This is a genomic window from Halomonas caseinilytica (assembly GCF_001662285.1).
GTDB lineage: Bacteria > Pseudomonadota > Gammaproteobacteria > Pseudomonadales > Halomonadaceae > Halomonas > Halomonas caseinilytica.
Window position 1 is genome coordinate 1 of sequence record NZ_BDEO01000010.1, and the last position, 54,529, is coordinate 54,529.

Genomic DNA, 54,529 nt, shown 5'->3' on the forward strand with positions numbered 1-54,529 from the left:
ATGACAGACGACGCCGGGTACGCACGAGACGTATCGTCAGCAGGATTGCATTGATTTTTTCGCCTGACGACCATAGCGAGTGGGCACCACCTGATCCCATGCCGAACTCAGCAGTGAAACCGCTCAGCGCCGATGGTAGTGTGGGAGTTCCCATGCGAGAGTAGGTCATCGTCAGGCACTTACATGAAAAATCCCCCGGTACTCCCGGGGGATTTTTTTATGTCTGGACGATGGACAAGGCATCGCCTTGTCAGGCGCGAACGGACGAGGTGAAAAGCCGCGATGCGGCGTCCCGAGTCCAGGCTCGAGGCCACGGCGTGGCCGTGGAGGCGTCAGGCACTTATACCGAGCCCCCGGCCTCACTGAGGTCGGGGTTTTTTGTGTCGGGTGGCTGGACGAAGCGCCCGGTGCTACGTCGATGACTTGATCGCTGAACGAATATGCAGGGGCCATCATGGAGGTAGCGATAAGGCGAATTTCCGGCGCTTGGCCTGTTCCGATAGAATATGGGTTTTCCTTGGTTGGGGCCTGTGCATGACCATCGGAGACCTGATCCGCTTGCTGAGCGATGGTGAGTTCCATTCTGGCGAACAGCTTGGGGAGCGGCTGGGTGTTTCTCGTGCGGCGGTATGGAAGCAGTTGCGTAAACTCGAGTCGCTGGGCATTCCCATGGAGGCGGTGAAAGGGCAGGGCTACCGGCTTGCCGAGCCGCTGGAACTGCTCGATGGCAGCGCCATCGTGGCCGGCCTGCCGCGAGAAGCTAGGCGTTGCGTGACTCGGCTGTTCGTCGAAGAGGTGCTGCCTTCGAGCAATCAGTTCGTGCGGGATCGCTTTGAACAGGGGGCCGGACACGGCGAGGTTTGCCTTGTCGAGCAGCAGAGTGCTGGCAAGGGGCGTCGAGGTCGAGCCTGGGTGACTCCATGGGGGCGTACCTTGATGTTGTCGGTGGGGTGGCGCTTCGAGTCGGGGGTCGCAGCCCTGGAGGGCTTGAGCCTGGCTGTCGGTGTCGTGTTGTCCCGCGTGCTGGAATCACATGGTGTGGCGCCATTGCTCAAGTGGCCCAATGATGTGCTGCTGGAGACCTCGAGTGGCGCGTTCGGCAAGCTGGCCGGCATCCTGGTGGAAATGAGTGGTGATGCCGCGGGGCCTTGTGAGGTCGTGGTGGGAATCGGCATCAATGTCGATCTGTCCGCCGAGTTCCGGGCAGGTATCGAACAGCCGGTGTCGGCGGTTCGTGACCAGGCCCCGGCGCTTGCGCGCAACCAGTTGGCCATCGAGCTGCTGGCTCAATTGATGCCGCTGCTGGCGGACTTCGAGCAGCACGGGTTTGCTGCCTGGCAGGATGCCTGGAATGCGCGTCATGCGTTTGCCGGGCAGGAGGTCGAGGTAATCCAGGGGGATCGTCGCGATGTTGCCATTGCGGAGCAGGTGGATGCGTCGGGCAACCTGTGGGTCAGGCGGTCCACCGAGCGCTGGAAGCTTGCTGGAGGTGAGATCAGCGTGCGGGGCCGCGTATGATCCTCGACCTGGACATCGGGAATACGTTGTCGAAGTGGCGACTCAAGGATGCCGACAGTAGCGAGATACGTTCCCGAGGGGCCGTCTGGACCCGAGAGGAGTGGCGCCCGGGTGCGGATATTCCGGACCTGGACGTGGTCGAGTCGGTCCGCATCTCCAGCGTGGCCCGTCAGGCGGTGCTTGCCCGGACGGTGACGCTGTTGCGGCATCGGGTGGGGGGAGTCCATGTGGCCCGCTCCACGCCGGAAGCCCTGGGCGTGACCAATGGCTATGAAGAGCCCGCCCGACTGGGCGTCGACCGCTGGATGGGGGTGTTGGCAGGCTATCAGCTGGCGGGCGGCTGTTGCTCGGTGGATTGTGGCAGTGCCATCACCATGGACTTCGTACTGCCCGGTGGGCGACATCTCGGTGGTTACATACTGCCGGGGCTGCGCCTGATGAAGGAGAGCCTGAAGCTGGGTACCCGAAACGTGGCCATCGATCCGGACAGTGAGGCCGACGAGCTCCTGGAGCCGGGGGTTCGCACCGTCGAGGCGGTCAATCATGGCATCTACATGGCGGCGGTCAGTGCAGTGAACCGTATCTACAGCGAGGTATGCGATCAGCAAGGCGTCGCCTTGCCGCTGCTGGTGACGGGGGGCGACGCACGGGTGGTGTCACGGGGTATCCAGGCGCCGCATGCCGTGTGGCCCGATATGGTCTATGGTGGCCTCGAGGCCTGTTTTCCGTTGACCGCGGCCGAGCGAGCCGGCCGAATGTCGGGGGCGCCGGAGGTGCCACGGCCGGTGGCATTGGAAAAGATTCGCGCTGGCCTTGCATTCTCCATGCTGCTTTGACAGAATGCGTCGCGTTCCGGAGCGGCAGCCCTGTTTCGACGAGGATGTCCTGTCAGGATGATTGAGAAAACAATCACTTGACACCGTAACCTGGAGCTGTAAAATGCTCCGCCAGTTGGAGGGGTTCCCGAGTGGCCAAAGGGAGCAGACTGTAAATCTGCCGCGAAAGCTTCGAAGGTTCGAATCCTTCCCCCTCCACCAGATTCTGCCGTGCTCGCTGAGCGAGAATGGCGCAAGAGTGGGCAGGCGGGCATAGTTCAATGGTAGAACCTCAGCCTTCCAAGCTGATGATGCGGGTTCGATCCCCGCTGCCCGCTCCAGTGTTTTGACATCGTTTCGATGTCGGTTGTAAGCGCTCATGTAGCTCAGGGGTAGAGCACACCCTTGGTAAGGGTGAGGTCGACGGTTCAAATCCGTCCATGAGCTCCATTGCGAAAAGGCGAGCGAGAGCTCGCCTTTTCTTTTTCTTCCGGAAGTGAGCGTGCCGGAAGGGGTTGCCAGGCGAAAAGGGTTTCGCTATCATGGCGCCCGCTGTCGCTCGGGGTCGCTGCAAAGGCGGGCCTTGAAGGCATACAGGCCAGTAGCTCAATTGGCAGAGCAGCGGTCTCCAAAACCGCAGGTTGGGGGTTCGAGTCCCTCCTGGCCTGCCAGTCTTCCCCAGGCTGGCAATATCCCGTATACTGTCTTGTTTTCGATTGCTGCCCCTGAGGAGTCTCGTGGTCATGAAACATAACGCCGAGGTGCAGGAGTCGCGCCACGACGGGCTCAAGTGGGCGGTTGTCGTCATTCTGTTGGTTCTGGCCGTGGTCGGCAATACGTACTTTGCCGACATGGCATTACTTTATCGTGTGCTCGGTGTCGTCGCGCTCAGCGTGGTGGCGGCGCTGTTGGCATTGACCACCACGAAGGGTCGCGAGCTGCTGGAGCTGGCCCGCAACGCGAAGAAAGAGATTCAGCGCGTTGTCTGGCCGACACGTCCCGAAACCATCCAGACGACCGCCATCGTGCTGGTTGCCGTGCTGGTGGTGGGGCTGATGCTGTGGCTCATCGACACGCTTCTTGGCTGGGCGATGTCCGGCGTCATTGGTTAGGAGTCCGCATGTCCAAGCGTTGGTACGTCGTACACGCCTATTCCGGCTTCGAGAAGCATGTCATGCGCTCGCTCATTGAGCGCGTGAAGCTGTATGGCATGGAGGACCGCTTCGGCGAGATCCTGGTGCCGACCGAAGAAGTCGTTGAGGTGCGTGACGGCAAGCGCCGCAAGAGCGAACGCAAGTTCTATCCCGGCTATGTGCTGGTCGAGATGGAAATGGCCGATGAGACCTGGCACCTGGTCAATGAGACCCCGCGAGTCATGGGGTTCATCGGTGGCACGAAGGAGAAGCCGGCGCCTATCACGCAGCGTGAGGCAGACGCCATTCTCAGTCGTGTCAAGGACGGCGTCGAGCAGCCGCGGCCGAAGACCATGTTCGAGCCGGGGCAGTCGGTGCGTGTCATTGACGGGCCTTTCGCCGATTTCAATGGCGTGGTCGAGGAAGTCAACTACGACAAGAGCCGCCTGCAGGTCAGCGTGCTGATCTTCGGTCGCTCCACGCCCGTCGAGCTGGAATTCGCTCAGGTCGAGAAAGAGTGACCCGAGCATGAACGTGGCGGTCGCCTAGGTGGCCGCTTAACCCGGGGAGCCGCAAGGCGCTATTACCCATCTGGAGTCCATCATGGCCAAGAAAGTACAGGCTTACATCAAGCTGCAGGTCGCAGCTGGTAAAGCCAATCCGAGTCCTCCCGTGGGGCCCGCGCTGGGTCAGCACGGCGTCAACATCATGGAGTTCTGCAAGGCCTTCAACGCCGAGACGCAGAACCTCGAGCCGGGTCTGCCGACCCCGGTCGTCATCACCGTGTATGCCGACCGCAGCTTCACCTTCGTCACCAAGACCCCGCCCGCGTCGGTCCTGCTGAAGAAGGCGGCTGGCATCAAGTCCGGCTCTGGCGAGCCGAACAAGAACAAGGTCGGCACCGTGACCCGCGAGCAACTCGAAGAGATCGCTCAGGCCAAGGAGCCGGATCTGACGGCCGCCGATCTCGACGCCGCGGTGCGCACCATTGCCGGTAGCGCCCGTAGCATGGGCCTGAACGTGGAGGGTCTCTGATCATGGCTAAGCTGACCAAGCGTGCAAAGCTGTTCCGTGAAAAGGTCGACCCGAACAAGGCATACAGCCTGGATGAGGCCGTCGAGCTGCTTTCCGAACTCTCCAATGTGAAGTTCAAGGAATCTGTCGACGTCGCCATCAACCTGGGTGTCGATCCGCGTAAATCCGATCAGGTCGTGCGTGGCGCCACCGTCATGCCGAATGGTACTGGCAAGGACGTGCGCGTCGCCGTCTTCACTCAGGGCGCCAATGCTGACGCGGCCAAGGAAGCCGGGGCTGATGTCATCGGCATGGACGACCTGGCCGAGCAGGTCAAGAAGGGCCAGCTCGATTTCGACGTGGTCATCGCCTCGCCGGATGCCATGCGCGTCGTCGGCCAGCTGGGCCAGATTCTCGGTCCGCGCGGCCTGATGCCGAACCCCAAGGTCGGTACCGTGACCCCCGACGTCGCCACTGCGGTCAAGAACGCCAAGGCGGGTCAGGTGCGGTTCCGTACCGACAAGAATGGCATCATCCACACCACACTGGGCAAGGTCGACTTCGACGCTGCTGCCATCCGGGGCAACCTGGAGGCGCTGATCGCCGACCTGAAGAAGCTCAAACCGAGCACGTCCAAGGGTGTGTATTTCAAGAAGGTCTCCCTGTCCACCACCATGGGCCCGGGCGTGACCGTCGACCATTCCGCGCTGGTCTGAATCGCGGAGCGATAAAGAGCAAGAAACTTTGCGGTCCCCGTGCGCTGTTTCGACAAGAGCCGGCGGGGCACCGTCAAAGACCGCAGGTGCCGCCTTCATTCAGGAAGGCGGCTTAATCGTCCTCAGTGGAGGCCTGCGCAGATGGTGTGGCCGCCAGACGTCTGGTGAGCACCATCACCCAGGACCCCCACCGCTTGCGGAGGGGGAGATGGTAACCACCGGAACGCTCTTGAGAGGTTCCGGCACGAAGGAGTGATCACTGTGCCACTAGCACTCGAAGGCAAGAAAGCAATTGTTGCCGAGGTCAGTGAAGCGGCCAAGGATGCTCTCTCCGTCGTTGTTGCCGATTCTCGTGGTGTCTCGGTCAGCAAGATGACCGACCTGCGCAAGCAGGCCCGCGAGAATGGCGTGCAGATCCGTGTTGTGCGCAACACTCTGGCACGTCGCGCCCTGGAGGGCACTCAGTGGGAGTGCCTGAATGACAGCTTCGTGGGTCCGACCCTTCTGGCCTTCTCCACTGATCATCCGGGTGCTGCCGCCCGTTTGTTCAAGGAGTTCGGCAAGACGGAGAAGGACTTCGAAGTCAAGGCGCTGGCCTACGAAGGCGAGTTCATCCCGGCAAGCGATCTCGATCGCCTGGCAACCCTGCCGACCCGTGACGAGGCCATTGCCAAGCTGATGTCCGTCATGAAGGAAGCCTCCGCCGGCAAGCTGGTTCGCACCCTCGCCGCGCTGCGCGACCAGAAGCAGGAAGAGGCGGCCTGAGCCAGGAGCTCGGGCGCGTCACGCGAGTCGAACATTGAATCACCGAGTCGTCGAATCATCGAGACTCCCGCAAAGTTAGGAACGTGAAAATGGCACTGACCAAAGAAGACATCATCAACGCCGTCGCCGACATGTCCGTGATGGAAGTCGCTGAGCTGATCGAAGCGATGGAAGAGAAGTTCGGCGTGTCCGCTGCTGCTGCCGTCGTGGCTGGCCCGGGCGCTGGTGGCGAAGCTGAAGCCGCCGAAGAACAGACCGAATTCGACCTGGTGCTGACCGGTGCCGGCGACAAGAAGGTCAACGTCATCAAGGCTGTCCGCGAGATCACCGGCCTGGGCCTGAAGGAAGCCAAGGGCGCCGTCGACGGCGTGCCGGCAACCCTGAAGGAAGGCATGTCCAAGGAAGATGCCGAAGAAGCCAAGACCAAGCTGGAAGAAGCCGGCGCTTCCGTGGAGCTCAAGTAACTCTTGTGCCTACGGCTTCACGCGCGGCGTAAGCTTGTACGGCTGGTGGCGGTACATCCGCTGCCGGCCTTTTTCTGTTGTCGCTAGCCGGTAGCCCTGCGGGGCGCCGGTTGGCCGAATTCCGATGGCGAGCCTCTTCCGGGGGCTCGCCGTCAGCGCCTGACGGAGCCGACCCCCGTCGGGTGGCGCCGACACGCATCGGTCACCCATGGTGAACAAGCTGGGGAATACAGATGGCTTACTCATACACTGAGAAAAAACGCATCCGCAAGGATTTCGGCAAACTGCCCCAAGTGATGGATGTGCCTTACCTGCTGGCCATCCAGCTTGATTCCTATTACGACTTTCTCCAGCAGGACCGCTCACCCGAAGAACGTCTAGACGTCGGCCTGCATGCCGCCTTCCGCTCCGTCTTCCCGATCGAGAGCTTTTCCGGCAACGCTGCTCTGGAATACGTCAGCTACCGTTTCGGCACGCCGGCGTTCGACGTCAAGGAATGTCAGCTGCGTGGCGTCACCTACTCGGCCCCCCTGCGCGTCAAGGTCCGCCTGATCATCTACGACAAGGATTCGTCGAACAAGGCGATCAAGGACATCAAGGAGCAGGAAGTCTACATGGGGGAAATCCCCCTGATGACCGAGAACGGTACCTTCGTCGTCAACGGTACCGAGCGCGTCATCGTCTCCCAGCTGCACCGCAGTCCGGGTGTGTTCTTCGACCATGACAAGGGCAAGAGCCACTCGTCTGGCAAGCTGCTGTATTCCGCACGGGTCATTCCCTACCGCGGTTCCTGGCTGGACTTCGAGTTCGATCCCAAGGACAACGTCTTCGTGCGTATCGACCGTCGCCGCAAGCTGCCGGCGACCGTGCTGATGCGTGCGCTGGGCATGAGCGCCGAGGAGATCCTCGACGAGTTCTTCGAGACCAGCACCTTCCACATCGAGAAGTCCGGCTTCTCCGTGGATCTGGTGCCGTCGCGCCTGCGCGGCGAAACCGCGACCTTCGACATCAAGGATGGTGACGGCAACGTCATCGTCGAAGAAGGCCGTCGTGTGACCCAGAAGCACATTCGTCAGCTCGAGAAGAGCGGGCTCGAGCGCCTCGAAGTGCCGATGGATTATCTGTTCGGCAAGACCCTGGCCAAGGATCAGGTCAACCCGAACACCGGTGAGCTGATCTGCCCGTGCAACACCGCGCTCACGCCTGAGCTGCTGGAAAGCCTGGGCCAGGCCGGCATTACCACCATCGAGACGCTCTACACCAACGATCTCGATTGCGGTCCTTTCATCTCCGATACCCTCAAGCTGGACACCACCGGCTCCCAACTCGAGGCGCTGGTCGAGATCTACCGCATGATGCGTCCCGGCGAGCCGCCCACCAAGGAAGCGGCCGAGACGCTGTTCAACAACCTGTTCTTCACCGAAGACCGCTACGACCTGTCCGGTGTCGGTCGCATGAAGTTCAACCGTCGCCTGCGTCGTGAGTCCGACACGGGCTCCGGCGTGCTCGATCAGCGCGACATCCTCGATGTGCTGGGCGAGCTGATCAACATCCGTAACGGCTTCGGCGATGTCGACGACATCGACCACCTGGGCAACCGTCGCATCCGCTGTGTCGGCGAGATGGCCGAGAATCAGTTCCGGGTCGGCCTGGTGCGCGTCGAGCGCGCGGTCAAGGAACGTCTCTCCATGGCCGAGAGCGAAGGCCTGATGCCGCAGGACCTGATCAATGCCAAGCCAGTCGCGGCGGCGGTCAAGGAGTTCTTCGGTTCCAGCCAGCTCTCGCAGTTCATGGACCAGAACAACCCGCTGTCCGAGGTGACTCACAAGCGTCGTGTCTCCGCCCTCGGTCCGGGTGGCCTGACCCGTGAGCGGGCCGGCTTCGAGGTGCGTGACGTGCACGCGACCCACTATGGTCGTCTGTGCCCGATCGAGACGCCGGAGGGGCCGAACATCGGTCTGATCAACTCCCTGGCCACCTACAGCCATACCAACAGCTATGGCTTCCTCGAGACGCCGTACCGCAAGGTCGTGGACAGCCAGGTGACCGACGAGGTGGTGCACCTCTCGGCGATCGAGGAGGGCGACTTCGTCATCGCCCAGGCGTCGGCCACCGTGGACGAGAGCGGAAAGCTGGTCGATGACCTGGTGCAGGTTCGCCACAAGGGCGAGACGACCTTCATGCGCCCCGAGCAGGTCACTCTGATGGACGTCTCACCGCGTCAGGTGGTGTCCGTGGCAGCGGCCTTGATTCCGTTCCTCGAGCACGATGACGCCAACCGCGCCCTGATGGGGGCGAACATGCAGCGTCAGGCCGTGCCGACCCTGCGCGCCGAGAAGCCGCTGGTGGGCACCGGTATGGAGCGTTTCGTCGCTCGCGACTCCGGCGTCTGTGCTGTGGCGCGTCGTGGCGGGGTGATCGACTCGGTCGATGCCAAGCGGATCGTGGTGAGGGTCAACGAGGACGAGATCATCGGCGGCGAAGCCGGCGTCGACATCTACAACCTGACCAAGTACCTGCGTTCCAACCAGAACACCTGCCAGAACCAGCGTCCGATCGTGCATACGGGAGACACCGTGGCACGGGGCGATATTCTGGCCGACGGTCCGTCCGTCGACATGGGGGATCTGGCGCTTGGTCAGAACATGCGCATCGCCTTCATGCCGTGGAACGGTTACAACTTCGAGGACTCGATCCTGCTTTCCGAGCGGGCCGTCCAGGAGGACCGTTTCACGTCCATCCACATCCAGGAGCTGACCTGCGTATCCCGCGACACCAAACTGGGCGCCGAGGAAATTTCCTCGGACATCCCCAACGTTGGCGAGTCCGCACTGTCCAAGCTGGATGAGGCCGGTGTCGTCTACATCGGGGCCGAGGTCGGCCCGGGCGATATCCTGGTCGGCAAGGTCACGCCCAAGGGCGAGACACAGCTGACGCCCGAAGAGAAGCTGCTGCGTGCGATCTTCGGCGAGAAGGCGTCCGACGTGAAGGACACCTCGCTGCGTGCGCCGACCGGCATGAAGGGCACGGTCATCGACGTCCAGGTGTTCACGCGCGATGGGGTGGAGAAGGATTCCCGCGCGCTGTCCATCGAGCAGATGCAGCTCGACGAGGTTCGCAAGGATCTTCAGGAAACCTACCGGATCGCCGAGGACGCCACCTTCGAGCGCTTGCAACGCACCCTGTCCGGCCAGGCCGTCAACGGTGGGCCCAAGCTCAAGAAGGGCGACGTGCTCAGCGACGAGTACCTCGAGGAACTGCCGCGTCAGCAGTGGTTCAAGCTGCGCATGCAGGACGAGTCGCTCAATGAGCTGCTGGCTCAGGCCGACGAACAGCTCGAGAATCGTCGCAAGGAAATGGACGAGCGCTTCGAGGACAAGAAGCGCAAGCTCACTCAGGGCGACGATCTGGCGCCTGGCGTCTTGAAGATCGTCAAGGTCTATCTGGCCGTGAAGCGTCGCATGCAGCCGGGCGACAAGATGGCGGGCCGCCACGGTAACAAGGGTGTCATCTCCGCGATCATGCCGATCGAGGACATGCCCTTTGACGACAACGGCGAACCCATCGACCTGATTCTCAACCCCTTGGGGGTGCCGTCGCGGATGAACGTCGGCCAGATTCTCGAGACGCACCTGGGCATGGCGGCACGTGGGCTCGGTGTCCGGATCGAGCAGATGCTGCGTGAGGCACGCGACCAGCAGGTCGGTGAAATCCGCGAGTTCCTGGGACAGGTCTACAATACAGCCAGTAGCACCCGGGTCGAGGAACTGGACTCGCTGTCCGATGAAGAGGTCATCGCTCTGGCGAAGAACCTCAAGGCAGGTGTGCCCATGGCCACGCCGGTCTTCGATGGTGCCCGTGAGCATGAAATCAAGCACCTGCTCAAGCTGGCCGGTCTGCCGGAATCCGGTCAGATGACGCTCTACGATGGCCGGACCGGCGAAGCCTTCGACCGACCGGTGACCGTGGGCTACATGTACATGCTCAAGCTCAACCACCTGGTGGATGACAAGATGCATGCGCGCTCCACCGGCTCCTACTCGCTGGTTACCCAGCAGCCGCTGGGCGGCAAGGCCCAGTTCGGCGGCCAGCGTTTCGGGGAGATGGAGGTCTGGGCCCTGGAGGCCTACGGCGCAGCCTACACGCTCCAGGAGATGCTCACCGTCAAGTCTGACGACGTGGAGGGTCGTACCAAGATGTACAAGAGCATCGTGGATGGCGACCACGCCATGCAGGCGGGCATGCCGGAATCCTTCAACGTGCTGGTGAAGGAGATCCGCTCGCTGGGTATCGACATCGAACTGGAGAGCTGAGGCTGCCGTAACGGCGCTTCGCAGTATGACGGTCCGCGGGGGCGTGCGCGCCCCCGCCCATGACAACTCCGCAACGGAGCCGACCCATGAAAGATTTGGTGAAAGTCCTCAAATCGCAGTCTCAGTCCGACGAGTTCGACGCGATCAAGATTACCCTGGCGTCGCCGGACATGATTCGCAGCTGGTCCTTCGGCGAGGTCAAGAAACCCGAGACCATCAACTACCGTACCTTCAAGCCGGAACGTGACGGCCTGTTCTGTGCCAAGATCTTCGGTCCGGTGAAGGATTACGAGTGCCTGTGCGGCAAGTACAAGCGCATGAAGCATCGTGGCATCATCTGCGAGAAGTGCGGCGTCGAGGTCACCAAGGCCGCCGTGCGTCGTGAGCGGATGGGCCATATCGAGCTGGCCAGCCCGGTCGCTCACATCTGGTTCCTGAAGTCACTGCCGTCGCGCATCGGCATGTTCCTGGACATGACCCTGCGTGACATCGAGCGCGTGCTCTATTTCGAGAGCTTCATGGTCGTGGATCCTGGCATGACGACCCTCGAGCGCGGCCAGCTGCTCAACGACGAGCAGTACTTCGAGGCCCTCGAGGAGTTCGGCGACGACTTCGACGCTCGCATGGGCGCCGAGGCGGTGCAGGCCATGCTCAAGGACATCGATCTTGAGGAAGAGATCGAGCGTCTGCGCGAGGAGATCCCGCAGACCAACTCCGAAACCAAGATCAAGAAGCTCTCCAAGCGCCTCAAGCTGCTTGAAGCCTTCCAGGGGTCCGGCAACGATCCGGCCTGGATGATCATGGAAGTGCTGCCGGTGCTGCCGCCGGACCTGCGTCCGCTGGTGCCGCTGGATGGCGGTCGTTTCGCGACCTCGGATCTCAACGATCTCTACCGTCGCGTGATCAACCGCAACAACCGCCTCAAGCGCCTGCTCGACCTCAATGCGCCGGATATCATCGTGCGCAACGAGAAGCGCATGCTGCAGGAAGCGGTCGATGCGCTGCTCGACAACGGCCGCCGCGGTCGCGCGATCACGGGCTCCAACAAGCGCCCGCTGAAGTCGCTGGCCGACATGATCAAGGGCAAGCAGGGGCGTTTCCGTCAGAACCTGCTCGGCAAGCGCGTCGATTATTCCGGCCGCTCGGTGATCACCGTGGGCCCGACCCTGCGCCTGCACCAGTGCGGTCTGCCCAAGAAGATGGCGCTGGAACTGTTCAAGCCGTTCATCTACTCCAAGCTGCAGCACAATGGCCAGGCCTCCACCATCAAGGCTGCCAAGAAGATGGTCGAGCGCGAGCTGCCCGAAGTCTGGGACATTCTCGCCGAGGTCATCCGCGAGCATCCGGTGCTGCTCAACCGGGCACCGACCCTGCACCGTCTCGGTATCCAGGCCTTCGAGCCGCTGCTCATCGAGGGCAAGGCGATCCAGCTGCATCCGCTGGTCTGTGCTGCCTACAACGCCGACTTCGACGGCGACCAGATGGCGGTTCACGTACCGCTGACCCTGGAAGCCCAGCTCGAGTCGCGTGCCCTGATGATGGCCACCAACAACGTGCTGTCACCGGCCAACGGCGAGCCGATCATCGTGCCGTCCCAGGACGTGGTGCTCGGTCTCTATTACATGACCCGCGAGCGCATCAACGCCAAGGGCGAAGGGATGGTGTTCTCCGGCCTGGACGAGGTCGAGCGCGCGTTCGGCACCCAGAGCGTTTCCCTGCATGCCCGCATCAAGGTGCGCCTCGACGAGACCATCATCGAGGAAGAGGGTGGCGAGAAGACGTACAGTCGCAAGATCTACGACACTACCGTGGGTCGTGCGTTGCTCTATCGCATCTTGCCGGAGGGGGCTCCCTTCTCGCTGGTCGACCAGCCGATGAAGAAGAAGGCCATCTCGAAGCTGATCAACGAGGTCTATCGTCGCGCTGGCCTGAAACCCGCGGTGATCTTCGCCGACCAGTTGATGTACACCGGCTTCCGCATGGCCACCTGGTCCGGCGCCTCGATCGGGGTCAATGACTTCGTCATCCCGGATGCCAAGGCCGAGATCGTCGAGGCTGCCGAGGAAGAAGTGAAGGAAATCGAGGACCAGTTCTCCTCCGGTCTCGTGACCGCGGGCGAGAAGTACAACAAGGTCATCGATATCTGGGCGCGTGCCAACGACCAGGTCGCCAAGGCGATGATGACGGGGATTTCCAAGGAAAGCGTGATCGACCGCGAGGGCAACGAGGTCGAGCAGGATTCCTTCAACAGCGTCTTCATCATGGCTGACTCCGGTGCCCGGGGCAGCGCGGCGCAGATTCGTCAGCTGGCCGGCATGCGTGGCCTGATGGCCAAGCCGGACGGGTCGATCATCGAGACGCCGATCGTCGCCAACTTCCGCGAAGGCCTGAACGTCCTGCAGTACTTCATCTCGACGCACGGCGCGCGTAAGGGTCTGGCGGATACGGCACTGAAGACCGCCAACTCCGGTTATCTGACCCGCCGTCTGGTCGATGTGGCCCAGGACATGGTCATTACCGAGAGTGATTGCGGCACCGAGAACGGCCTGACTCTGCACCCGGTCATCGAGGGTGGCGACATCATCGTCTCCCTGGCACAGCGTGTGCTGGGTCGAGTGGTCGCCCAGGATGTCGTCGACCCGAATACCGAGGAAGTGCTGATTCCGCGCGGTACCCTGCTCGACGAGAAGTGGTGTGCCGAACTCGACACCATGGGTGTCGACGAGATCGTGGTGCGTTCGGCGATCACCTGTGGCACCAGCCACGGCGTCTGCTCGGCCTGTTACGGTCGCGACCTGGCGCGGGGCCATCAGGTCAACGTCGGCGAGTCGGTGGGTGTCATCGCCGCTCAGTCCATCGGCGAGCCTGGCACCCAGCTGACCATGCGGACCTTCCACATCGGTGGTGCAGCCTCTCGTGCTTCCGCAGTGGACAGTGTCCAGGTCAAGCACGGCGGCAAGGTGCGGCTGCACAACATCAAGCACGTCGAGCGTGCCGACGGCAAGCTGGTCGTGGTCTCTCGCTCCAGTGCCCTGGCCGTTGCCGATGGGCATGGCCGTGAGCGCGAGTACTACAAGCTGCCCTATGGTGCCGAGCTGTCGGTCAAGGACGGCGACGAGGTCGAAGCCGGCCAGGCCGTGGCCAAGTGGGATCCGCACACTCACCCGATCATCGCCGAGGCCGAGGGTCAGGTGCAGTACGCCGACATGGACGAGGGCGTCACCATCCACCGCAGCGTGGACGAGATGACGGGCCTGTCTTCCATCGAGGTGATCGAGTCGGCGGCGCGCCCGATGGCCGGTCGCGACAAGCGCCCGATGATCCTGCTCGCCGACGAGGCCGGCAAGCCGGTCACCGTGACCGGCTCCGATACGCCGGTCCAGTACCTGCTGCCCGGCAAGGCCGTGGTGACCGTGGACAACGGCTCACGCATCGGTGTTGGCGAAGTGGTTGCCCGGATTCCGGTCGAAGCAACCGGCAACAAGGACATCACGGGTGGTCTGCCGCGGGTTGCCGACCTGTTCGAAGCGCGCAAGCCCAAGGAGCCGGCGATCCTCGCCGAGGTCAGCGGTGTCATCAGCTTCGGCAAGGAAACCAAGGGCAAGCGTCGCTTGACGATCACGCCCGAGGATGGCGAGCCGTTCGAGATGCTGATCCCGAAATGGCGCCAGATCGCGGTCTTCGAAGGCGAGACCGTCGAGAAGGGCGAGGTGATCTCGGACGGGCCGAGCAACCCGCACGATATCCTGCGTCTGCTGGGTATCGCCGAGCTGGCCAAGTACATCGTCGCCGAGGTGCAGGACGTCTATCGTCTGCAGGGCGTGGGCATCAACGACAAGCACATCGAAGTGATCGTGCGTCAGATGCTGCGCAAGGTGGAAGTCACCGACGCCGGTGATTCCGAGTTCATCCCGGGCGACCAGGTCGAGCTGGTGCGCGTGCTCGAGGAGAACGCCCGCCTGGCGAAAGAGGACAAGTTCCCGGCCAAGTACCAGCGCCTGCTGCTGGGTATCACCAAGGCCAGCCTGGCGACCGAGTCGTTCATCTCCGCGGCTTCCTTCCAGGAAACCACGCGGGTGCTGACCGAGGCGGCGGTCACCGGCAAGCGCGATTACCTGCGCGGCCTGAAGGAGAACGTGGTGGTGGGACGTCTGATTCCGGCCGGTACCGGTCTGACCCATCACGCGGAGCGTCGTCGCAAGCGGGAGGATGCCGAGCGGCTGCTCCATCCGTCCGCCCAGGACGTGGAGCAGGAGCTGGGCGCCCAGCTCACCGCGCTGGATTCGGATGACGACGACATCTGATGCATCCACTGGCGTGGGCCCGCATGACGCGGGCCCACGCTTGACGGACGGCAGTATCAGACATTAGAATGCGCAGCCTTTAACAGTGGGGCGGGTGCGCTCGCACCATTGGGAAAGTGCGCAAGACAGGGAGCGAACAGCTACTCGCTTCCGCCAAGGCAACCCATTTGGAGCAATAAATGGCAACGATCAATCAGCTCGTGCGCAAGCCGCGCAAGCGCCAGGCCGCCAAGAGCGACGTGCCGGCGCTGCAAGCTTGCCCGCAGAAGCGCGGCGTTTGCACGCGCGTCTATACCACTACCCCGAAGAAGCCGAACTCGGCCCTGCGTAAGGTCTGCCGTGTGCGCCTGACCAACGGCTATGAAGTGGCTTCCTACATCGGCGGTGAAGGCCACAACCTCCAGGAGCACTCCGTGGTCCTGATTCGTGGCGGCCGGGTCAAGGACCTTCCGGGTGTCCGTTACCACACGGTGCGCGGCGCTCTGGATACCTCCGGCGTTCAGAATCGTAAGCAGGGCCGTTCCAAGTACGGCACCAAGCGTCCGAAGGCCTGATCGAGGCGTTCGACGCAAGGGCTGCGGCCACCGAGAGTTTTATAGTCACGGTCTGATAAGAGTAAGGTCGAGCGCCGCTAGGTCGTCTCGGGTTTACCTGAAGGACCCTTCGAACGAGGGCTTATCATGCCTAGAAGAAGAGTTGCGGCCAAGCGCGAGATCCTGCCGGATCCGAAATTCGGAAGCGAGCGCCTGGCGAAGTTCATGAACCACCTGATGATCAGCGGCAAGAAGTCCGTAGCTGAGCGTATCGTCTATGGTGCGCTGGACAGGGTTGCCGAGCGTAGCAAGGAAGAGCCGCTGGAGATCTTCGACAAGGCGCTGGAAACCATCCAGCCCATGGTCGAGGTCAAGTCTCGCCGTGTCGGCGGGGCGACCTATCAGGTGCCGGTCGAAGTGCGCCCGTCTCGCCGTCAGGCGCTCGCCATGCGCTGGATGGTAGATGCCGCTCGCCGCCGTGGTGAGAAGACCATGGTGCAGCGTCTGGCTGGCGAGATGCTGGATGCCGCCGAAGGCAAGGGTTCGGCCGTCAAGAAGCGTGAGGACGTACACCGCATGGCAGAGGCCAACAAGGCCTTCTCTCACTATCGGTTCTAAGTTCAGCGCTTCTAAACCGCATCGCCAACCAACGGGAGTTACATCGTGGCTCGCAAGACTCCGCTCAAGCGTTACCGCAATATCGGTATCGTAGCCCACGTCGACGCCGGTAAGACGACCACTACCGAGCGTATCCTGTTCTATACCGGCCTTTCTCACAAGGTCGGCGAAGTCCATGATGGTGCCGCCACCATGGACTGGATGCAGCAGGAGCAGGAGCGTGGTATCACCATCACCTCCGCGGCGACCACCTGCTTCTGGCAGGGGATGGACAAGCAGTTCGATGAGCACCGCATCAATATCATCGATACCCCGGGGCACGTGGACTTCACCATCGAGGTGGAGCGTTCCCTGCGCGTGCTCGACGGCGCGGTCGTGGTGCTGTGCGGCAGCTCCGGCGTGCAGCCTCAGACGGAAACCGTCTGGCGCCAGGCCAACAAGTACGAAGTGCCGCGGATGGTGTTCGTCAACAAGATGGACCGTGCCGGCGCTGATTACTTCATGGTGCTCGACCAGCTCAAGAACAAGCTGGGCGCCAATGTCGTGCCGATCCAGATCAACTGGGGTGCCGAGGACGACTTCAAGGGCGTCATCGATCTCATTCGCATGAAGGCCATCGAGTGGGATGAAGACAACTTCGGCATGAACTACAAGTTGGTCGACATCCCCGCCGAGCTGGAAGAGACCGCTCAGAAGTATCGCGAGCAGATGGTCGAGTCCGCCGCCGAGGCCTCCGAAGAGTTGATGGACAAGTACCTCGAGGAAGGGGACCTGTCCGTGGAAGACATCAAGGCTGGCCTGCGTCGTCGTACCCTCGACAACGAGATCGTGCTGGTCACCTGTGGCTCCGCGTTCAAGAACAAGGGCGTGCAGGCGGTGCTGGACGGCGTGATCGAGTACATGCCGTCTCCCACCGAGGTTAAGGCCATCGAAGGCGAGCTGGACGACAAGGACGGCACCGTCGCGACCCGCGAGGCGGACGACAATGCCCCCTTCGCCGCGCTGGCCTTCAAGATCGCCACCGACCCCTTCGTCGGCACCCTGACCTTCATTCGCGTCTACTCCGGCGTGCTGAAGTCCGGCGACAGCGTCTACAACTCCGTCAAGGAGAAGAAAGAGCGTGTCGGCCGTATCGTGCAGATGCACTCCAACTCCCGCGAGGAGATCAAGGAAGTGCTGGCCGGCGATATCGCCGCCTGTATCGGGCTCAAGGACGTCACCACCGGTGACACTCTGTGCGACCTGAACGACAAGATCGTGCTGGAGCGCATGGAGTTCCCGGATCCGGTGATTTCCGTGGCCGTCGAGCCGAAGTCCAAGCCCGACCAGGAGAAGATGGGTACGGCGCTGGGCAAGCTGGCCCAGGAAGACCCGTCCTTCCAGGTCAAGACCGACGAAGAGACCGGGCAGACCATCATCTCCGGGATGGGCGAGCTGCACCTGGACATCATCGTTGACCGTCTGCGTCGCGAGTTCAAGGTGGATGCCAACATCGGCAAGCCGCAGGTGGCCTACCGCGAGACCATTCGTCAGAGTGTCGAGCAGGAAGGCAAGTTCGTCCGTCAGTCCGGTGGTCGCGGCCAGTACGGCCATGTGCACCTGCGCATCGAGCCGTTGACGGCCGAAGACAAGGGCGACGACGAAGACATGCACTTCAAGTTCGCTTCTGAAATCGTCGGCGGCGTGGTTCCGAAGGAATACGTGCCCGCTGTCGAGAAGGGGGCCTATGAGCAGCTCCAGAACGGTGTCATCGCGGGCTACCCGATGATTGACGTCAAGGTTACGCTGTTCGACGGTTCCTACCATGACGTGGACTCGAACGAGACCGCGTTCAAGGTCGCCTCTTCCATGGCGATCAAGGAAGGCGCACCCAAGGCCAAGGCCGTGCTGCTCGAGCCGGTGATGAAGGTCGAAGTCGTGACACCCGAGGAGTTCATGGGGGATGTCATGGGCGACCTGAACCGTCGCCGAGGCCTGGTCCAGGGGATGGATGACACGCCCGCCGGGAAGGTCATTCGCGCCACCGTTCCGCTGGCTGAGATGTTCGGTTACGCAACCGATCTGCGTTCTCAAAGCCAGGGCCGCGCAAGCTACACCATGGAGTTTGCGGATTACGAAGAGGCGCCGTCCAGCGTCGTTGAAGCCGTCATCAATCAGAACGGTTAACCGTTAGCTAACGTAAAGAGGTCATAGCAGTGGCTAAGGAAAAATTCGAACGTTCCAAAACGCACGTCAACGTCGGCACCATCGGTCACGTCGACCACGGTAAGACCACGCTGACTGCGGCCCTGACTCGTGTGTCCGCGGAAGTCTTCGGCGGTGATGCCCGTGCGTTCGACTCCATCGACAACGCACCGGAAGAGCGCGAGCGCGGTATCACCATCGCCACCGCTCACGTCGAGTACCAGTCCGAAGAGCGTCACTACGCTCACGTCGACTGCCCGGGGCACGCTGACTACGTCAAGAACATGATCACCGGTGCCGCCCAGATGGACGGCGCTATCCTGGTCTGTTCCGCCGCCGACGGCCCCATGCCGCAGACTCGCGAGCACATCCTGCTGTCTCGCCAGGTCGGCGTGCCGACCATCGTCGTGTTCCTGAACAAGGCCGACATGGTCGACGACGAAGAGCTGCTCGAGCTGGTCGAGATGGAAGTCCGTGAACTGCTCAACGAGTACGACTTCCCGGGCGACGACTGCCCGATCATCACCGGTTCTGCTCTGATGGCGCTGGAAGGCAAGGATGACAACGGCATGGGTACCACCGCCGTTGCCAACCTGATCAAGGCCCTGGATGCCTACATTCCGGAGCCGGAGCGCGCCATCGATCAGCCGTTCCTGATGCCGATCGAGGACGTCTTCTCCATCTCTGGCCGTGGCACCGTGGTGACTGGTCGCGTCGAGCGCGGCATCGTCAAGGCTGGCGAGGAAGTCGAGATCGTCGGTATCAAGGAAACCGCCAAGACCACCGTTACCGGTGTCGAAATGTTCCGCAAGCTGCTCGACGAAGGTCGCGCAGGCGAGAACATCGGTGCCCTGCTGCGTGGTACCAAGCGTGACGATGTCGAGCGTGGTCAAGTCCTGGCCAAGCCGGGCACCATCACCCCGCACACCAAGTTCGAGGCTGAGGTCTACGTGCTGTCCAAGGACGAGGGTGGTCGTCACACTCCGTTCTTCAAGGGCTATCGTCCGCAGTTCTACTTCCGTACCACCGACATCACCGGTACCTGCGAACTGCCGGAAGGCGTCGAAATGGTCATGCCGGGCGACAACGTCAAGATGGTCGTCAGCCTGATCGCTCCGGTCGCCATGGATGACGGTCTGCGCTTCGCCGTTCGCGAAGGCGGTCGTACCGTCGGCGCCGGCGTCGTGGCCAAGATCATCGAGTAAGCGACAAGCGCTCGACCGATCGAAGGGGGCTCCGCAAGGAGCCCCCTTTCTGCGCACCGTGATGAGGGTTTGACTCTCGTTTTTGGTGCGCCTATAATGCGCATCCTTTGAATGCGTGGGTTGACGGCTCGCGCCGTCAAGATCCATTGGAGTTTAGGGCAAATGCAGAACCAGAAGATTCGCATTCGGTTGAAGGCTTTCGACCATCGCCTGATCGACCAGTCCGCTGCGGAGATCGTGGATACCGCCAAGCGTACCGGCGCCCAGGTCCGGGGTCCGATCCCTCTGCCGACCAATCGCGAGCGCTATACCGTGCTGATCTCGCCGCACGTGAACAAGGATGCTCGTGATCAGTACGAAATTCGTACGCACAAGCGCGTGCTCGATATCGTCGAGCCGACCGAGAAAACCGTTGACGCCCTGATGAAGCTCGACCTCGCCGCCGGCGTGGACGTGCAGATCAAGCTCGACTGATACCACACTAGACACTCGCGGCCCAGCGTCCCTCCCAAGCGCCACTGAGGTTCAGCAGCCGCCACGCCGGGATGGCGTCATACAACGTGCTAGTGGAATGCTCTGGAAAGGGCAGCCATAGCGGGTGATAGCCCCGTACACTAAAGGAGACTAAGCATGACTATCGGTTTGGTCGGTAAAAAGGCCGGGATGACCCGTGTCTTTACCGAAGACGGTGCCTCAGTGCCCGTGACCGTTATCGAGGTTGAGCCCAACCGCGTTACGCGTGTGAAGTCCGTCGAGTCCGACGGCTACGCGGCGGTTCAGGTGACAACCGGCTCCCGCAAGGCCAAGCATCTGTCGAAAGCCCAGGCTGGGGAATTCGCCAAGGCAGGTGTCGAGGCCGGTCGTTCGCTGATGGAGTTCCGCCTGGAAGAAGGCGCCGAGGCTCCGGAAGTGGGCGGCGAGCTCACCGTATCCCTCTTCGAAACTGGTCAACACGTCGACGTGACCGGTACCTCCAAGGGTAAGGGTTATCAAGGCGCCGTGAAGCGCTGGAATTTCCGTACCCAGGACAACAGCCACGGTAACTCCCTGGCTCACCGTGCACCGGGTTCCATTGGCATGTGCCAGACCCCGGGCCGCGTATTCAAGGGCAAGAAGATGGCCGGTCAGATGGGCAACGCCCGCTGCACCGTGCAGACCCTGGAAGTCGTCCGTGTCGATGCCGAGCGCAACCTGCTGCTGATCAAGGGTGCCGTACCCGGCGCCACCGGCAGTGATGTCATCGTGCGCAGCGCCGTCAAAGCAGGCTGAGGGGAGTTAACCGATGAATCTGAATCTTGCAGGCGCCGGTGCCGGCACCGTCGAAGTGTCCGACGCCACCTTCGCCAAAGAATTCAACGAAGCGCTCGTGCATCAGGTCGTCACCGCCTATCTGGCTGGTGGTCGCCAGGGCACCCGCGCCCAGAAGAACCGTTCCGACGTGCGTGGCGGCGGCAAGAAGCCGTGGCGTCAGAAGGGCACCGGCCGTGCCCGCGCCGGTACCATCCGTTCGCCGATCTGGCGTGCCGGTGGCGTGACCTTCGCGGCTCGTCCGCAGGACCACTCCCAGAAGGTTAACCGCAAGATGTACCGTGCGGCCATGCGTTCGATCCTGTCCGAGCTGGTTCGTCAGGAACGCCTGGTAGCCGTCGATGCCTTCGGCGTCGAGAGCCCCAAGACCAAGCAGCTGGTCGCCAAGCTGGGCGAGCTGGGCCTGGAGAAGGTGCTGATCGTTACCGAAGAGGTTGACGAGAACCTCTACCTCGCCGCCCGCAACATCCCCAACGTGGATGTGGTGGATGTCGCCGCCGCCGACCCGGTGAGTCTGGTTGCCTTCGACAAGGTGCTGGCCACCGTCTCCGCTCTGCGCAAATTCGAGGAGAAGCTGGCATGAACCAGGAACGTGTATTCAAGGTGCTGCTGGGTCCGCACGTGACCGAGAAGGCCGCCATGGCCGCCGAGCGCAACCAGTACGTGTTCAAGGTGGCGGACGACGCGACCAAGCCCGAGATCAAGGTCGCCGTGCAGGAACTGTTCGGCAAGAAGGTTGACCGCGTTCAGGTGCTGAACGTCAAGGGCAAGACCAAGCGCAGCGCGAACGGTCTCGGTCAGCGCAAGGGTTATCGCAAGGCGTACGTGACACTGGCCGCCGGCGAAACGCTTGAAGACTTCTCTGGCGCCGAATAAGGGCAGGAGTACGGATCATGGCAATCGTCAAGACTAAACCCACATCCGCCGGTCGTCGCCACGTCGTCAAGATCGTCGGCGAGGAACTGCACAAGGGCCGCGCTTACGCGCCGTTGCTCGAGAAGCAGTCCAAGTCCGGTGGGCGTAACAACAACGGTCGTATCACCACCCGCCACGTGGGCGGTGGACATCGTCAGCACTATCGGATCATCGATTTCAAGCGCACCAAGGATGGCGTTCCGGCCATCGTCGAGCGTCTGGAACACGATCCGAACCGCAGCGCCCACATCGCGCTGCTCAAGTACCTGGACGGCGAGCGTCGCTACATCATTGCCCCGCGCGGGGTGAGTGCTGGTGATCGCCTCGAGTCCGGCGTGAACGCGCCGATCAAGAAGGGTAACACCCTGCCGCTGCGCAATATCCCGCTGGGTTCTACCGTGCATTGCATCGAGCTCAAGCCCGGCAAGGGCGCTCAGCTTGCTCGCAGTGCCGGCACCAGCGCGCAGTTGGTCGCTCGCGAAGGCAACTATGCCACCCTGCGTCTGCGCTCCGGCGAGATGCGCAAGGTGCTGGCCGAGTGCCGTGCGACCCTGGGTGAAGTGAGCAACACCGAGCACAGCCTGCGTCAGCTTGGCAAGGCCGGTGCGAAACGCTGGAGAGGCGTGCGCCCCTCTGTTCGCGGCGTGGCCATGAACCCGGTGGATCACCCGCATGGTGGTGGTGAAGGCCGCACCAGCGGTGGTCGTCATCCGGTGTCTCCGTGGGGCATCCCCACCAAGGGCCACAAGACCCGCAAGAACAAGCGCACCGACAAGCTGATCATCCGTCGCCGCAAGGCCCGGAAGTAAGATCCAACGCCAAGACATCAAGAGGTAACGGCTGTGCCACGTTCACTGAAGAAAGGTCCTTTTATTGACCTTCACCTGTTGAAGAAGGTTGAGGTTGCAGTGGAAAAGAACGACCGCAAACCGATCAAGACCTGGTCGCGTCGTTCCATGATCCTGCCCAACATGGTCGGGCTCACCATTGCAGTCCATAACGGTCGCCAACACGTCCCGGTGCATGTCTCCGAGGAAATGGTTGGCCACAAGCTGGGCGAATTCGCTGCCACCCGCACGTATCGCGGTCATGCGGCGGACAAGAAAGCCAAACGGTAAGCCGAGAGAGGATTAGAGATGGAAGTCACAGCAAAGCTGCGTGGCGCTCGTTTATCCGCCCAGAAGGCCCGTTTGGTGGCTGACCAGGTGCGCGGTAAACCGGTCGCCGAGGCACTCGACCTGCTGACCTTCTCCCCGAAGAAGGCCTCCAAGCTGGTCAAGAAAGTGCTGCAGTCCGCCATTGCGAACGCGGAAGAAAACAACGGCATGGATATCGACGAGCTGCGTGTCTCGACCATCTGCGTCGATGAGGGCATGACGCTCAAGCGCATTCGGCCGCGGGCCAAGGGCCGTGCGGACCGTATCCTGAAGCGCACCTGCCACATCACCGTCAAGGTAGCCGAGAAGTAGGAGTCGACCAGATGGGTCAGAAAGTCAATCCGACAGGCATCCGCCTGGGTATCGTCAAGGACCATACCTCGGTCTGGTATGCCGAGCGCGGCGCCTATGCCGACAAGCTGAACAACGATCTCGAGGTGCGTCGTTTCCTCGAGGAGCGCCTGAAGAACGCCTCGGTAAGCAACATCATCATCGAGCGTCCGGCCAACAACGCCCGTATCACCATCCATACCGCACGTCCGGGTATCGTGATCGGCAAGAAGGGCGAGGATGTCGACAAGCTTCGCCGTGATCTTGCTCAGATGATGGGCGTGCCGGTGCACGTCAACATCGAGGAAGTCCGCAAGCCGGAGCTCGACGCCAAGCTCGTCGCGCAGAACATCGCCGGCCAGCTCGAGCGTCGCGTGATGTTCCGTCGTGCCATGAAGCGTTCCGTCCAGAACGCCATGCGCCTGGGCGCTGGCGGTATCAAGGTGCAGCTCTCCGGCCGCCTCGGCGGTGCGGAAATCGCCCGTACCGAGTGGTACCGCGAGGGTCGCGTGCCGCTGCATACCCTGCGTGCGGACATCGACTTCGCCACCTACGAAGCCAAGACCACCTACGGCATCATCGGTGTCAAGGTCTGGATCTTCAAAGGTGAAATCCTCGGGGGCATCGAGGAGGTCCGCGCCAAGGCCAAGCAGTCTCAAGGCGCGCCCTCCAAGAAGAAAGGTTCCAGGTAAGGGGAGAGCGAATCGATGTTACAACCCAAGCGTCTCAAGTTCCGCAAGGTGCAGAAGGGCCGTAATCGCGGCCTCGCGCATCGCGGCAACAAGGTAAGCTTCGGCGAGTATGGCCTCAAGGCCACTGGTCGTGGCCGTGTCACCGCCCGTCAGATCGAGGCCGGTCGTCGTGCCATCACGCGTCACGTCAAGCGTGGCGGCAAGATCTGGATCCGGGTCTTCCCCGACAAGCCGATTTCCAAGAAGCCGTTGGAAGTCCGCATGGGTAAGGGTAAGGGCTCTGTCGAGTACTGGGTCGCACAGATCCAGCCCGGCCGTGTCCTGTACGAGATCGAAGGCGTATCCGAGGAGCTGGCTCGCGAGGCGTTCAGCCTGGCCGCACAGAAGTTCCCGGTCTCCACCACCTTTGTGAAACGGACGGTGATGTGATGAAAGCCCAGGAAATTCGCGAGAAGTCAGCAGAACAGCTCCAGGAGCAGCTCTTCGAACTCCTCCGTGAGCAGTTCAACCTGCGCATGCAGAAGGCCACCGGCCAGCTGAGCCAGACTCATCTGCTCAAGCAGGTTCGTCGGGATATTGCCCGTGTGAAGACTGTGCTCAACGAGAAGGCAGGTGTCTGAGATGGCCGAAGCAAAGAAAGCCCGTACGCTCACCGGCAAGGTGGTGAGCGACAAGATGGACAAGTCCATCGTCGTCATGATCGAGCGTCGTGAGCGCCACCCGATCTATGGCAAGTATGTCAAGCGCTCCACCAAGCTGCACGCCCACGACGCGACCAACCAGGCCAAGGCCGGTGACACGGTGTCCATCGAGGAGTGCCGTCCGCTGTCCAAGAAGAAAGCTTGGACGCTGGTCGAAGTCGTCGAACAGGCCAAGGGTTGATCGGCTAACGCCAGTCAAGCCTGCGCAGTCAGATTAGGTTTGGAGAAAACCGATGATTCAGACTCAGACAATGCTGGATGTCGCCGACAACAGCGGGGCGCGCCGGGTGCAGTGCATCAAGGTGCTCGGCGGTTCCCACCGCCGTTATGCCCGCGTGGGTGACATCATCAAGGTCACGGTGAAAGAAGCTATCCCGCGTGGCAGGGTCAAGAAAGGCCAGGTCCTCAAGGCGGTAGTGGTTCGCACCCGTAGTGGCGTCCGTCGTAATGACGGCTCGCTGATTCGCTTCGATGGAAATGCGGCGGTTTTGTTGAACAACATCAACGAACAGCCGGTTGGTACCCGGATCTTTGGGCCGGTGACCCGTGAACTTCGCAACGAGAAGTTCATGAAGATCATTTCCTTGGCGCCTGAAGTGCTGTAAGGAGCGAGGCGGATATGCAAAAGATCAAACGTGACGACGAAGTGATCGTCATCGCCGGCAAGGACAAGGGCAAGCGTGGCACGGTCAAGCGCGTCCTCAAGGACGAGCGTTATGTCGTGTCCGGTGTGAACATGATCAAGCGTCACACCAAGCCCAACCCCATGGCGGGTAATCAGGGCGGTATCGTCGAGCGCGAGGCTCCGATTCACGCGTCCAACGTTGCCATCTTCAACCAGGAGACCGGTAAAGCGGATCGCGTCGGCTTCCAGGTTCAGGAAGACGGTACCAAGGTACGTATCTACAAGTCGACGCAAGCGCAGATCGACGCTTAACGCGAGTCGGGTAGCAAAATGGCGAACTTGAAAGAACGTTATCAAAACGAGGTGGCGGCTCAGCTGCAAGAGCAGTTCAGCTACGCCAACGTGATGCAGGTGCCCCGGATCACCAAGGTGACTCTGAACATGGGCATCGGCGACGCGATCAGCGACAAGAAGCTGATCGACAACGCCATCGGCGACCTGGAGAAGCTGTCCGGTCAGAAGCCGCTGGTAACCAAGGCACGCAAGTCCATCGCGGGCTTCAAGGTGCGTGAAGGCTGGCCGATCGGGATCAAGGTGACTCTGCGTCGTGAGCGCATGTGGGACTTCCTCGATCGCCTGGTGAATATCGCGATCCCCCGCGTTCGTGACTTCCGTGGTCTCAACCCGAAGTCCTTCGACGGTCGTGGCAATTACTCCATGGGGGTGCGTGAGCAGATCATCTTCCCGGAGATCGAATATGATAAGATCGACCGGATCCGTGGTCTGGATGTCACCATTACCACCACCGCCAACACTGATGAAGAAGGTCGTGCGCTGCTCGGCGCGCTGAACTTCCCGTTCAAGAAATAAGGGTGGGATCATGGCAAAGAAAAGCATGGTAGAGCGTGAAGCGAAGCGCGCCAAGCTGGTGGAGAAGTTCTCCGCCAAGCGCGCCGAGCTCAAGGCGATTATCCAGGACGTGAACGCTTCCGACGAAGAGCGCTTCGACGCACAGCTCAAGTTGCAGCAGCTGCCGCGTGACTCCAGCCCGGTTCGCCAGCGCAATCGCTGCCGCGTCACCGGTCGTCCGCACGGCTACTACAACAAGTTCGGTCTTGGCCGCAACAAGCTGCGTGAAGCCGCCATGCGTGGCGACGTGCCCGGACTCAAGAAGTCCAGCTGGTAACGCCACGTAGAATCATCAGGAGCGCAACGTAAATGAGCATGCAAGACACTCTGGCGGATATGTTCACCCGTATCCGCAATGCGCAGATGGCCACCAAGGAGACGGTTTCCATGCCGTCCTCCAAGCTCAAGGTCGAGGTGGCCCGCGTGCTGAAGGAAGAAGGTTACGTCACTGACTATGACGTCAGCGGCTCGGTCAAGCCTGAGCTGAACGTGACACTCAAGTACTTCGAAGGCAAGCCGGTCATCGAGCATCTGCAGCGGGTCTCCAAGCCGTCTCTGCGCAGCTACAAGGGCAAGGATTCCCTGCCCAAGGTTGCCGATGGCCTGGGTATCGCGATCGTCACCACCTCCCAGGGGGTGATGACCGACCGCGCGGCTCGTCAGGCTGGTGTCGGTGGTGAAGTCATCTGCACCGTATTCTAGGAGTTTGGAATGTCCCGCGTAGCCAAATATCCGGTTAAACTGCCCAGCGGCGTCGAGATCAAGCTCGATGGCGACCAGCTGTCCGTGAAGGGAGGCCAGGGCTCGCTGTCCATGGCCGTGCATCCCGACGTGGCAATCGGCCAGGAAGAGGGTCAGCTGACTTTCCAGCCGAGCGAGTCCGCCAAGAGCTGGGCGATGGTCGGCACTACTCGTGCCCTGGTTCAGAACCTGGTCACGGGTGTGTCCGAGGGCTTCACCCGGACCCTCGAAATCAACGGCGTCGGTTATCGTGCACAAGCGAAAGGCCAGACGCTCAACCTGACACTGGGCTTCTCCCACCCGGTCGACTATGAACTGCCTGAAGGTGTCACGGCTGAAACGCCGAAGAACACCACTATCGTGCTGAAGAGCGCGGACAAGCAGAAGCTCGGCCAGGTTGCCGCGGAAATCCGCGCCTTCCGTCCGCCCGAGCCCTACAAGGGCAAGGGTATTCGGTATGGCGACGAGCAGATCCGTCGCAAAGAAGCCAAGAAGAAGTAAGGCAGGGTTATGAACGCGAAGAAAGAATCTCGTCTCCGTCGTGCCCGCCGCGCTCGTGCCAAGATCCGCGAGCTGGGCGTGCATCGCCTGTGCGTCAATCGTACCCCGCGCCACATCTACGCGCAGATCATCTCGCCGGATGGTGGAAAGGTCCTGGCCAGTGCTTCGACGCTGGACAAGACGCTGCGCGAGGGAGCGACCGGCAATGTCGACGCCGCCAGCAAGGTCGGCGAAATGATTGCCGAGCGCGCCAAGCAGGCTGGCATCACCCAAGTGGCTTTCGATCGCGCCGGTTTCAAGTACCACGGCCGCGTCAAGGCCCTGGCCGACGCCGCTCGTGAAGGCGGCCTGGAATTCTAAAGGGTTTTACGATGGCGAAGAACGAACAGCAAAACGGCGATCTGCAGGAAAAGCTCGTGCAGGTCAACCGTGTCGCCAAGGTGGTCAAGGGTGGCCGAATCTTCGGCTTCACCGCCCTGACTGTCGTCGGCGACGGTAACGGTCGTGTCGGCTTCGGTCGCGGCAAGGCTCGCGAGGTCCCGGTGGCGATCCAGAAAGCCATGGACCAAGCGCGTCGCAACATGGTCAAGGTCAACCTGTCCGGCAGCACGCTGCAGTATTCCGTCAAGGCCCGTCACGGCGCCTCCAAGGTCTACATGCAGCCGGCTTCCGAAGGTACCGGGATCATCGCTGGCGGCGCCATGCGTTCCGTGCTCGAGCTGGCCGGCGTCCACGACGTCCTGGCCAAGTGCTACGGCTCAACCAACCCGGTGAACGTGGTGCGAGCGACCGTCAATGGTCTGACTGCCCAACGGTCGCCGGAAGACGTGGCCGCCAAGCGCGGTCTGTCAGTCGAAGCGATCACGGGGTAAGGACCATGTCAGCAACGATTAAGGTTACCCAGACCCGCAGTACCATCGGCGTGTTGGCCAAGCACAAGGCCACCATGAAGGGCCTCGGCCTGCGTCGCATCGGTCATACGGTCGAACTGGAAGACACCCCTGCCGTGCGCGGCATGATCCACAAGGTCAACTACCTTGTGCGTGTTGAGGGAGAGTAATCCATGAAACTCAATAGCCTGAGCCCGGCACCGGGCTCCAAGCACGCCGATAAGCGCGTCGGCCGTGGCATGGGTTCCGGTCTGGGCAAGACCGGTGGCCGTGGCCACAAGGGTCTCAAGTCGCGTAGTGGCGGTAGCGTGAAGCCCGGCTTCGAGGGCGGCCAGATGCCGCTGCAGCGTCGTCTGCCGAAGTTCGGTTTCACTTCCGCCAAGGCGCTGGCTTCCGAGGAAGTCCGCCTGGCCGAACTGGCCCGGGTCGAAGGTGGCGAAGTCACCCTCGACACCCTCAAGCAAGCCAACGTGCTCAAGGATGCCACGCGGTATGCCAAGGTGATCCTTTCCGGCGAACTGAACAAGGCGGTTACCGTCCGCGGCCTCAAGGTCACCAAGGGTGCCCGCGCCGCGATCGAAGCCGCCGGCGGCAAGGTAGAGGACTAAATGGCCAAGTCAGGAAACATGCCGGCGATGGGCAGCGGTCTGAGTGAACTGTGGGCGCGTCTGCGCTTCGTGCTCCTCGCCATCGTGGTCTACCGTATCGGTGCCCACATCCCCGTTCCCGGTATCAATCCTGACCAGCTTGCTGCCTTGTTCAGGGAGCAGCAGGGCACCATCCTGGGCATGTTCAACATGTTCTCGGGCGGTGCCCTGGAACGCATGAGTATCCTCGCCCTGGGCATCATGCCCTATATCTCGGCGTCGATTATCATGCAGCTGCTGACCGCGGTCTCGCCCCAGCTCGAGCAGTTGAAGAAGGAAGGCGAGGCCGGCCGCCGCAAGATCAGCCAGTACACGCGCTACGGCACCGTGCTCCTGGCGCTCATTCAGGCTACCGGCATGTCGGTAGGCCTGGCGAGCCAGGGGATCGCCTATACGGCCGATTTCAGTTTCTATTTCACCGCTATCGTGACCTTTGTGTGCGGGGCGGTGTTCCTGATGTGGCTGGGTGAGCAGATCACCGAGAAGGGCATCGGCAACGGTATTTCGCTGCTGATCTTCTCGGGGATCGTCGCCGGGTTGCCGGGTGCCGTGGGACAGGCCTTCGAGCTGGCCCGCAATGAAGGCGCCTGGAACGTGCTGCCGCTGTTGGCCCTGTCCGCGCTGGGCATCGCCACCGTGGCCTTCGTGGTGTTCATCGAGCGAGGCCAGCGCCGCCTCACGGTGAATTACCCACGTCGTCAGGTCGGCAACAAGATGTATGCTGGTCAGAGCAGCTATCTACCGCTGAAGGTCAACATGGCGGGTGTGATTCCGGCGATCTTCGCCTCGAGCATCCTGCTGTTCCCGGCATCGCTGGGACAGTGGATCGGTGCCGGGGATGGCATGGAGTGGTTGCAGCGGGCATCCCAGGCACTGGGGCCCGGTCAGCCGCTTTACATCTTGCTTTTCGCGGCGGCGGTGGTATTCTTCTGCTTCTTTTACACAGCGCTGGTCTTCAACCCCAAGGATGTTGCCGACAATCTCAAGAAGTCGGGAGCTTTCCTGCCGGGTATCCGTCCCGGCGAGCAGACCGCTCGCTACGTCGACAAGGTCATGACGCGTCTGACCTTGTTTGGTGCTCTCTACATCACTGCGGTTTCCCTGATGCCCCAGTTCCTGATCGTGGCCTGGAACGTGCCGTTCTTCTTTGGCGGTACGTCGCTGTTGATCGTGGTAGTGGTCATCATGGACTTCATGGCCCAGGTGCAATCGCACCTCATGTCGCATCAATATGAGTCAGTGATGAAGAAGTCGAACCTGAAAGGCTACGGCAGCGGCGGCATCATGCGCTGAAGGCGCCGCCGATCGATTTGGGCGGCCGAGAGCCGAATTTGGAGAAAGAACGATGAAAGTTCGAGCTTCCGTGAAGAAAATGTGCCGTAACTGCAAGATCATTCGTCGCAATGGCGCCGTGCGCGTCATCTGCAGCGAGCCGCGGCACAAGCAGCGCCAGGGCTGAAAGCCCTGGGTTGTGATGAACCGGGTGCCGGCATGCCCCTTGCCCTTTGGTAGGGAAAGGGGTATGCTGTTGCGCCTTTTGTAGATGATCAAACGAGCAAGCCGCTCAGAAAATACCGAGTGAATCGGTGAGCGGCGCGAAGCGCAGCACTGCGGTTCGCCCCGTCAAGCCGTTCAAGCGGTTTTTCGTAAACTTCGGAGTAAGCTGATGGCCCGTATAGCAGGCGTCAATATCCCGGACAACAAGCATGCGGCGATCTCGCTGACCTATATCTTCGGGATTGGCCGTACACGCGCTCAGGAAATCTGTGTCGCGGCCGGCATTGCACCGACCACCAAGGTTCAGGACCTGTCCTCTGAGGAAGTGGACACCCTGCGTACCGAGGTCGGCAAGTATACCGTTGAAGGCGATCTTCGTCGTGATGTGACGCTGAACATCAAGCGTCTCATGGACCTGGGTTGCTATCGTGGTCTGCGTCATCGTCGTGGTCTTCCGCTGAACGGTCAGCGTACCAAGACCAATGCGCGTACCCGCAAGGGCCCGCGCAAGCCGATCCGCAAATAACACGCACGTTCTGGCGTAACGACAGGAATAGACATCAACATGGCTAACCCGCGTAGCAACCGTAAAAAGGTTAAAAAGCAGGTAGTGGATGCGGTCGCGCATATCCACGCCTCTTTTAACAACACGATCATTACGATCACAGACCGCCAGGGCAATGCGCTCTCTTGGGCGACTGCCGGTGGTTCGGGTTTTCGTGGTTCTCGCAAGAGCACCCCGTTCGCTGCTCAAGTGGCAAGTGAACGTGCAGCGACCGCTGCAGCCGAGTATGGTGTGAAAAACGTCGACGTGCTGGTCAAAGGCCCCGGTCCGGGTCGTGAATCCGCCGTGCGTGCACTCAATGCCGCCGGCTTCCGCGTGCAAAGCATCACCGACGCGACGCCCATTCCCCACAATGGCTGCCGTCCGCCGAAGAAACGCCGCGTTTAAGGAGACAGATTCATGGCTCGTTACATTGGACCGAAGTGCAAACTGTCTCGTCGTGAAGGCACCGACCTCTTTCTGAAGAGCGGTGTCACTCCCTTCGAGAAGAAGTGCAAATCCGAGCAGATCCCGGGTGTGCACGGCCAGCGTCGTCAGCGTATTTCCGACTACGGCTTGCAGCTTCGCGAGAAGCAGAAAGTACGTCGCATGTACGGCGTGCTCGAGAAGCAGTTCCGCAACTACTACAAGGAAGCGGCCCGTCTGAAGGGCGCGACCGGTGAGCTGTTGCTGCAACTGCTCGAATCCCGACTGGACAACGTCGTCTACCGCATGGGCTTCGGCTCCACGCGTTCCGAGGCGCGTCAGCTGGTCAGCCACAAGGCGATCGCCGTCAATGGCAAGACCGTCAACGTGGCGTCTTACCAGGTCAAGCCGGGGGACGTGGTCTCCGTTCGCGAGAAGGCCAAGAACCAGGCCCGCATCCAGAATGCCCTGGGCATCGCCGCCAACCGTGGTGACGTGGCCTGGGTCGAGACCGATGCCAAGAAGATGGAAGGCACTTTCAAGGCTCTGCCTGAACGCGGTGACCTGTCTGCCGACATCAACGAAAACCTGATCGTCGAGCTGTACTCGAAATAAGCGGCCGGGCCGCGCCGCTTCCCGATGGGGAAGCGGCCCTCAGAACCGAGTATCCGTTTGGCAGCCTGAAAGGTGTTCATATGCAGCGTTCAGTGACAGAGTTTCTCCGTCCTCGCGATATCAAGGTCGAAGAGATCAGCGCACATCACGCGAAGATCGTGCTCGAACCCTTCGAGCGTGGTTTCGGCCACACGCTGGGGAATGCACTGCGTCGCATCCTGCTCTCGTCCATGCCCGGCTGTGCCGTGGTGGAAGCCGAGATTGCCGGTGTCGACCATGAGTACAGCGCGATTGAGGGTGTCCAGGAAGATGTCATCGAGATCCTCCTGAACCTCAAGGACGTGGCGATCAAGATGCATAGCCGCGACGAGGCGGTGCTCTCGCTGAACAAGCAGGGCCCGGCCGTCGTGACAGCGGGTGACATCGCCCTCGACCATGATGTCGAGGTCGTCAATCCCGAGCATGTCATCGCCCACGTCAACGAGGGAGCCGAGCTGAAGATGCAGCTCAAGATCGCGCGTGGCCGTGGCTACGAGCCGGCCGACGTGCGTGGCGACGCCGACGATGAGTCTCGCGCCATCGGCCGCCTGCAGCTGGATGCGACCTTCAGCCCCGTCCGTCGGGTTTCCTACTCCGTCGAAGCGGCGCGTGTCGAACAGCGCACCGACCTCGACAAGCTGATCATCGATCTGGAAACCGACGGTACCCTGGATCCGGAAGAGGCGATCCGTCGCAGCGCTACCATCCTGCAAGAGCAGCTGGCCGCGTTCGTCGACCTGGAAGCCGACAAGGAACAGGAAGTCGAGGAGGAAGAGGATCACATCGATCCGATCCTGCTGCGCCCCGTGGACGATCTCGAGTTGACCGTTCGCAGCGCCAACTGTCTGAAAGCCGAGAATATCTATTACATCGGGGACCTGATCCAGCGCACCGAGGTGGAGCTGCTGAAGACCCCGAACCTCGGCAAGAAGTCGTTGAACGAGATCAAGGACGTGTTGGCCGCCCGCGGTCTGTCCCTCGGCATGCGGCTGGAGAACTGGCCGCCCGCTAGCCTGAAGGACGACAAGGCCTCCGCGTGAGCGTCGACTCGAGTCCCAGTTTGGTAAGGAATCACAACCATGCGTCATCGTAAGAGTGGTCGTCACCTGAATCGTACCAGCTCACATCGTCAGGCCATGTTCAAGAACATGTGCGTGTCGCTGGTCGAGCACGAAGTGATCAAGACAACCCTGCCCAAGGCCAAGGAACTGCGTCGTCATATCGAGCCGCTGATTACTCTGGCCAAGCAGGACAGCGTCGCCAACCGGCGCCTGGCCTTCAGCCGTACCCGTTCCAAGGAAACGGTCGGCAAGCTCTTCAACGAGCTGGGTCCGCGTTATGCCGAGCGTCCGGGCGGTTACGTCCGTGTGCTGAAGTGCGGTTACCGCACCGGCGACAACGCCCCCATGGCCTACGTCGAATTGGTCGACCGTCCGGTCGTCGAGGAAGCCGCCGAGGACTGATCCTCGCGTCGCGCGACTCAAGGCCGATACGAAAACCGGCTCCCGTAGGGAGCCGGTTTTTTTTATGCCCGGTGGCGCCGGAAGCGGGAGGGCGAAGAGCGTCGCTACGCGCCTAAGGAAGAACGCGACTGACGACGCTGGAAGAAGGGAGAACCTCACTTGGCGCCTTTAAGAGGGAAGAAAGCCCTTGACGCCGCAGTGTCTGGACTTACGCCTCTTCCCTCTTCCTGCTTTCTTCTTCTATGCCGTTGTCTCCGGCTGGCCCTTGGGCGCCTTGGCGCGTTCCAGTATCGGCTTGAGGAAGCGGCCGGTGTGCGAGGCTTCCTGCTTGGCGACCTGTTCGGGCGTGCCTTCGGCGATGATGCGCCCGCCGCCGGAGCCGCCTTCGGGGCCGAGATCGATGAGCCAGTCGGCGGTCTTGATCACGTCCAGGTTGTGCTCGATGACCACGATGGTATTGCCGTGGTCGCGCAGGCGGTGCAGTACCGTGAGCAATTGGCGGATGTCCTCGAAGTGCAGGCCGGTGGTCGGCTCGTCGAGGATGTAGAGCGTCTTGCCGGTGTCGCGCTTGGCCAGCTCGCGGGCAAGCTTGACGCGTTGCGCCTCGCCGCCGGACAGGGTGGTGGCGCTCTGGCCGAGGCGGATGTAGGACAGTCCCACGTCCATCAGCGTCTGCAGGCGTCGGGCAATGGCCGGCACCGGCGAGAAGAACTCCAGGGCTTCCTCGACGGTCATCTCGAGCACCTCGTGGATGCTCTTGCCCTTGTAGGCGATCTCGAGGGTCTCGCGGTTATAGCGCTTGCCCTTGCAGACATCGCAGGGCACGTAGATGTCCGGCAGGAAGTGCATTTCCACCTTGATCATGCCCTCGCCCTGGCAGGCTTCGCAGCGGCCGCCCTTGACGTTGAAGGAGAAGCGCCCCGGCTTGTAGCCGCGTGCTCGGGCTTCCTGGGTGCCGGCGAAGAGTTCGCGGATCGGCGTGAAGATACCGGTATAGGTGGCCGGGTTGGAGCGAGGGGTACGACCGATGGGGCTCTGGTCGATGTCGATGACCTTGTCGAGCGCCTCGAGCCCTTCGATGCTCTCGTAGGCAGCGGGGCTCAGCGCGGTCGCGCGGTTGAGCTCGCGGGCGGCGATGGGCATCAGCGTCGAGTTGATCAGCGTCGACTTGCCGGACCCCGAGACGCCTGTCACGCAGACGAAGAGCCCCAGCGGAAGCGTCAGGGTGACATCCTGGAGGTTGTTGCCGGAGGCGCCAGACAGCACGACCTGCTTCTCGGGATTGCCGGGAATTCGCCAGGGCGGTACCTCGATGCGGCGTTGCCTGGCCAGGTACTGGCCGGTCAGCGAGTCTGGTGTTGCCATGATGTCGTCGGGCGTGCCCTGGGCGACGATACGGCCGCCATGCACGCCGGCCCCGGGGCCGATGTCGAGCACATGGTCGGCGGCGCGAATGGCGTCTTCGTCGTGTTCGACCACGATGACGGTGTTGCCCAGGTCGCGCAGGCGTTCCAGCGTCTTGAGCAGACGGTCGTTGTCGCGCTGGTGCAGGCCGATGGAGGGCTCGTCGAGGATGTACATGACCCCCACCAGGCCGGCGCCGATCTGGCTGGCCAGGCGGATGCGTTGAGCCTCGCCGCCGGAAAGCGTCTCGGCACTGCGCTCCAGATTGAGGTAGTCGAGCCCCACGTTGACGAGGAATTCCAGCCGTGCCCGGATCTCGTTGAGGATCTTCTCGGCGATCTCGCCGCGTCGCCCGGGCAGCGAGAGCCCCTGGAAGTAGCGCAGCGACTCCCCGATCGGCAGGCCCACCACCTCCGGCAGGGTGCGCTCGTCGATGTAGACGTGACGGGACTCCTTGCGCAGACGACTGCCCTGGCAGGCGGGACAGGCCTGGGTCGAGATGTAGCGGGAGAGCTCCTCACGCACCGCGCTGGATTCGGTTTCCCGGTAACGGCGCTGCATGTTGGGCAGCACGCCCTCGAAGGGATGCTCGCGGGTCACCTTGCGGCCGCGGTCATTGACGTAGCTGAACGCGATGTCTTCGCTGCCGCTGCCGTGGAGGACGATGTCGCGTTCGTGGCGAGCCAGATCCTGCCAGGGCGTCTCGAGGGTGAAGCGATAATGATCGGCCACTGCCTGGAGTTGATTGAAGTAGTAGACGCTGCGGCGGTCCCAGCCCTTGATCACGCCCTCGGCCAGCGACAGCTCGGGATGGCTGATCAGCTTGTCCGGCGCGAAGAACTGCTGGACGCCGAGGCCGTCGCAGGTTGAGCAGGCGCCGGCCGGATTGTTGAAGGAGAACATCCGGGGCTCGAGTTCGGCGATGGAATAGCCGCACACCGGACAGGCGAAGCGCGACGAGAAGGCGATATCCTCGGCCTCGCCGTCCATGAAATGCACCACGGCCGTGCCGTCGGCGAGTCCCAGCGCCGTCTCGAAGGATTCGGCCAGGCGTTGTGCCAGACCATCGCGAACCTTGATGCGGTCGACCACCACGCTGATGTCGTGCTTCTTGTTCTTGTCCAGCGGGGCGATGTCGTCGAGTTCGAGTACCTGGCCATCGACCATGGCGCGGACGAAGCCCTGGGCGCGCAACTCGGCGAGCAGCTGCAGGTGTTCTCCCTTGCGACCACTGACCACCGGGGCCAGCAGCATCAGCTTGCTGCCTTCGGGCAGGGCCATGACCTGGTCGACCATCTGCGAGATGGTCTGGGCTTCGAGATCCTCGCCGTGCTCGGGGCAGCGCGGCGTGCCGGCGCGGGCGTAGAGCAGACGCAGGTAGTCGTAGATCTCGGTGATGGTGCCGACGGTGGAGCGAGGATTGTGGGACGTGGACTTCTGCTCGATGGAGATCGCCGGCGACAGACCTTCGATGTGGTCGACATCCGGCTTTTCCATCATCGACAGGAACTGGCGGGCATAGGTGGAGAGCGATTCCACATAGCGGCGCTGGCCTTCCGCATAAAGCGTGTCGAAGGCCAGCGAGGACTTGCCCGAACCGGACAGGCCGGTGACCACGATCAACTTGTCCCGCGGCAGCTCGACGTCGATCTGCTGGAGGTTGTGGGTGCGTGCACCCCTGACCAGAATCTTGTCCATTCCCACCTCTGCGAGACGCGGCAAAAGCTCGATTATACGTGGCCGCTCGTGGCCCCGGCAAAGCCCCGGCGCGCTTCGGCTTTCCCCGGGTGGTGACGAACCGCTAGAATATGCGGTCCATTCAAGGGCGCCAGCCCGTTTACGGAAACGCGATTCCTATGCGAAAGGTCTCTGGACTGCTGTTGGCTTCCGAGCGTCGTGCCATCGCCGGCCTGGCCGGGCTCTACGCCTCGAGGATGCTGGGGTTGTTCATGGTGTTGCCGGTGCTGGCTCTGCACGCCGAGGATCTGAGCGGAGCAACGCCGCTGCTGGTCGGCCTGGCACTGGGCATCTATGGCCTGACCCAGGCTGCCCTGCAGATCCCGTTCGGGCTGGTCTCGGATCGCATCGGCCGCAAGCCGGTCATCGCCTGCGGTCTCTTGCTGTTCATGGTCGGCAGCGTGGTGGCGGCTCAGGCCGACAGCATCGGCGGCATCATCATCGGTCGCTGTCTGCAAGGCAGCGGTGCCGTGGCAGCGGCGATCATGGCCCTGCTCGCCGACCAGACCCGTGAACAGGTGCGTACCGCGGCCATGGCCACCATCGGGCTGTCGATCGGTGTGGCCTTCGCCGTGGCCATGGTACTGGGGCCGCTGGTGGCAACCCGATTCGGGCTGCCGGGCATCTTCTGGTTCACCGCTGGACTCTCGGCAGTGGGACTGGCCGTACTGTGGAAGCTGGTGCCACCGGCACCTCGACGTAGCCGCCATCGCGACGTGGGGCTGGACCGCGGCCAGCTTTCCAGCATCCTGGGGCGAATCGACTTGTGGCGCATGGATGCCTCGATCTTTTCGCTGCACCTCATCCTGATGGCGATCTTCGTTGCCGTGCCGTTCCGCCTGGTCGATGCCGGGATCGAAAGTGCGCAGCATGGCTGGGTGTACCTCGGCATCATGGCGGTGGCCTTCGTTGCCATGGTGCCGCTGGTGATCGTGGCCGAGAAACGTCGCCGGATGAAGACCATGTGCCTGGGGGCCATCGTCGCGATCACCCTGAGCCTGATCGGCCTGGCCGGATTCGCCGAGGGATTGCGTGGACTGATGGTATGGTTGTTGGTCTTCTTCACGGCGTTCAATCTGCTCGAGGCGACCTTGCCGTCGATGCTCAGCAAGCTGGCCCCGGCCGGTGCCAAGGGCACGGCCATGGGACTCTATTCCACCAGCCAGTTTCTGGGCGCCTTCCTCGGTGGTGTGCTGGGGGGCTGGTTGTCTCAGCAGTGGGGGCTTTCCGCAGTATTTGCGGGATGTGCCATGCTGGGAGGGGGCTGGCTGATGCTGATGATCGGCATGACACCGCCACGCCATCTCTCCAGCGAGGTGGTGGCGCTGGATGAACGGCATCGTGACGATGCCCTGGACACCCTGATGGCGAAGTTCGCCGATGTAGCCGGGGTCGAGGACGTGCTGGTGGTCCCCGAGGAGCGGCTGGCCTACCTCAAGGTCGACCGTCAACGCCTCGACGAGAAGGCGTTGGCGGAGCTGGTCGCCAAGGGCGGGAAGCAGGACGGTGCTTGAACCCACCGGGTCGTGAGACCCTGACATGATGGCGGCGCCGGTGCGCCGGCGCCAAGGAATCCGCAGCACTACGTATTCGATTAAGGAGTCAACCATGGCCCGTGGCGTCAACAAGGTCATACTCATCGGCAACCTCGGGCAAGACCCGGAAGTGCGCTTCACGCCCTCCGGTACCGCGGTGGCCAACCTCAACCTGGCAACCACCGATACCTGGACCGACCGTCAGAGCGGTCAGCGCCAGGAGCGCACCGAGTGGCACCGGGTGGTGATGTTCAACAAGCTGGCCGAGATTTCCCAGCAGTACCTGCGCAAGGGCTCCAAGGTGTACATCGAGGGGCGCCTGCAGACCCGCAAGTGGCAGGACCAGAACGGCCAGGATCGCTACAGCACCGAGATCGTCGCCAACGACATGCAGATGCTCGACTCGCGCGGTGGCGACATGGGCGGTGCCCCGCAGGGGGGCTTCGGTGGTGGCCAGCCCCAGCAGCAACAGCAGGGTGGTTTCGGTGGCCAGCCTCAACCGGGAGGCTTCGGCGGCCAGCCGCAGCAGGGTGGCGGCTATGGCGGTGGTCAGCCGCAGCAGCGTCCCCAGCCGCAACCGGCCCCTGCGCCGGCCCCCGCTCAGGGCGGCCAGCAGGGTGGCAACTACGGCGCCCCCGATCCGGGCAGCTTCGACGACTTCGACGACGAAATCCCGTTCTGAGTCGTTCGCCAGGTCTTGTGAAACGCCCCGCGGTGACGGGGTGTTTTACTGTCTGGGGGATCTTTTCGCTCTCTCATCCAACCCGTCGGCGTCACTCAAGTCTCGGCAAGGCGTTCGAGCAGTGGCCGCCAGTCGGGACTGACGGCCAGGCCGAAGGCCTCACGCAGGGCGCGCTCCAGGCCATCGGCATCCAGCAGGGTGCGCGTCTGCTGACCCTCGATCGTGCGCACGGTGAGCCGGCAATCCGCCAGGCTGTAGCGTGCCTCCGGGGTGCTGAGCGCCACCGTCAGGTGATGTCGGAAATGCGACTCGGGGTAAGTGGCGGTGTACCAGTTGGGCAGCTCATAATCGATGTCGAGCTGCGGTGTCGGTGACAGCTCGTAGAGCGCGTGCCAGCGGTCATCGATCCGCACCTGCAGCCGCCAGCCATCGCCGAAGGGCATGACCCGGTAAAGGCCATGAGGCGTCGGCTGCGGCGCACTGGAGGTCATGTCGAGCGGTGTCGTGGGCATGTTGCCGCCAAAGCCGACGTCGACCAGCCAGGGGGTACCATCCAGCCAGACACGTAGCGCCATATGGGTCGGTAGCCCGGGGGCGCTGCCTGCCGGTGCTTGCCAGAGCACGCGCGCGATCAGGCCGTCGACCTTGAAGCCGAGCGCCTCCAGAGCGCGCTTGAACAGTTTGTTGTGCTCGAAGCAGTAGCCGCCGCGCCGGCCGTCGATCAGCTTGGCATCGAGATGCTCGGGCGTCAGGTCGATGGTCTTGCCGAGCAGGACATCGAGATTCTCGAAGGCGATGGCGGCCGGATGGTGTTCCTGTAGTGCCGCGAGCGTTCGGAAACTTGCCTCCCTGGGCCCCCGGTAGCCGATTCGCGTGCAGTAGGCATCCAGATCGATGCTGGGAGCAGGGGCGCCATCGAGGGCCGAGACGGCGCGGGAGACGGCGAGCGGCGCGGGGGCTTCGATGAGCGCGGTGCGTGCGTCGAGTCGTTCTCGGGCGCGGTGGCGTTCGGCGGGCGATGTATCAGGTGCGTAGAGGCCGAGCTCGAATTCGGTACCGTCGCAAGGCGAGGTCGATGCCATGGCACTTGTCGCGATGCCGAGTTCGGCCAGTTCGTCGCGCAGTGCCTCCAGAGTCTGGGGCGCATAGCCCAGCAGCAGGATACGTTGCGTCATGCCACGACCTCCGTATCGTGCGGGGTGCAGCGCGCCTCGCGCAGCGTTCGCCCCCACCAGACGAGCTTGAGCGGCTGTGACATCTGGCGTGTCTCCTTGGTCATTGGTTGTGAGGACACGTCAGTTTATAGGGCCTCAAGTATAGTTGAGGTCAAGGCCAGGTTCTGGCGTCGACCAGTACCTTGAAACCGCCCCGGAGCATGCGCTGGGCATCGGAGGGCAATGTGGCGAAATCGATGTCTGCCATGGCCTTGGCATTGACGGCGTCACGCGAGCGCTCGGCAAATCGACAATGAAGGGTCACTGTCGTCGAGGTAGTAGCCGCGCATGCCTGGCAGTTCGTGTAAAATGCGGGGCCTTGGATCGCCAATGCGCTGATCGCCAGGGCGCGTGGCGCGACGTGGGTCGCCCCATGACCGAGTAAGGAGCCGCCGTGAAGCTGCTGATACTGGATGCCGGTCACTGTCTGAGCCTGGCGCTGGCCCGGGAGAGTAACCGGCGTAGCGATGTCGAACTGGTCATTGAGCCCGGGTTGGAACTGTCGCTCGAGCGCCTCGATGAGGTCGTTCCCGATGCGCTGATCATTCCGCCGCTGTCACATCCGATCAATGCCGACCCGGCCTCGGTGACGGCACATGCCGAAGCGGTGGAAGCCTGCATGCGGGCTTGCCGCGAACGCGACGTCCCGTTGGTCTGGTGTGTCTCCGACCAGCTCTATGAAGAGGGGCTCGAGGGACCCATCGACGAGCACGTGATCCCCGAGCCGCGAGATGACGGCCTGAGGCGCCTGGTGCGCACGGGAGATCGTATTCGCGCCGAACTGCCTCGCCACCTGATCGTGCGACTCGGGCCACTCTTTGCCCTGGAAGGCAGTCATGCCTGGCTCGGCGAATTGCTCGATAGCCTGATGGAAGGCGATGAACTGCGTGCCGCGTCAGATGTGATCTTCTGCCCGACGTCCTCCGATGCCGTGGCCATGGCGCTGATCGGCATGTTGCAGCAACAACATTGCGGCGCCGATGCCTGGGGCAGCTATCACCTGGCCGGGACGGAGCCGGTCAGTGCCTATACCTTCATCTCGATGGTTCGCACCCAACTGGCTACCCGTCTCGAAGGGCGGGGCGAGTCGATCGAGCTGGGCAACGTCAAGGCGCTGAACCATCACCACGATCAGCCACTGCGCCGGGTGCTCAACTGCCGTCGTGTGCTGGAGGCCTTCGGCGTGCACCAGAAGCCCTGGCGGCTCGAGGTAGGCCGAATGCTGGACCTCTGGTGCCTGGCGCGGGACGAGGATGGCGACACGAAAGAGGAGCCCGGGAAGGCATGAACGTGATTCGCAGCACGGTTTTCTATCTTGGCTATTTCCTGGCCATGCTCATCTGCGGCGTGTTGTTTCTGCCGCCTTCGCCCTTCCTGCCGCTGGCGGGTCGCTATCGCCTGCTCAACCTCTATAACCATTTCATCATCGCCTGGTTCCGCCTGGTGTGCGGCGTACGCTACGAGGTGCGTGGCCGGGAGAACCTGCCCGAGGGGCCTTGTGTCCTGCTGGCCAATCATCAGTGCGAGTGGGAAACGGTCTACCTGCAGTTGCTCAAGCCACCGGTCTGCACGGTGCTCAAGAAGGAACTGCTCAATATCCCGATCTTCGGTTGGGGGCTGCGTCTGCTGCATCCCATTGCGCTGGATCGCTCCAAGCCTGCCCGCGCCATGAAGCAGGTGCTGACTCAGGGCAAGCAGCGTCTCGAGGAAGGGCTTTCGGTGCTGATCTTTCCGGAGGGTACCCGTGTCGAGCCGGGGCAACGGCGACGCTACAACAAGAGCGGGGCGGTGATCGCCTGCCGTGCCGGCATGCCGGTGGTGCCCGTGGCCCACAATGCCGGAGAGCGCTGGCCGGGGCGTCACTGGGTCAAGCGCCCGGGACGTCTAACGGTGGTGGTCGGCGAGCCCATCGAGACCGTCGGGCGCAGTGCGGAAGAAGTGCTGGCCGAAACCGAGGCCTGGATCGAGGCACAGCTCGCCGAGATCTCCGAGGTGCCGAGACCGCACGACGCGCGCCAGGCGGCCGACGGCGAAGCCCAGCCAGGCTGATGGCGTTAGGGGTGGCAGCGGGCAGGTAGCCCGGCGAGGCATGCCAGGCCCGAAACGAAAGAAGGGCGCCCAAGGGCGCCCTTCTTTATTTGCCATGTTTATTTACCATGGTGTACCGCGCGTCAGTCGCGATATCGCTGCAATACCAGGCAGGCGTTGGTGCCGCCGAACCCGAAGCTGTTGGATAGCACGCGTTCGACGGGCGTATCGCGACGCTCGGTGACGATATCGAAGCCTGCCGCCTGCTCGTCGAGGTTTTCCACGTTGGCCGAGGCGGCAATGAAATCGTTCTCCATCATCAGCAGCGAGTAGATCGTTTCCTGCACCCCGGTCGCGCCCAGCGAGTGGCCGGTCAACGACTTGGTGGAACTCATCGCCGGCGTGCTGTCTCCGAAGACTTCACGCACGGCCTTGAGCTCGGCGACATCGCCCACTGGCGTGGATGTGCCATGGGTGTTGATGTAGTCGATGTTGCCGTCCACCGAGGCCAACGCCTGGCGCATGCAGCGTATCGCGCCCTCCCCGGAGGGGGCGACCATGTCATGGCCGTCGGACGTCGCGCCGTAGCCGACGAGCTCGGCATAGATCTTGGCGCCACGTGCCTTGGCATGCTCGAGTTCCTCGAGAACCAGCATGCCGCCGCCGCCGGCGATGACGAAGCCGTCACGGGCCTGATCATAGGGGCGTGAGGCCAGTTCGGGAGACTCGTTGTACTGGGTAGACAGCGCCCCCATGGCATCGAACAAGCAGGACAGCGTCCAGTGCTCCTCCTCGCCGCCGCCGGCGAAGACTACATCCTGCTTGCCGAGCTGGATCTGCTCCATGGCGTTGCCGATACAGTGTGCCGAGGTGGCGCAGGCCGAGGAGATCGAGTAGTTGACGCCCTTGATCTGGAAGGGCGTAGCCAGGCAGGCGGAGACGGTGCTACCCATGGTGCGGGTGACACGATAGGGGCCGACGCGGCGCAGTCCCTTCTCGCGCATGACATCGGCAGCCTCCACCTGGTTGGCGCTGGAAGCGCCGCCGGAGCCGGCGATCAGGCCGGTCCGCTCGTTGGAGACCTGGTCCGGGGCGAGTCCCGAGTCTTCGATGGCCTGGGCCATGGAAACATAGGCATAGGCGGCCGCGTCGCCCATGAAGCGTCGCAGCTTGCGATCGACCAGTGTCTCCAGGTCGATATCGACGACGCCGGCAACCTGGCTGCGGAAGCCACGTTCGGCGTAGTCGTCCTTGAAACGAATGCCTGATCGCCCCTGGCGTAGTGCCTCGAGGACTTGTTGTGCGTCGTTGCCCAGGCAGGACACGATGCCCAGACCGGTGACTACCACTCGTCGCATGGGAGCCTCCTGTTCAGAAATTCGCGGTGGAGGTGAACAGGCCGACACGAAGATCGTTGGCCTGATAGATGTCGCGGCCATCGACGGAGACGGTGCCGTCGGCCATGCCGAGGATCAGGCGCCGCGTGATGATGCGCTTGATATTGATATGGTAGGTGACCTTGCGGGCCTCGGGCAGGATCTGACCGGTGAACTTGACCTCTCCGCAGCCTAGCGCACGTCCTCGACCGGGATGACCCAGCCAACCGAGATAGAAACCGACAAGCTGCCACATGGCATCGAGGCCGAGACAGCCCGGCATCACGGGGTCGCCGGGGAAGTGGCAGTCGAAGAACCAAAGGTCCGGGTGGATATCCAGCTCGGCGATCAGTTCGCCCTTGCCGTGTTCGCCACCCTCTTCATGGATGTGCGTGATGCGATCGAGCATCAGCATGTTGGGGGCCGGCAATTGAGCGTTGCCGGGGCCGAACAACTCGCCACGGCTGCATGCCAGCAGTGCTTCGCGATCAAAGGAATGTTGCTTGGTCACTGAATCGTTCCGAGAGTCGAGATTACTGTATGCCGTTTTACGGCATGCGACCGCCAGGCGGCACCGCCTAGTCTACTGTTCGCGTTCGTCGAATGCACGCCGAGCGGGCATCGAGCCGAGCACTCGCCCTTGTCTTGACAGACGGGAAGACGGGGCTCGGTAACGACACCATGCCATCGCGTGGCCGGGAGTGTTCGGATCAGGCCGTCTTGGCTGGCGTGGTTCGGGCTCAAGGCGTCAGCCCCTTGAAGGCCTCGAGCGCCCTGGCGCGAGCGGTGCGATGATCGACGATCGGGGCCGGGTAGTCTCTGGTCACGCGCTGTTCGGGGGAGGGGGCATGCCGGTCCTTGGCGGGCAGGTCGGCCAGTTCCGGTACCCAGTTGGCGATGAAGCGTCCGTCGGGATCGAAGCGACGAGACTGGGTAGTAGGGTTGAAGATCCGGAAATAGGGCACGGCATCGGTACCGGTGGAGGCCGCCCATTGCCAGCCGCCGTTGTTGGCAGCGAACTCGCCATCGACCAGGTGTTCCATGAAGAAGGCTTCCCCCTTGCGCCAGTCGATGAGCAGGTGCTTGGCGAGAAACATGGCGGTCACCATGCGCAGTCGGTTGTGCATCCAGCCGGTGGCACATAGCTGGCGCATGGCGGCATCGACCAGCGGGTAACCGGTGCGGCCCTCCTGCCAGGCCTGCAAGCCGGGGGCGTCGTCCCGCCACGGCAGTGCCTCGGTGGGCGACTGGAAAGCGCGATGGCGGCATACCTCGGGAAAGCCGACCGCCACGTGCTGATAGAACTCTCGCCAGATCAACTCGCTGACCCAGGTGGTCAAGCCGAGGTCGCCTTCGGCGAGTCCCCCGCCGTTCTCGGCGAGCACCGCCTGCAGGCACTGGCGGTGCGATATCATGCCCAATGCCAGATAAGGGGAGAGCGCGCTGGTGCCGGGTTCGGCCGGAAAGTCCCGCTGTTCGGCGTAGTGTCGGGCGCGGAAGCGCAAGAAACGCGCCAGGCGGTCGGCGGCGGCATCTTCCCCGGCGGGCCAGTCCTCCGGGGCGGCCGGTGCTTGATCGAGTGTCGGGGGCTCGGGCGCCGGGTCGCTGTCGATGGAGCGGCAGGTCTGAGCCCCGGGGGCGTTGCGTAGTGCCAGGCGTTCGGGCGTGATCTGCCGGTGCCAGGCCTTGGCGAAGGGCGTGAAGATGCCATAGAAGTTCCCCTTGCCGGTGCGCAGTTCCCCCGGAGCAAAGGCCACCCCGTCATGGTGACCGACGGCGGTGAGCCCGGCCTCCTCGAAAGCGGATACGACGCGGGCATCACGCCGGCGTTCGTTGAGCGGATACTCGCGGTTGAAGTGCAGGCGACGGGCGCCGCTCTCGCGGGCGAGCGCCAGTAGGGCATCGGGCGCGGCGTCGAAGCTGTCGATGTCACGATGCAGCAGGGGAATGCCCAGCCCGTGGAGGATGTCTCGCAAGGCGAGGACGCCACGATGCCAGAAGTCCAGCTTGTTGGCGCCGTGGCCATGCTGGCGCCACTGGGCGGTGCTGCGCAGGAAGACGGCCACCACAGGGCCCTCCGCTGCCGCGGCGGCCAGGGCGGTGTTGTCGTGTACGCGGAGGTCGCTGCGAAACCACATCAGATTGGGGGACATGGTGCTCCCGGTTTCGGTGGAAGGCATGGCCAAGAACGGTTGTCGGTCATCTCTGGTCTCGGTCGGAAGCGGTCTCGGCCAGCAGGGCATTCAGATGCGAGGCCGCGGCCGGGAGGTCATCGCCGAGGGCGGCGACGCGGGTATCTTCGAGATCAGCGGCACGAATGCGCGCGACCGGACCGCACAGGGCCAGGGGGACGCCCAGTTGGTCGGCGAGCCGGGGCAACTGGCGTTTCACCAGGTCGGGTTTCTCGGCCTTGCCACTGGTCAGCAGCAGGGCATCGGCGCCGAGTCGCTCGACTGCCAGCGTCAACTCCTGGGGCGATAATGGCGCGTCCAGCAGTTGGACGCGATGGCCTTGCTCGCTGAGCAGCAGGGCTGCCAGCAGGCTCCACAAGGGGCCGTCGGTCTCGGGGAGTGGGGCAATCAGAACCCGGAGCGGCCCGGCCTGCGGGTTGGCGTGGTAAAGGCGGGTGCCGATGCGCGTGCGCAGGAAGGCCTCCAGGGCGCGACGTTGCAGTGCGGCGCCCAGCCGGTCGTCCCAGCGCTCCTCCAGGTGGTTGATGACCGGCTGCCAGAGTTTCTCGATGCAGACGTGTGCCGGGTAGAGTGCCAGGACCTGGTTGAAGAGATCGTCCAGTCGCACGGCGTCCAGGGCCTCGATGGCGGTGATCAACTGCTGGCGCTGACTCGCCCAGTCATCGACGCCGGGACGGGCGCTCGCCGGGGCGTCGGGCTGTTCGAGCAGTTCTCTCACCTGGCTGACCGGGACGCCTCGGTGCAGCCATTGCAAGATGCGTTCGACGCGCTCGATGTCTTCACGGGCATAGAGCCGATGTCCCTTGGGGGTGCGATGGGGTCGCAACAGGCCATAGCGGCGCTCCCAGGCCCGCAGGGTGACCGAGTTGACACCGGTCAGGCGCGAGACTTCGCGAATCGGATAACGGGGCGTGTCGCCTGGGGGATTCGCCTTGTCGCTCATGCGGGCCTCATGCTGTTGTCATTGATGTCATGCGCATTCCACGATTGTTGTACAGGATGGCCCGGATGTACAAGCCGACGGCTTCACTCCCCGGCGCGTTCCGCAATGACCGCGGCGAGCGCCTCGATGAAGTCGGGGTGCTCGCCCACCGGGGGCAGCAGTGTCAGGGAAATGTCGGGGTGACGGGCGCCGAGAGCCTCCACCTGGGCAGGCACGTCCTTGCGGAGGTGGCGGCCTGCGGCAAAGAACAGCGGGAGGATCTCGGCCCGCTCGATGCCGGCATCGGCCAGCTCGGCAACGGTGGATTCCAGCGAGGGGGCGCAGAGTTCCATGTAGGCCAGGCGCAAGGGCGTGGCGAGTCGCTCGTCGAGGGCTTGGTAGACCCGCTCGAAGGGCTCCCGCCAGCGTGGATCGCTCGAGCCGTGGGCCATCAGAATCAGGGCCTTGTGCATGATGGGGCCTCCTGCGGGGCATTGTGTCGATGACGATGCAAGTGTCGCCGTGTGTCAACTAGACTAACAAAGGTGTACAAAGGCTGTATAACACACCGCCATGCAAGGAGAGAGCCATGCGCGTTTTGATCACTGGCGGTAGCGGCTTCGTGGGGCAGGCGCTCTGTCCGTTGCTGAAGGAAAACGGCCATCGGCCGATGGTCGTGTCGCGCACCCCCGAACGTGTGCGCGAGCGCTTGCCGAAGGGCACCGATATCCGCCGGTCGGCGCTCGATTTCGTCGACACCCCGCCGGATGCCATTGTCAATCTGGCAGGCGAACCCATCGCGGCGCGGCGTTGGAGCGATACCCAGAAAGAGCGTCTGATCGACTCCCGAGTCAATGCCACTCACGATCTGGTCACCCTGTGCGAACAGTTGTCGCACACCGGCACCGCGCCCCGGGTGATGGTGTCGGGCTCGGCCATGGGTTTCTATGGCGATCAGGGTGAACGGGAGGTCGACGAAGACACGCCGCCCCATGATGAATTTGCGCACCGCCTATGTCGGCGCTGGGAGGAAGCCGCCCAGGACGTGACGGGGTACGGAACCCGACTGGCCATCCTGCGAATCGGACTGGTGCTCGACCAGGGCGGCGGTACCCTGCAGCGCATGTTGCCACCGTTCCGCCTCGGGCTGGGAGGCCGCTTCGGTGATGGTCGACAGTTCATGCCCTGGGTTCACCGTCAGGATCTGGTGCGGATGATCCTCTTTCTGCTCGAGCACGAAGCGCACGAGGGCGCGTTCAATGGCAGTGCTCCGCAGCCGGTGACCAATGCCGAGTTCACGCGTGAGCTGGCGAAACGGCTCAAGCGGCCGGCGCGCTTGCCAGTGCCGGCCTGGTTGCTGGAAGGCGTGTTCGGCGAGATGTCCCGGCTGTTGCTGACCGGTGCCGACATGCGGCCCCGGCGCCTCGAGCAGGCGGGGTTCACTTTCCGGTTTCCGACGCTTGCCGAGGCGCTGGACGACATCATCGGACGAGGATGAGCGTGGAGGCGGCCATGGCGGAAGCGCCGGCCGGGGCCGCCAGCGAGGAAGCGCGAGGGCGTCAGGCGTGGCAGCGTCGCTGCAGGGCCTTGACCTCGTCGTCCAGGCCGGGAGCTGGGCCGTCGACCTCGATGCTCGGCGCGATCTCCTGAATCGGTAGTGGCCGAACCGGCGGCGGGGCGATGCCCCATTCGTTCAGCCAGGCGGTGAGCTGCGCCGAGGAACTGGCGTAGACGATGCGCCCAAGCCCCACCCAGGCATGGGCGGCAGCGCACATCGGGCAGTGTTCGCCTGAGGTATAGACGGTGGCAGTGGCCCGAGCCGCCGGGGGAAGGTGTTCCGCGGCCCAGCGCGCGAGGGCGAATTCCGGATGACGCGTTGCATCGCCACCGGCGATGCGGTTGCGATCCTCGGCCAGCACCTCACCATCGGCGCCGACCAGCACGCTGCCGAAGGGTTCGTCGCCGTGATCGAGCGCTTCGGTCGCCAGCGCCACGCAACGGCGCAGATGGGTCATGTCAGTATCGTCGAGCATGCTGTTACTCCAAGATTGCCGGGAAGAGATCTTGTCTGCGCAAGGCAACCACTGGTTACGCTTCCTTGTGACCGGGTTCCGGGCGTCTTGCGCTTTCATGGTCGGGGTGCCATCGTCGTTTGACGCCCATATCCGCGATACGAAAGCACTTGACGATGCCGGTGCCAGCCCTAGATGCCAATAGCGTAGCGAAGGAAGGGAGGTGCGACGATGGAGATATCCGAGTGGCTATTGTTCGTGGTGGTGGCGTCTGTTGCCATCATGAGCCCGGGGCCGGCCGTCCTGGTGGCCATGCGTAATAGCCTGAATGGCGGCGCGCGGCGCGTGATGGTGTCTTCGCTCGGCAATATCGTGGGGTTGGTCTGTGTCGCGGGCCTGGCGACCCTGGGGCTGGGGGCGGTGCTGCATACCGCGGAGTGGCTGTTCTCGTTGATCAAGGTGCTGGGGGCGGCCTATCTCGTGTACCTCGGCATTCGCCAGTGGCGTGCCGAGACCCCCTTGCTGTCGGCAGCCTCCGTTACTGCTCAGAGAGGCTGGTCGCGGTGGCGGACGTTCCTCGAAGGGTATCTCGTGGCGATCAGCAATCCCAAGGCCATTCTGTTCTTTTCGGCGTTGTTTCCGCAGTTCATTGTGCCGGAGAGCGCTCTGGTGCCGCAGTTCGCCCTGTTGATTGCGACATTCATGATGATGTCGTTCATGACGCTGGTGGGCTATGGCCTGCTGGCGCGCCGGCTGGTGTCGCAACTGCGTTCGCCGCGCTGGACGCGATATATCCAGCGCTTTATGGGCAGCTTGTTCATTGGTCTGGGGATTTCGTTGTTTCGGGCACGATTGCCGGCCTGAGCAGTGCCTGATGAGTCCAGGGAAGGCAGATCATACATACCGGGCCGCTGGCAGTATTGCCTGCCTTCAGCCCGGTATGTTGCGCGTACTCATGCCGGCTTTCGCAACGCCGCTCTAGCGGGTGTCCTCGTCCACGGTGACGATGACGCGCACGGCGTCGAGGCGCAGCCGGGTACCTTCGATGGCGGCATCCAGTGTGGCGCGCTCGTCGCGCAGGGCGGTCAGCTCGTCCTCGCGCACCGAGGGGTTGCGTTGCGCCAGGGCTTCCAGGCGAGCCAGTTCGCTATCGAGGGCGGTGCGCATGCGGTCTTGGGCGGCCTCGACGATGCTCGGCAACTCGCGTTCGGCCTCTGTCTCGGCGCGGTCGAGCAGCTCGCGGAGCTGGTCGTGACGACTCTTGATCAGGTCGCGGGCCACCGCCTTCTTGACCTTGTTCAGGTTCTTCGAAAGCCCGCTGAACGAGATCTTGTCGGTGAGGTTGGCGCCGGACTCGTCCAGCAGCACGCGAACCGCCGTGGGCGGCAGGAAGCGGTTGAGATGCAACCGCTTGGGCGCCGGGCAATGGGTGCGGAAGACCAGTTCGGCCATCAGGCGACCGCCGGGAATCGACGGATGCTTGAGCAGCGCCAGGGCGGTGTTGCCCATGGAACCCTCGAGGATGCGGGCCATCATCTCGCGGGTCAGCGGGTGCTCCCAACTGAGGTGCTGGACATCGTCGCGTGCCAGGGCGCGCTCCCGGGAGAAGGTCGCCGAGAAGCCTTCTTCGCCCTTGACCAGGCCGGGCAGGCCATCAAGCATCTGCGGGCTGGGGCGCAGGAGCTGGATGTCGCCGCCCAGGTCCTGGCTGTCGACGCCGAAGATGTCCAGGGCCTGGTCGATGTAGCGGCGCAGGGCGCGGTCGGTGTCCAGTTCGTGAATCGACGAGATGACGGCCTCGGCACGTTCGTGACGGCAGGCGTTGAGCTCCAGCAGCCGATTGCGGCCGGCGTCGCGTTCGGCCAGTCGGGATTCGAAGAAGCTCCGGGTCTCGTCGATGACTTCTTCCAGCGCTTCTTCGTCGAGCAGGGCATCGGCCAGGGTATCGCCGAAGGCGGCGTAGATGTCGCTGCCCAGGCCATGGGGCGCGCTGAAGGCGTCCATGCCGTCGCGGTACCAGCGCAGCAGGCGCTCGCCGGGGCTGTTCGCGAACACCGGGACATGCATTTCGATGGGATGACGCTGGCCGATTCGATCCAGGCGGCCGATGCGCTGTTCCAGTTGATCCGGATGCAGCGGCAGGTCGAACATCACCAGGTGATGGCAGAACTGGAAGTTGCGACCTTCGGAGCCGATTTCCGAGCAAATCAGCACCTGACTGCCTTCCTCCTCGTCGGCGAAAGCGGCCGCGGCGCGGTCGCGCTCCACCAGCGAGAGGCCCTCGTGGAACACGGGGGCATGCATGCCGCCCAGCACGCGAAGGGCCTCGGACAGGCCGGTGGCGGTCTCGCGATCATGGGCGATCACCAGCGCCTTGTCGTCGCCGAGATCGGTCAGGCGCTCGAGAAGCCAGGTTACCCGGGGGTCGATCTGCCACCAGGGTTCGGCATTCAGGGGGTCGTTGGCCAGGGCCCGATACATGGCGTCCAGATAGACGAGCACCTCGGGATGATCGAGGCCACTTTCGATGAGCAACTCGTCCAGGTAGTCCTCGTCGCGCCCCAGGCGACGCAGCACGCGACGGTAGGCGGCCGGCGGCTCGAGGCGCTCGACGTGCAGGCGACGCTCGGGAAAACCGCCGACATGGCGCCGGCTGTTGCGGAACATCACCCGTCCGGTGCCATGACGATCCAGAAGCTGGTCGCGAAGCTGGTCGCGGGCGGCGTCGCGCTGCGCCGCATCGCTTTCCGTCGAGGCCAGTGTGTCCAGCAGGGCCTGGCTGTCGGCCTCGTGGATGACCGCCGCGACCCGTTGGCGGTCTTCTTCCTGACCGGGCAGGCGCTCCAGGGCATCGATGGCCTCGGCGACCTCGATGTAGTGGCGTTCCTCTTCCTGGAAGTCGGCCAGGCTGTGGTAGCGGTCCGGGTCGAGCAGGCGCAGGCGCGTGAAATGGCTCTCCTGGCCCATCTGCTCCGGCGTGGCGGTGAGCAGCAGCAGGCCAGGCACGTTGGCGGCGAGGCGCTCTACGCAGGCATAGCCGGGACCGACTCGCTCCTCGGAGCACTCCAGATGATGGGCCTCGTCGACGATCAGCAGGTCCCAGTCGCAGGCTTCGGCCTGGGACTGGCGGTGTGGATCGGCGAACAGCCAGTCCTGGCTGGCCAGGATCAGCTGACCGGCTTCGAAGGGGTTGGCGTCGCCGTGGGCCAGGCTCTGCTGCTCGTCCAGCAGGGTGACCTCCAGCGAAAAGCGACGCAGCAGCTCCACCAGCCATTGATGGGTCAGGCTAGCCGGCACCAGGATCAGCGCGCGCTCGGCGCGGCCGGTGAGCAGCAAGCGGTGCAGGATCAATCCGGCCTCGATGGTCTTGCCCAACCCGACCTCGTCGGCCAGCAGCACGCGAGGCGAAGACCGGCGAGCGATTTCGTCGGCGATGTAGAGCTGATGGGGAATCAGGTCGACACGCGGGCCGGCCAGGCCCAGGGCCGGGTTCTGTTCGACGCGGTGATGGTGGTGCAGGGTCCTGAAGCGCAGGTCGAACCAGTCGTTACGGTCGACCTGGCCGGTCAGCAGTCGATCCCTGGCCTGGTCGAACTGCATGGTATCGGCCAGCTTGGCTTCAGGCAGCTCGCAGAGCTCGCCCTGTTCGCTTTCGCCGATGTAGGTGATCAGGCCGTTGACTTCCTTGCTGTCGTCGACGGTCATGTGCCAGCCATCGGCGGACTGAATGCGGTCGCCGCTACCGAAGACCACGCGGGTCAGGGGCGCCTGCCGGCTGCTGTAGGTACGGGTTTCCTGGCTGGCGCCGAAGAGGACGGTAACGCTGCGGTTGTCGCAGTTGAGGATGGTGCCCAGGCCGAGTTCGGCCTCGCCGTCGCTGATCCAGCGTTGGCCGGGAGAGAAGTCGCTCATGGTGCCTCGGGATGCTAGGAATCATGTCTCGCGTCGCGGCCGCGATGAGATGGGACCGCGAGATACAGGGCGCGGTATATTACAGCAAAGCGCTCCATGGCTTAAGCCTCCCGGGAGGCGTTTCAGTGCGGTCCCAGCCAGTCGTCCAGCGTGGCGCGGGTGAGCTCGCCGACATGCTGGGCAACGCCGCGTCCCTCGGCGTCGAACAGCAGGGTGGTGGGCAGCCCCGGCGATTCGCTCTCGACCATCAGTGACTGGCGGGGATCGAGCAGGGCATGTTCGAAGGTGAGCCCCTGTTCATCGAGGTAGCGGACCACAGGCAGCAGGTCTTCGCCTTGGTTGACCACCACCACGGTGACGTCTTCGCGGTCGTCGACCTCATCGAGCAGCGGCATTTCTCGCCGGCAGGGCGGACACCAGGTCGCCCAGAGGTTGATCAGCACATGCTCGCCGTTCAAGGAGGCCAGAGTGACGCTTTCCCCGTCCAGGTTCTCGAGGGTGATGTCGGGGAGCTGTCGCAGCGGCATGCCGTTGCCCAGCGGCGCCAGTGCCGTCAGGGCCAGCCACAGCAGCGAGGCGCCGATCGTCAGCCCTGTGGCACCGAGCAGGGCGCCGAGCCGGTCGCGCAGCGACCAGAGCGTCCAGGCCAGTGCCGCCAGCAGTCCCACGACGCCCTGGAAGCCGGGCTGCCAGAACTTGAGGATGTCCAGTGGCGCCTCGGCATAGGCCGCCGGATGCAGTGCGACATGCCCGAGCCGGGCCGCTACCAGCCAGACGATGAGCAGACCATTGAACCAGCGAATATGGCGCTGCCTGGGGAGGCCGAGCAAAAAGGCGCTGAGTGCCAGCAGCAAGAGCGTGACGGCGAGGGCATAGAGGCGTGGCAGGGGGATCAGCACGGGCCCCAGGGCGATGGCATCCATGATGTGGTTCGGGCTTCCGGGTCGAGGGTCGGCGCACTGCGCCGGACCGGTTACACTTGGCGGATTCGTTTCGCCAAGCCTACTGCCGGCGAGCAAGGCTGTCATCCAGCGGGAGCTTTCATGGCAAAACCAGCCTTCGATACCCTTCGCGCCCTGGCCATCGCCAGCCAGGCCCTGGGCTTCATTCTCATTATTACTCTGGAAACGGTGATGGGGGACGCGGCTCGCCCCTGGCAGGGCTGGACCCTGGCGGCCATGGTGGTGGCGGCCCTGTGGATCGCCCTGGTGAGGTTGTACCGGCGCAACAAGGTGCGCAAGCAGCGAGACTCATCGTGAGGGCGATACCCGGAGAGCCCTCTTAAACCTGAAGCGGCAGGTAGACGTGTTCGTAGCCGATCGAGCCTGCCACGCCAATCAGCAGGACCGCCATGACCAGGTTGAGCGTCTTGAAGACGCGCGGGTTCCCGAGGCGGCGGCCGGCCAGGAAGCCCGCCAGAGCATAGCTGCCAGGCGCGCCTGAGGCCAGCACCGCAAGGCCCAGGGAGGCGAGCAGCAGTCCAGGCCCTTCGATGCCCGCGTGGGGAAACTGGAGGGTCGCGATGGGCAGAGTGGCCACCAGCCCCTTGGGGTTCATCAGCTGCATGGCCAGGCCATCGCGAAAGCGTAACCGGGTGCCTTGGGTCGTTCCGTCGATGCTGACCTCGGCGCGCATGACCTTGAGGGCAAGGTAGGCGATATAGAGGCAGCCCAGTGCGCTGATTACCAGCAAGGCATCGCCGCGGACCCAGCGAGCCCCTACCCAGCCGAACAACAGCAGCAACAGCAGCATGGCCGTGCCGACACCGGCGAAGAAGCCCAGCGACGAGGCGAAGCGGCCGTTCAGGCCGGAATTCAGGGCAAACAGGTTCACTGGCCCTGGCGTGTACATCACGCCAATGGCATAGGCGAGGATCTCGAGCATGATGGGGTCCGGTCAGGTGGTGACGTTGCGCTGATACTGTTTCGGCGTC

61 protein-coding genes, 4 tRNA genes and 1 rRNA gene (1 of these 66 cut by a window edge) are annotated in these 54,529 nt (G+C 63.1%); 54 read left to right on the forward strand and 12 right to left on the reverse strand.

Going from position 1 to position 54,529, the window contains the following annotated elements; all coding sequences use genetic code 11:
* Positions 1 to 62: 62 nt before the first annotated feature.
* The 47 genes from rrf to rplQ all read left to right on the forward strand — a co-directional run bounded on the left by rrf (position 63) and on the right by rplQ (position 33,582).
* Positions 63 to 177, forward strand: a 5S ribosomal RNA gene (rrf, locus tag HSDC_RS11580).
* 357 nt (positions 178 to 534) lie between these two features.
* Positions 535 to 1,518, forward strand: a complete 984-nt coding sequence (locus HSDC_RS11585) for a biotin--[acetyl-CoA-carboxylase] ligase (protein WP_064700123.1) — start codon at positions 535 to 537, stop codon at positions 1,516 to 1,518.
* On the forward strand, positions 1,515 to 2,354 hold the full coding sequence (locus tag HSDC_RS11590) for a type III pantothenate kinase (RefSeq protein ID WP_064700124.1): 840 nt from the start codon (positions 1,515 to 1,517) through the stop codon (positions 2,352 to 2,354). The genes HSDC_RS11585 and HSDC_RS11590 overlap by 4 nt, the downstream gene beginning before the upstream one ends.
* Positions 2,355 to 2,471: 117 nt before the next feature.
* Positions 2,472 to 2,555 (forward strand) — tRNA-Tyr (locus tag HSDC_RS11595).
* Positions 2,556 to 2,600: 45 nt separating this feature from the next.
* Positions 2,601 to 2,674, forward strand: a tRNA-Gly gene (locus tag HSDC_RS11600).
* 34 nt (positions 2,675 to 2,708) lie between these two features.
* A tRNA-Thr gene (locus HSDC_RS11605) sits at positions 2,709 to 2,783 on the forward strand.
* Between the two features lie 145 nt (positions 2,784 to 2,928).
* Positions 2,929 to 3,004 (forward strand) — tRNA-Trp (locus tag HSDC_RS11610).
* Between the two features lie 72 nt (positions 3,005 to 3,076).
* The gene (gene secE / locus HSDC_RS11615) at positions 3,077 to 3,445 is read left to right on the forward strand and encodes a preprotein translocase subunit SecE (protein ID WP_064700125.1); all 369 of its coding nucleotides are present in this window, start codon (positions 3,077 to 3,079) and stop codon (positions 3,443 to 3,445) included.
* Between the two features lie 8 nt (positions 3,446 to 3,453).
* On the forward strand, positions 3,454 to 3,987 hold the full coding sequence (gene nusG, locus HSDC_RS11620; RefSeq protein ID WP_064700126.1) for a transcription termination/antitermination protein NusG: 534 nt from the start codon (positions 3,454 to 3,456) through the stop codon (positions 3,985 to 3,987).
* Positions 3,988 to 4,069: 82 nt separating this feature from the next.
* A complete protein-coding gene (gene rplK / locus HSDC_RS11625; RefSeq protein ID WP_064700127.1) occupies positions 4,070 to 4,501 on the forward strand; it encodes a 50S ribosomal protein L11 in 432 nt (143 codons plus the stop codon).
* Positions 4,502 to 4,503: 2 nt separating this feature from the next.
* Entirely contained in the window at positions 4,504 to 5,196 is a 693-nt protein-coding gene (rplA, locus tag HSDC_RS11630) for a 50S ribosomal protein L1 (protein WP_064700128.1), read from the forward strand.
* Between the two features lie 261 nt (positions 5,197 to 5,457).
* Positions 5,458 to 5,961, forward strand: coding sequence for a 50S ribosomal protein L10 (gene rplJ, locus HSDC_RS11635; protein WP_064700129.1), 504 nt, complete (start codon positions 5,458 to 5,460; stop codon positions 5,959 to 5,961).
* An 89-nt stretch (positions 5,962 to 6,050) separates the two neighbouring features.
* A complete protein-coding gene (gene rplL, locus HSDC_RS11640; RefSeq protein WP_064700130.1) occupies positions 6,051 to 6,425 on the forward strand; it encodes a 50S ribosomal protein L7/L12 in 375 nt (124 codons plus the stop codon).
* A gap of 233 nt (positions 6,426 to 6,658) precedes the next feature.
* Positions 6,659 to 10,738 carry a DNA-directed RNA polymerase subunit beta gene (gene rpoB, locus HSDC_RS11645; RefSeq protein ID WP_064700131.1) on the forward strand — a complete coding sequence of 1,360 codons (4,080 nt, stop codon included), beginning with the start codon at positions 6,659 to 6,661 and terminating at the stop codon, positions 10,736 to 10,738.
* 86 nt (positions 10,739 to 10,824) lie between these two features.
* A complete protein-coding gene (gene rpoC, locus HSDC_RS11650; protein WP_064700132.1) occupies positions 10,825 to 15,042 on the forward strand; it encodes a DNA-directed RNA polymerase subunit beta' in 4,218 nt (1,405 codons plus the stop codon).
* A 179-nt stretch (positions 15,043 to 15,221) separates the two neighbouring features.
* Entirely contained in the window at positions 15,222 to 15,596 is a 375-nt protein-coding gene (gene rpsL / locus HSDC_RS11655) for a 30S ribosomal protein S12 (protein ID WP_013330988.1), read from the forward strand.
* 126 nt (positions 15,597 to 15,722) lie between these two features.
* Entirely contained in the window at positions 15,723 to 16,193 is a 471-nt protein-coding gene (rpsG, locus tag HSDC_RS11660; RefSeq protein ID WP_013330989.1) for a 30S ribosomal protein S7, read from the forward strand.
* A 45-nt stretch (positions 16,194 to 16,238) separates the two neighbouring features.
* On the forward strand, positions 16,239 to 18,359 hold the full coding sequence (gene fusA / locus HSDC_RS11665) for an elongation factor G (RefSeq protein ID WP_064700133.1): 2,121 nt from the start codon (positions 16,239 to 16,241) through the stop codon (positions 18,357 to 18,359).
* A gap of 29 nt (positions 18,360 to 18,388) precedes the next feature.
* Positions 18,389 to 19,582: an elongation factor Tu gene (gene tuf / locus HSDC_RS11670; RefSeq protein ID WP_064700134.1), complete on the forward strand. Its 1,194-nt coding sequence runs from the start codon at positions 18,389 to 18,391 to the stop codon at positions 19,580 to 19,582.
* Positions 19,583 to 19,744: 162 nt separating this feature from the next.
* Positions 19,745 to 20,056, forward strand: a complete 312-nt coding sequence (gene rpsJ / locus HSDC_RS11675) for a 30S ribosomal protein S10 (protein WP_010626466.1) — start codon at positions 19,745 to 19,747, stop codon at positions 20,054 to 20,056.
* 156 nt (positions 20,057 to 20,212) lie between these two features.
* Positions 20,213 to 20,851, forward strand: a complete 639-nt coding sequence (rplC, locus tag HSDC_RS11680; protein ID WP_064700135.1) for a 50S ribosomal protein L3 — start codon at positions 20,213 to 20,215, stop codon at positions 20,849 to 20,851.
* 13 nt (positions 20,852 to 20,864) lie between these two features.
* Positions 20,865 to 21,473 (forward strand): 50S ribosomal protein L4, encoded by a 609-nt coding sequence (gene rplD / locus HSDC_RS11685; RefSeq protein ID WP_064700136.1) that lies wholly within the window; start codon positions 20,865 to 20,867, stop codon positions 21,471 to 21,473.
* Positions 21,470 to 21,766, forward strand: coding sequence for a 50S ribosomal protein L23 (gene rplW / locus HSDC_RS11690; protein WP_064700137.1), 297 nt, complete (start codon positions 21,470 to 21,472; stop codon positions 21,764 to 21,766). The genes rplD and rplW overlap by 4 nt, the downstream gene beginning before the upstream one ends.
* A 17-nt stretch (positions 21,767 to 21,783) precedes the next feature.
* A complete protein-coding gene (gene rplB / locus HSDC_RS11695) occupies positions 21,784 to 22,614 on the forward strand; it encodes a 50S ribosomal protein L2 (RefSeq protein ID WP_064700138.1) in 831 nt (276 codons plus the stop codon).
* Positions 22,615 to 22,647: 33 nt separating this feature from the next.
* Positions 22,648 to 22,923 carry a 30S ribosomal protein S19 gene (gene rpsS / locus HSDC_RS11700; RefSeq protein ID WP_013330996.1) on the forward strand — a complete coding sequence of 92 codons (276 nt, stop codon included), beginning with the start codon at positions 22,648 to 22,650 and terminating at the stop codon, positions 22,921 to 22,923.
* 18 nt (positions 22,924 to 22,941) lie between these two features.
* Complete coding sequence (rplV, locus tag HSDC_RS11705) at positions 22,942 to 23,274, forward strand: 50S ribosomal protein L22 (RefSeq protein WP_013330997.1); 333 nt, start codon at positions 22,942 to 22,944, stop codon at positions 23,272 to 23,274.
* Between the two features lie 11 nt (positions 23,275 to 23,285).
* Complete coding sequence (gene rpsC, locus HSDC_RS11710; protein WP_064700139.1) at positions 23,286 to 23,984, forward strand: 30S ribosomal protein S3; 699 nt, start codon at positions 23,286 to 23,288, stop codon at positions 23,982 to 23,984.
* Between the two features lie 15 nt (positions 23,985 to 23,999).
* Positions 24,000 to 24,413, forward strand: coding sequence for a 50S ribosomal protein L16 (rplP, locus tag HSDC_RS11715; protein WP_013330999.1), 414 nt, complete (start codon positions 24,000 to 24,002; stop codon positions 24,411 to 24,413).
* Positions 24,413 to 24,604, forward strand: coding sequence for a 50S ribosomal protein L29 (gene rpmC, locus HSDC_RS11720; RefSeq protein WP_013331000.1), 192 nt, complete (start codon positions 24,413 to 24,415; stop codon positions 24,602 to 24,604). Before rplP ends, rpmC begins: the two co-directional genes overlap by 1 nt.
* A 1-nt stretch (position 24,605) precedes the next feature.
* On the forward strand, positions 24,606 to 24,866 hold the full coding sequence (gene rpsQ / locus HSDC_RS11725) for a 30S ribosomal protein S17 (protein WP_064700140.1): 261 nt from the start codon (positions 24,606 to 24,608) through the stop codon (positions 24,864 to 24,866).
* 52 nt (positions 24,867 to 24,918) lie between these two features.
* Positions 24,919 to 25,290 carry a 50S ribosomal protein L14 gene (gene rplN, locus HSDC_RS11730; protein ID WP_064700141.1) on the forward strand — a complete coding sequence of 124 codons (372 nt, stop codon included), beginning with the start codon at positions 24,919 to 24,921 and terminating at the stop codon, positions 25,288 to 25,290.
* Between the two features lie 14 nt (positions 25,291 to 25,304).
* Complete coding sequence (rplX, locus tag HSDC_RS11735) at positions 25,305 to 25,622, forward strand: 50S ribosomal protein L24 (RefSeq protein ID WP_064700142.1); 318 nt, start codon at positions 25,305 to 25,307, stop codon at positions 25,620 to 25,622.
* 18 nt (positions 25,623 to 25,640) lie between these two features.
* Positions 25,641 to 26,180 carry a 50S ribosomal protein L5 gene (gene rplE, locus HSDC_RS11740; RefSeq protein WP_013331004.1) on the forward strand — a complete coding sequence of 180 codons (540 nt, stop codon included), beginning with the start codon at positions 25,641 to 25,643 and terminating at the stop codon, positions 26,178 to 26,180.
* Positions 26,181 to 26,190: 10 nt separating this feature from the next.
* Positions 26,191 to 26,496, forward strand: a complete 306-nt coding sequence (gene rpsN / locus HSDC_RS11745; RefSeq protein WP_013331005.1) for a 30S ribosomal protein S14 — start codon at positions 26,191 to 26,193, stop codon at positions 26,494 to 26,496.
* A gap of 32 nt (positions 26,497 to 26,528) precedes the next feature.
* Positions 26,529 to 26,921 carry a 30S ribosomal protein S8 gene (rpsH, locus tag HSDC_RS11750; RefSeq protein WP_064700143.1) on the forward strand — a complete coding sequence of 131 codons (393 nt, stop codon included), beginning with the start codon at positions 26,529 to 26,531 and terminating at the stop codon, positions 26,919 to 26,921.
* Positions 26,922 to 26,930: 9 nt separating this feature from the next.
* The gene (gene rplF, locus HSDC_RS11755; RefSeq protein WP_064700144.1) at positions 26,931 to 27,461 is read left to right on the forward strand and encodes a 50S ribosomal protein L6; all 531 of its coding nucleotides are present in this window, start codon (positions 26,931 to 26,933) and stop codon (positions 27,459 to 27,461) included.
* Between the two features lie 9 nt (positions 27,462 to 27,470).
* Positions 27,471 to 27,821: a 50S ribosomal protein L18 gene (rplR, locus tag HSDC_RS11760; protein WP_064700145.1), complete on the forward strand. Its 351-nt coding sequence runs from the start codon at positions 27,471 to 27,473 to the stop codon at positions 27,819 to 27,821.
* An 11-nt stretch (positions 27,822 to 27,832) separates the two neighbouring features.
* Positions 27,833 to 28,333 carry a 30S ribosomal protein S5 gene (gene rpsE, locus HSDC_RS11765; RefSeq protein WP_064700146.1) on the forward strand — a complete coding sequence of 167 codons (501 nt, stop codon included), beginning with the start codon at positions 27,833 to 27,835 and terminating at the stop codon, positions 28,331 to 28,333.
* A gap of 5 nt (positions 28,334 to 28,338) precedes the next feature.
* Complete coding sequence (rpmD, locus tag HSDC_RS11770) at positions 28,339 to 28,521, forward strand: 50S ribosomal protein L30 (protein ID WP_013331010.1); 183 nt, start codon at positions 28,339 to 28,341, stop codon at positions 28,519 to 28,521.
* A 3-nt stretch (positions 28,522 to 28,524) separates the two neighbouring features.
* Complete coding sequence (gene rplO / locus HSDC_RS11775) at positions 28,525 to 28,959, forward strand: 50S ribosomal protein L15 (protein ID WP_064700147.1); 435 nt, start codon at positions 28,525 to 28,527, stop codon at positions 28,957 to 28,959.
* Positions 28,960 to 30,291 carry a preprotein translocase subunit SecY gene (gene secY, locus HSDC_RS11780; protein ID WP_064700148.1) on the forward strand — a complete coding sequence of 444 codons (1,332 nt, stop codon included), beginning with the start codon at positions 28,960 to 28,962 and terminating at the stop codon, positions 30,289 to 30,291.
* Positions 30,292 to 30,343: 52 nt separating this feature from the next.
* Entirely contained in the window at positions 30,344 to 30,457 is a 114-nt protein-coding gene (gene rpmJ / locus HSDC_RS11785; protein ID WP_008959154.1) for a 50S ribosomal protein L36, read from the forward strand.
* A gap of 207 nt (positions 30,458 to 30,664) precedes the next feature.
* Positions 30,665 to 31,021, forward strand: coding sequence for a 30S ribosomal protein S13 (gene rpsM, locus HSDC_RS11790; protein WP_064700149.1), 357 nt, complete (start codon positions 30,665 to 30,667; stop codon positions 31,019 to 31,021).
* A gap of 39 nt (positions 31,022 to 31,060) precedes the next feature.
* On the forward strand, positions 31,061 to 31,447 hold the full coding sequence (gene rpsK, locus HSDC_RS11795) for a 30S ribosomal protein S11 (RefSeq protein ID WP_013331014.1): 387 nt from the start codon (positions 31,061 to 31,063) through the stop codon (positions 31,445 to 31,447).
* A gap of 12 nt (positions 31,448 to 31,459) precedes the next feature.
* The gene (gene rpsD / locus HSDC_RS11800) at positions 31,460 to 32,080 is read left to right on the forward strand and encodes a 30S ribosomal protein S4 (RefSeq protein ID WP_064700150.1); all 621 of its coding nucleotides are present in this window, start codon (positions 31,460 to 31,462) and stop codon (positions 32,078 to 32,080) included.
* A gap of 80 nt (positions 32,081 to 32,160) precedes the next feature.
* Positions 32,161 to 33,159: a DNA-directed RNA polymerase subunit alpha gene (locus tag HSDC_RS11805; RefSeq protein ID WP_064700151.1), complete on the forward strand. Its 999-nt coding sequence runs from the start codon at positions 32,161 to 32,163 to the stop codon at positions 33,157 to 33,159.
* A 39-nt stretch (positions 33,160 to 33,198) separates the two neighbouring features.
* Positions 33,199 to 33,582, forward strand: a complete 384-nt coding sequence (gene rplQ, locus HSDC_RS11810; RefSeq protein ID WP_013331017.1) for a 50S ribosomal protein L17 — start codon at positions 33,199 to 33,201, stop codon at positions 33,580 to 33,582.
* Positions 33,583 to 33,822: 240 nt separating this feature from the next.
* Here the strand turns inward: rplQ and uvrA are convergent, their stop codons facing one another.
* Entirely contained in the window at positions 33,823 to 36,684 is a 2,862-nt protein-coding gene (gene uvrA, locus HSDC_RS11815) for an excinuclease ABC subunit UvrA (RefSeq protein WP_064700152.1), read from the reverse strand.
* A gap of 158 nt (positions 36,685 to 36,842) precedes the next feature.
* On the opposite strand from uvrA, the gene HSDC_RS11820 reads away from it, so the two are divergent.
* Both HSDC_RS11820 and ssb read left to right on the forward strand, forming a co-directional pair.
* Complete coding sequence (locus HSDC_RS11820; RefSeq protein ID WP_064700153.1) at positions 36,843 to 38,237, forward strand: MFS transporter; 1,395 nt, start codon at positions 36,843 to 36,845, stop codon at positions 38,235 to 38,237.
* Positions 38,238 to 38,331: 94 nt separating this feature from the next.
* Complete coding sequence (gene ssb, locus HSDC_RS11825; protein ID WP_064700154.1) at positions 38,332 to 38,940, forward strand: single-stranded DNA-binding protein; 609 nt, start codon at positions 38,332 to 38,334, stop codon at positions 38,938 to 38,940.
* A gap of 95 nt (positions 38,941 to 39,035) precedes the next feature.
* On the opposite strand, the gene HSDC_RS11830 is transcribed toward ssb, so the two are convergent.
* The gene (locus HSDC_RS11830) at positions 39,036 to 40,115 is read right to left on the reverse strand and encodes an arylamine N-acetyltransferase family protein (protein ID WP_137055288.1); all 1,080 of its coding nucleotides are present in this window, start codon (positions 40,113 to 40,115) and stop codon (positions 39,036 to 39,038) included.
* 433 nt (positions 40,116 to 40,548) lie between these two features.
* On the opposite strand from HSDC_RS11830, the gene HSDC_RS11835 reads away from it, so the two are divergent.
* Complete coding sequence (locus tag HSDC_RS11835) at positions 40,549 to 41,442, forward strand: sugar nucleotide-binding protein (protein WP_064700155.1); 894 nt, start codon at positions 40,549 to 40,551, stop codon at positions 41,440 to 41,442.
* The gene (locus tag HSDC_RS11840) at positions 41,439 to 42,203 is read left to right on the forward strand and encodes a lysophospholipid acyltransferase family protein (RefSeq protein WP_064700156.1); all 765 of its coding nucleotides are present in this window, start codon (positions 41,439 to 41,441) and stop codon (positions 42,201 to 42,203) included. The genes HSDC_RS11835 and HSDC_RS11840 overlap by 4 nt, the downstream gene beginning before the upstream one ends.
* A 122-nt stretch (positions 42,204 to 42,325) precedes the next feature.
* Here HSDC_RS11840 and fabB read toward each other — a convergent pair whose 3' ends face one another.
* From fabB to HSDC_RS11865, 5 genes are all read right to left on the reverse strand, one after another.
* Positions 42,326 to 43,540: a beta-ketoacyl-ACP synthase I gene (gene fabB / locus HSDC_RS11845; protein ID WP_064700157.1), complete on the reverse strand. Its 1,215-nt coding sequence runs from the start codon at positions 43,538 to 43,540 to the stop codon at positions 42,326 to 42,328.
* A 13-nt stretch (positions 43,541 to 43,553) separates the two neighbouring features.
* Entirely contained in the window at positions 43,554 to 44,069 is a 516-nt protein-coding gene (fabA, locus tag HSDC_RS11850; RefSeq protein ID WP_064700158.1) for a 3-hydroxyacyl-[acyl-carrier-protein] dehydratase FabA, read from the reverse strand.
* A gap of 229 nt (positions 44,070 to 44,298) precedes the next feature.
* Positions 44,299 to 45,711 carry a deoxyribodipyrimidine photo-lyase gene (phrB, locus tag HSDC_RS11855; protein WP_064700159.1) on the reverse strand — a complete coding sequence of 471 codons (1,413 nt, stop codon included), beginning with the start codon at positions 45,709 to 45,711 and terminating at the stop codon, positions 44,299 to 44,301.
* A gap of 46 nt (positions 45,712 to 45,757) precedes the next feature.
* Complete coding sequence (locus HSDC_RS11860; protein WP_064700160.1) at positions 45,758 to 46,693, reverse strand: MerR family transcriptional regulator; 936 nt, start codon at positions 46,691 to 46,693, stop codon at positions 45,758 to 45,760.
* Positions 46,694 to 46,776: 83 nt separating this feature from the next.
* Complete coding sequence (locus HSDC_RS11865) at positions 46,777 to 47,145, reverse strand: sirohydrochlorin chelatase (protein ID WP_064700161.1); 369 nt, start codon at positions 47,143 to 47,145, stop codon at positions 46,777 to 46,779.
* Positions 47,146 to 47,261: 116 nt separating this feature from the next.
* Here HSDC_RS11865 and HSDC_RS11870 point away from each other — a divergent pair, with 116 nt between their 5' ends.
* Positions 47,262 to 48,170, forward strand: coding sequence for a TIGR01777 family oxidoreductase (locus HSDC_RS11870; protein WP_064700162.1), 909 nt, complete (start codon positions 47,262 to 47,264; stop codon positions 48,168 to 48,170).
* A 61-nt stretch (positions 48,171 to 48,231) separates the two neighbouring features.
* On the opposite strand, the gene HSDC_RS11875 is transcribed toward HSDC_RS11870, so the two are convergent.
* Positions 48,232 to 48,705 (reverse strand): nucleoside deaminase, encoded by a 474-nt coding sequence (locus tag HSDC_RS11875; RefSeq protein WP_064700163.1) that lies wholly within the window; start codon positions 48,703 to 48,705, stop codon positions 48,232 to 48,234.
* A gap of 210 nt (positions 48,706 to 48,915) precedes the next feature.
* Between HSDC_RS11875 and HSDC_RS11880 the strand changes: the two genes are divergently transcribed.
* Complete coding sequence (locus tag HSDC_RS11880) at positions 48,916 to 49,548, forward strand: LysE family translocator (RefSeq protein ID WP_064700164.1); 633 nt, start codon at positions 48,916 to 48,918, stop codon at positions 49,546 to 49,548.
* A gap of 114 nt (positions 49,549 to 49,662) precedes the next feature.
* Here HSDC_RS11880 and rapA read toward each other — a convergent pair whose 3' ends face one another.
* Both rapA and HSDC_RS11890 read right to left on the reverse strand, forming a co-directional pair.
* Positions 49,663 to 52,596 carry an RNA polymerase-associated protein RapA gene (gene rapA / locus HSDC_RS11885; protein ID WP_064700165.1) on the reverse strand — a complete coding sequence of 978 codons (2,934 nt, stop codon included), beginning with the start codon at positions 52,594 to 52,596 and terminating at the stop codon, positions 49,663 to 49,665.
* Between the two features lie 122 nt (positions 52,597 to 52,718).
* Positions 52,719 to 53,519, reverse strand: coding sequence for a TlpA disulfide reductase family protein (locus HSDC_RS11890; protein ID WP_064700166.1), 801 nt, complete (start codon positions 53,517 to 53,519; stop codon positions 52,719 to 52,721).
* Positions 53,520 to 53,639: 120 nt separating this feature from the next.
* Here HSDC_RS11890 and HSDC_RS11895 point away from each other — a divergent pair, with 120 nt between their 5' ends.
* Positions 53,640 to 53,855 (forward strand): hypothetical protein, encoded by a 216-nt coding sequence (locus tag HSDC_RS11895; protein ID WP_064700167.1) that lies wholly within the window; start codon positions 53,640 to 53,642, stop codon positions 53,853 to 53,855.
* A gap of 22 nt (positions 53,856 to 53,877) precedes the next feature.
* Here HSDC_RS11895 and HSDC_RS11900 read toward each other — a convergent pair whose 3' ends face one another.
* Both HSDC_RS11900 and HSDC_RS11905 read right to left on the reverse strand, forming a co-directional pair.
* Positions 53,878 to 54,480 (reverse strand): LysE family translocator, encoded by a 603-nt coding sequence (locus tag HSDC_RS11900; protein ID WP_064700168.1) that lies wholly within the window; start codon positions 54,478 to 54,480, stop codon positions 53,878 to 53,880.
* Positions 54,481 to 54,492: 12 nt separating this feature from the next.
* A protein-coding gene (locus HSDC_RS11905; protein ID WP_082920024.1) for an AraC family transcriptional regulator crosses the window boundary here: on the reverse strand, positions 54,493 to 54,529 show its final stretch. Its footprint extends 794 nt past the window's final position; 37 of the gene's 831 nt are visible here — the last part of the coding sequence; the start codon falls outside the window, past its right edge — the gene reads right to left on this strand; it ends in the stop codon at positions 54,493 to 54,495.

Coding starts and splice junctions, on each gene's coding strand:
- HSDC_RS11880 (WP_064700164.1), top strand. CDS start 48,916: ATGGAGATATCCGAGTGGCTATTGTTCGTGGTGGTGGCGTCTGTTGCC.
- rapA (WP_064700165.1), bottom strand. CDS start 52,596: ATGAGCGACTTCTCTCCCGGCCAACGCTGGATCAGCGACGGCGAGGCC.
- rpmJ (WP_008959154.1), top strand. CDS start 30,344: ATGAAAGTTCGAGCTTCCGTGAAGAAAATGTGCCGTAACTGCAAGATC.
- rplO (WP_064700147.1), top strand. CDS start 28,525: ATGAAACTCAATAGCCTGAGCCCGGCACCGGGCTCCAAGCACGCCGAT.
- ssb (WP_064700154.1), top strand. CDS start 38,332: ATGGCCCGTGGCGTCAACAAGGTCATACTCATCGGCAACCTCGGGCAA.
- HSDC_RS11830 (WP_137055288.1), bottom strand. CDS start 40,115: ATGACGCAACGTATCCTGCTGCTGGGCTATGCGCCCCAGACTCTGGAG.
- rplA (WP_064700128.1), top strand. CDS start 4,504: ATGGCTAAGCTGACCAAGCGTGCAAAGCTGTTCCGTGAAAAGGTCGAC.
- rpsN (WP_013331005.1), top strand. CDS start 26,191: ATGGCAAAGAAAAGCATGGTAGAGCGTGAAGCGAAGCGCGCCAAGCTG.
- rplF (WP_064700144.1), top strand. CDS start 26,931: ATGTCCCGCGTAGCCAAATATCCGGTTAAACTGCCCAGCGGCGTCGAG.
- secE (WP_064700125.1), top strand. CDS start 3,077: ATGAAACATAACGCCGAGGTGCAGGAGTCGCGCCACGACGGGCTCAAG.
- rpsJ (WP_010626466.1), top strand. CDS start 19,745: ATGCAGAACCAGAAGATTCGCATTCGGTTGAAGGCTTTCGACCATCGC.
- rpmD (WP_013331010.1), top strand. CDS start 28,339: ATGTCAGCAACGATTAAGGTTACCCAGACCCGCAGTACCATCGGCGTG.
- fabB (WP_064700157.1), bottom strand. CDS start 43,540: ATGCGACGAGTGGTAGTCACCGGTCTGGGCATCGTGTCCTGCCTGGGC.
- rplD (WP_064700136.1), top strand. CDS start 20,865: ATGAATCTGAATCTTGCAGGCGCCGGTGCCGGCACCGTCGAAGTGTCC.
- nusG (WP_064700126.1), top strand. CDS start 3,454: ATGTCCAAGCGTTGGTACGTCGTACACGCCTATTCCGGCTTCGAGAAG.
- HSDC_RS11865 (WP_064700161.1), bottom strand. CDS start 47,145: ATGCACAAGGCCCTGATTCTGATGGCCCACGGCTCGAGCGATCCACGC.
- rpmC (WP_013331000.1), top strand. CDS start 24,413: ATGAAAGCCCAGGAAATTCGCGAGAAGTCAGCAGAACAGCTCCAGGAG.
- rpsL (WP_013330988.1), top strand. CDS start 15,222: ATGGCAACGATCAATCAGCTCGTGCGCAAGCCGCGCAAGCGCCAGGCC.
- HSDC_RS11870 (WP_064700162.1), top strand. CDS start 47,262: ATGCGCGTTTTGATCACTGGCGGTAGCGGCTTCGTGGGGCAGGCGCTC.
- HSDC_RS11860 (WP_064700160.1), bottom strand. CDS start 46,693: ATGAGCGACAAGGCGAATCCCCCAGGCGACACGCCCCGTTATCCGATT.
- rpsM (WP_064700149.1), top strand. CDS start 30,665: ATGGCCCGTATAGCAGGCGTCAATATCCCGGACAACAAGCATGCGGCG.
- rpoB (WP_064700131.1), top strand. CDS start 6,659: ATGGCTTACTCATACACTGAGAAAAAACGCATCCGCAAGGATTTCGGC.
- HSDC_RS11590 (WP_064700124.1), top strand. CDS start 1,515: ATGATCCTCGACCTGGACATCGGGAATACGTTGTCGAAGTGGCGACTC.
- rpoC (WP_064700132.1), top strand. CDS start 10,825: ATGAAAGATTTGGTGAAAGTCCTCAAATCGCAGTCTCAGTCCGACGAG.
- rplN (WP_064700141.1), top strand. CDS start 24,919: ATGATTCAGACTCAGACAATGCTGGATGTCGCCGACAACAGCGGGGCG.
- rplR (WP_064700145.1), top strand. CDS start 27,471: ATGAACGCGAAGAAAGAATCTCGTCTCCGTCGTGCCCGCCGCGCTCGT.
- rplB (WP_064700138.1), top strand. CDS start 21,784: ATGGCAATCGTCAAGACTAAACCCACATCCGCCGGTCGTCGCCACGTC.
- HSDC_RS11585 (WP_064700123.1), top strand. CDS start 535: ATGACCATCGGAGACCTGATCCGCTTGCTGAGCGATGGTGAGTTCCAT.
- rpsQ (WP_064700140.1), top strand. CDS start 24,606: ATGGCCGAAGCAAAGAAAGCCCGTACGCTCACCGGCAAGGTGGTGAGC.
- rplC (WP_064700135.1), top strand. CDS start 20,213: ATGACTATCGGTTTGGTCGGTAAAAAGGCCGGGATGACCCGTGTCTTT.
- rplW (WP_064700137.1), top strand. CDS start 21,470: ATGAACCAGGAACGTGTATTCAAGGTGCTGCTGGGTCCGCACGTGACC.
- rpsG (WP_013330989.1), top strand. CDS start 15,723: ATGCCTAGAAGAAGAGTTGCGGCCAAGCGCGAGATCCTGCCGGATCCG.
- rplL (WP_064700130.1), top strand. CDS start 6,051: ATGGCACTGACCAAAGAAGACATCATCAACGCCGTCGCCGACATGTCC.
- rplQ (WP_013331017.1), top strand. CDS start 33,199: ATGCGTCATCGTAAGAGTGGTCGTCACCTGAATCGTACCAGCTCACAT.
- rplK (WP_064700127.1), top strand. CDS start 4,070: ATGGCCAAGAAAGTACAGGCTTACATCAAGCTGCAGGTCGCAGCTGGT.
- rpsE (WP_064700146.1), top strand. CDS start 27,833: ATGGCGAAGAACGAACAGCAAAACGGCGATCTGCAGGAAAAGCTCGTG.
- rplP (WP_013330999.1), top strand. CDS start 24,000: ATGTTACAACCCAAGCGTCTCAAGTTCCGCAAGGTGCAGAAGGGCCGT.
- uvrA (WP_064700152.1), bottom strand. CDS start 36,684: ATGGACAAGATTCTGGTCAGGGGTGCACGCACCCACAACCTCCAGCAG.
- rpsK (WP_013331014.1), top strand. CDS start 31,061: ATGGCTAACCCGCGTAGCAACCGTAAAAAGGTTAAAAAGCAGGTAGTG.
- rpsC (WP_064700139.1), top strand. CDS start 23,286: ATGGGTCAGAAAGTCAATCCGACAGGCATCCGCCTGGGTATCGTCAAG.
- HSDC_RS11840 (WP_064700156.1), top strand. CDS start 41,439: ATGAACGTGATTCGCAGCACGGTTTTCTATCTTGGCTATTTCCTGGCC.
- rplE (WP_013331004.1), top strand. CDS start 25,641: ATGGCGAACTTGAAAGAACGTTATCAAAACGAGGTGGCGGCTCAGCTG.
- phrB (WP_064700159.1), bottom strand. CDS start 45,711: ATGTCCCCCAATCTGATGTGGTTTCGCAGCGACCTCCGCGTACACGAC.
- rpsH (WP_064700143.1), top strand. CDS start 26,529: ATGAGCATGCAAGACACTCTGGCGGATATGTTCACCCGTATCCGCAAT.
- HSDC_RS11820 (WP_064700153.1), top strand. CDS start 36,843: ATGCGAAAGGTCTCTGGACTGCTGTTGGCTTCCGAGCGTCGTGCCATC.
- rpsD (WP_064700150.1), top strand. CDS start 31,460: ATGGCTCGTTACATTGGACCGAAGTGCAAACTGTCTCGTCGTGAAGGC.
- rplX (WP_064700142.1), top strand. CDS start 25,305: ATGCAAAAGATCAAACGTGACGACGAAGTGATCGTCATCGCCGGCAAG.
- rplV (WP_013330997.1), top strand. CDS start 22,942: ATGGAAGTCACAGCAAAGCTGCGTGGCGCTCGTTTATCCGCCCAGAAG.
- HSDC_RS11900 (WP_064700168.1), bottom strand. CDS start 54,480: ATGCTCGAGATCCTCGCCTATGCCATTGGCGTGATGTACACGCCAGGG.
- HSDC_RS11805 (WP_064700151.1), top strand. CDS start 32,161: ATGCAGCGTTCAGTGACAGAGTTTCTCCGTCCTCGCGATATCAAGGTC.
- HSDC_RS11895 (WP_064700167.1), top strand. CDS start 53,640: ATGGCAAAACCAGCCTTCGATACCCTTCGCGCCCTGGCCATCGCCAGC.
- HSDC_RS11890 (WP_064700166.1), bottom strand. CDS start 53,519: ATGGATGCCATCGCCCTGGGGCCCGTGCTGATCCCCCTGCCACGCCTC.
- secY (WP_064700148.1), top strand. CDS start 28,960: ATGGCCAAGTCAGGAAACATGCCGGCGATGGGCAGCGGTCTGAGTGAA.
- HSDC_RS11875 (WP_064700163.1), bottom strand. CDS start 48,705: ATGCTCGACGATACTGACATGACCCATCTGCGCCGTTGCGTGGCGCTG.